Source organism: Streptomyces sp. NPDC037389 (assembly GCF_040636475.1).
In the GTDB taxonomy this organism is placed as follows: Bacteria; Actinomycetota; Actinomycetes; order Streptomycetales; family Streptomycetaceae; genus Streptomyces; species Streptomyces hesseae.
Genome location: NZ_JBEZUS010000005.1, coordinates 425,022 through 481,669 on the forward strand (window position 1 = coordinate 425,022; position 56,648 = coordinate 481,669).

A 56,648-nucleotide genomic window follows, 5' to 3' on the forward strand; every position below is an offset into this window, starting at 1 on the left:
GTCGTGCCCGTGTGGTCGGGGCCCGGGGCGCGGTCGTGGGGTGTGCCCCACCCGTCCCGCCCGGGGGGTCGGGTGGCCACCACTGGCAGAACCGTCCGGCTCGCGCTCATAGGCGCCGCCGTCGTGGGCCTCGTCGCGACCTCGGCCGCCGTGGTGGGCTACGCGGCCTCGCGGGACGGCGGCTCCCACGACGACGCCCGCCCCGGACAGGCGCAGTCCCCCAGCACGCTCTTCACCGTCCCCAAGCCGAGGACCGCTCCGAAGCCGCTCACCTCGTCGCCCCCGTCGGCCTTACCGCTCCCCTCCTCCCCCTCCGGTGGCTCCGCCGCCCCCACCCCCGCCCCCGACGGCCGCTCGCACGGCGGCTCCCAGGCGGCGCCGGACGCACCGGGCGAGGCCCCCGGCCCCGGTGGCGGGCCCGAAAAGCCGGGCGGCAGCGGCGGCGGGGGCGACTCCGCATCCGGCATTCCGCTGACCGTGGCGGTCCGGCCGTACGTTTCGGAGGACCCGTGCAGCCAGCTGTACCTGACGGACCGGCAACCGCTGTTCATGCCCGCACCCCCGGAGGTGAGGGACAACCGCGGCTGGGCGGAGAATCTGCGGGCCGTGGCGGGCGGGCAGGCGAAGGTCGAGCTCTCCGTACAGGGCAAGGGCGCCGAGGCCGTCGTGCTGCACGCCGCCCGGGTCCGGGTCGTGAACCGGTCGGCGCCGCTGTCCTGGGCGGCGTACGTGATGGGGTCCGGCTGCGGCGGCGGCCTCACGCCCTCCTTCCACGACATCGACCTCGACGCCGACCAGCCGGTGGCCCGCCCGGCGTCCGGCAGGCAGGGCGACATCAAGGTCCCCGCCACGGACTTCCCGTACCGGGTGACCTCGACCGATCCCCAGGTGCTGGAGGTGGTGGGCCGTACCGAGAGCCATGACGTCAGCTGGTACCTGGAGCTGGAGTGGAGCAGCGGGGACCGGCACGGCACCGTCCGCGTCGACGACAACGGGCGCCCGTTCCGTACGAGCGCCGTCAAGGACCGTCCGCAGTACTCCTACTGGATGGGGAAGAACGTCTGGACGCCGGTCGAGGACGAGTACCGGTCCAAGTGAGCCCCCCGTAGGGCCCACAGGCCCGCCCGCCGCACGGGGGCGGGTCCGATGCGGCGGGCGGAGTCAGCGAAAGCCTTCGTCTCAGGGGCAGTTCAGGGGCTGATTCCCGCTGTCGACGGCACACACGTCCGTACCGCCGCCACCGTCCACCTCGCCCTGGTCGACGTGGACGTGGAGGACGTCGTCCCCGTCGTCGCCGTGCACCCGGCCCGTGGGGGCCACGGTGCCGTTGATGTCGATGAAGTCGTTCCCGTCGAAGCCTTCCACGAGGCCGCGGATGGTGACGGCGCCGTCGGCGAGGATGACGTCCGCGCCCCGGGCGCCGCGGATGAGGCTGGCGTCGCCGGTCGTGGCGGTCTTGAAGAGGAGGATCAGGTCGTCGTCCTGGCCGCCGCGGACCGTGCCGAGGACCGCGCCCCTGAGGTCGATCTCGTCCCTCCCGGCCTGGCCGTCGATGACGCCCTTCCCGGTCAGCCGGGCGCCCTCCGCGAGGACGATGTGGTCCGCCCCGTCGCCGCCGAGAACGGTGCCGGACACTTCCCCGTCGAGGGTGATCGTGTCGGCGCCGCCCTTGGCGTCGACGGTGGCGCCCGCGTCCAGGCCGGTGCAGACGATGACGTCGTCGCCGTCGGTACCGGTGACCTCCGGGCCGGGCGCGGGCGTGCCGTTGACGGTGCAGGAGGTCGCGGCCCTGGCGGGCGTCGCGAGGAAGGCGGCGGGCAGGAGGAGGGCCGCCGCCGTGACGGCGGCGACCCGGGCGGCTCGGACGACTCGGCGAAGGCGGTTCGTACGCGTCATGGCGAGCACATCCCCCTCACAACGGGATTCCGGCTCTCCCCCATTACCTTCCGTAAAGCCGACGCGCCGAAACAGCGCGAAAGCCCCACGAAAGGGTGAATAGCTGCGGCCGGTTACAGCCTTACGGCCCTACGGCCCTACGACCTCGGCGCGACCTTGCTCAGGCCGTTGATGATGCGGTCCATCGCGTCGCCGCCCGTCGGGTCGGTCAGGTTCGCCAGCATCTTCAGCGTGAACTTCATCAGCAGCGGATGCGTCAGGCCGCGCTCCGTCGCCATCTTCATGACCTTCGGGTTGCCGATGAGCTTCACGAAGGCGCGGCCGAGCGTGTAGTAGCCGCCGTAGGTGTCCTTGAGGACCTTCGGGTAGCGCTGGAGGGCCAGTTCCCGCTGCGCGTACGAGGAACGGGCGTGCGCCTGGACGATGACGTCGGCGACGATCTGGCCCGACTCCATGGCGTAGGCGATGCCCTCGCCGTTGAACGGGTTGACCAGGCCGCCCGCGTCGCCGACGAGCAGCAGGCCGCGGGTGTAGTGGGGCTGACGGTTGAAGGCCATGGGGAGGGCGGCGCCGCGGATGGGGCCGGTCATGTTCTCGGGGGTGTAGCCCCAGTCCTCGGGCATCGAGGCGCACCACGCCTTGAGCACCTCGCGCCAGTCCAGCTCCTTGAAGGAGTCGGAGGTGTTGAGGACGCCGAGGCCGACGTTGCTCGTGCCGTCGCCCATGCCGAAGATCCAGCCGTAGCCGGGCAGCAGCCGGTCCGGGCCGGGACCGCGGCGGTCCCAGAGCTCCAGCCAGGACTCCAGGTAGTCGTCGTCGTGGCGCGGGGAGGTGAAGTACGTGCGGACGGCGACGCCCATCGGGCGGTCCTCGCGACGGTGGAGGCCCATGGCCAGCGAGAGGCGGGAGGAGTTGCCGTCGGCGGCGACGACCAGCGGGGCATGGAAGGTGACCGGGGTCTTCTCCTCCCCCAGCTTCGCCTCGACGCCGGTGATGTGGCCCGTGCGGTCGTCGATGACGGGCGCGCCGACGTTGCAGCGCTCGTAGAGCCGGGCACCGGCCTTGACCGCCTGCCGGGCGAGCTGCTCGTCGAAGTCGTCGCGCTTGCGGACCAGTCCGTAGTCCGGGAAGGACGCCAGCTCCGGCCAGTCGAGTTCGAGGCGGACGCCGCCGCCGATGATGCGGAGGCCCTTGTTGCGCAGCCAGCCCGCTTCCTCGGAGACGTCGATGCCCATCGCCACGAGCTGCTTGGTGGCGCGCGGGGTGAGGCCGTCGCCGCACACCTTCTCGCGCGGGAAGGCCGTCTTCTCCAGGAGGAGGACGTCGAGGCCGGCCTTGGCCAGGTAGTACGCGGTCGTGGAGCCGGCCGGGCCGGCCCCGACGACGATCACATCAGCGCTGTGTTCGGTAGGGGTCACGGTCACGGTGGCTCTCCCGTTCGGCAAAGGGGATTCGGCAAGGGCTGGGGCCATTGCCGGGTCGAGTCTATGAGCCGGGCGGGCGCGGGCGGTCGTGAGGGCCGCCGTTGCCCGCCCGGCTCTACGGTTTCCGTATGACGGATCAGCTCGCGTTGTACGGGCCGACCCACCAGAAGCGCAGCGCCGTGTCGAAGATCTGCCGCGCCTCGGGGTAGAGGCGCTCGCGCTCCGAGAACATGACGGCGTATTCGGTGCCGGACCCGTCCACGTACGCCTGGTTCATCGCCCGCATGACCTCGCCGTTCTTCTCCTTCCAGGTCCACTCCCAGAGGGCGCCGGGGCGGCCGAGGAAGGTATTGCGGGTCATCGTGACCCGCGTGTAGCCGTCCTGCCGGGAGACGGTCTTCTCCAGCTCCTGGAAGTGGTCGTACGAGGACTTCCCCTCGCTCGGCACGACGCCGATCCGCAGCTGGGCCGCGCCGGTGGGGCCGTGGTAGTCGATCTGGTCGCCGCCCGTGGTGTAGCGGCGCCAGTACTCGGGGACCGCGAGGGAGAAGCCCTCGGGGGAGGTCATCCGGATGTAGCCCTTGGGGGGCTCGTCCGTCGGGGGCTTGGGCTTGGCGCCGGGGTCCGGCGTCGCGGGGGCGGAGGCCGGGCCGGAGGGCCCGGTCGCGGGGGCGGCGGGGTCGCCCGATGCGGACGACGACGGGGACGTCACGGCCGGCGGCTGGGCCTTGTCGTCGGCGTTCTCGGCCTTTCCGCTGCCACTGTTGTTGCCCACCAGCATCACGCCCGCCGTCACGGCACCGCCGACCAGGAAGGCCGCCAGGCCGAGGGCCGCCCACACGAACGGGCTGCGCGCTGAGCCCGCGCGAGGGGGGACGGGGGCGGGGGCGGTGTACGCCAGGGGCAAGGGAGCCGTCGGGGGCTCCGGGGACACGATCGGCTGCGCGACGGGCGCTGCGGCCGGAACGGGCGGAACAGGCGGGGCCGTAGGCGGCCGGTCCGGTACGGGAGGCTGCGCGGGCACCGGGGGCCGGTCCGGCACAGGCGGCATGGACGGCACGGGCGGCACCACGGCCGCACCCGACGCCACACCCGGCACCGCAGCCACGCCCACCGCACCCGCACCCGCACCGCTCGTCACGGCACCCGTTCCCTGACGCCCCAGCACGCCCGCCAGCAGCACCGCGCCCGCCGTCCACAGCAGGCCGAACAGCAGCAGCTCCCCGGCGTTCGTGCCGAGCGAGGCCTCCATGCCCGGCAGGCGCCCCGAGAAGGGAGAAGAGGAACCGGAGGTCATCCGCATGTCGCCGCCGGAGACGAACGACAGCAGCCACACCGCCGCCAGGAAGAACACCCCGGACAGCACCTGCTCCACCCGGTCCGCCGAGCGCCGCGCCGCCAGGACGGCGAGGATCGCCGCGCACACCACGCCCAGCGCCACGGCGCCGGCCTGGGCCCAGCCGCCCGCCAGTTCACCGATCTCGGAGAGGCCGAGGGTGCCGCCCACATGGCGGCTGTGCTCGGTGGACGAACCCTCGACGCCCGCGCCCCAGGAGACGCCGAGCGCCATCAGACCGAGGTTGACCAGCACCGGGAGCGAGCCGACGACGGTCCAGCCGCCCACCTCGTCCTGGTGCGTGGCGAGGACGACGAACACGACCAGCGCGCAGAGCGCCACCGACAGCCCGAGGGCGCGCAGGGCGGTGCCCCACGCCCGTATGACCACCTGTACGCCGGCGCCCAGGCGCTCGACGAGCCGGTCGCGGCACAGCATCGCGCCGCTCACCACGCCCGCCAGCGCGCACGAGAACAGCGCGGCGAGACCGGGCGAGGTGGAGACCGACAGCTGTTCGGCGTCCGGCTGCCCGCACAGGGCGAGCACCAGCACCGCGGCCCCGCACAGCAGAGCCACGCGCACGGCGGCCTCGGCGCCACCGGCCGCCCCACCGGCCGCCCCACCGGCCGTGCCAGCGGGACCCGTCACGCGCCGCAGCCGGGCCGTGCCCAGAGCCACCGCTCCGGCCCACAGAATCGTGATCGTCAGCGGCCATACGGAGAGATAACCGCTGCCGCGCAGGAACATCGACAGCAGGGTGTCGCCACCTCGCAGCTCCACGTCCAGAGTGCCGCCGAGGCCCTGGATCAGCAGGGCGAGGACGACCTGGAAGCGGTCGGACCAGTCGCCGAGGCGCATGCGGTCGAAGTCGTCCGAGGACGGCAGTGAGATCACGACCGCGAGGACGAGGAGCAGGGCGGACGGCCACAGCGCCGCCCTCGCCGCCCCCGCCCAGTCCCCGGCGACCGTACGGCGCAGGAACAGCGCACCGCGCGAGGGCGGGGCGCTCAGGGGTGGCGGGGGGTACGACGGCGGGGGTGGCGCGGTCGGCACGGTGCCTCCGGGGCTCGGCGACGATCAAGCGATCGGCGTGATCAGATGATCGGCACGATCGAGCGACCAGGACGATCGAGCGATCAGACGATCATGGGCAAGGGCCCAGATCGTATCGATCTTGAGCGCCCTGCCCATGACAATCGCCGGGAGGCGGCGCGCGGAGGACGCGCGCCGGTTCAGCGCATCAGTCCAGCGGCTTGAACCCGCGGTGCAGCGCGACGACGCCGCCCGTCAGATCGCGCCACGCCACCTTCGACCAGCCGGCCTTCTGGAGCCGCGCGGCGAGCGCGGGCTGGTCGGGCCACTCGCGGATCGACTCGGCGAGGTAGACGTACGCGTCGGGGTTGCTGCACACCGTCCGGGCGATCGGCGGCAGGGCGCGCATCAGGTACTCGCTGTAGACCGTGCGGAACGGCGCCCAGGTGGGCTGGCTGAACTCGCAGATCACCACGCGCCCGCCCGGCTTGGTCACGCGCAGCAGCTCGCGCATCGCGGTGTCGGTCTCCTGGACGTTGCGCAGCCCGAAGGAGATGGTCACGGCGTCGAAGACGTCGTCCGCGAAGGGCAGCTTCGTGGCGTCGCCGGCGGTCAGCGGCAGCCAGGGGTTGCGCTTCTTGCCCTCGCGCAGCATGCCGAGCGAGAAGTCGCACGGGACGACGTAGGCGCCGTCCATGGCGAACGGGAGCGACGACGTACCCGTACCGGCGGCGAGGTCGAGGACCTTCTGCCCCGGGCGGGCGTCGACGGCCTTTGCCACGGCCTTGCGCCAGATCCGGGCCTGACCGAGCGAGATGACGTCGTTGGTCAGGTCGTACTTCGCCGCCACGTCGTCGAACATCGCGGCGACTTCGTGCGGCTGCTTGTCCAGGGATGCTCGGGTCACGGACCCATTCTTCACCACGGCCCCGGAGGACCTTGGACGGGGACGGCCGCCCCGGGAAGGACCGGCCGTCTCGCGGTGCCGATTGCGCTCGCTCCTGTGGGCCCGCCCCGAGAACCACCGGTCCCCCCACCCGCGGCCCCCTCGGCAACGGGTTTCCTACCGGTCATGCGCGTTCTCGCGGCCTGTCCGACGACTGGGCCCGCCACACCTTCGCACCGCGGGACGACCGAAGCGGCCGTCCCCGCGCCGCTCATCCTGCCGGGTGAAAGCGGTACGAACGGCTCCTCTTGATGCCGCCCTGACGTGCGGGGACGCGCTCCTTACGGATCACTGACGGGGTGGCCGGAGCGGCACCAGATTCGCCAGGTCGATGGTGACGGGGTAGGGCTGGTCCGTTTCCAACTTGCCGGTGTGACAGGGGCGGACAGGACGCGGGATGTACTCGCCCCGGTCGGGGTTGAGCCAGTACTCATGCACCTCGGGGAGACCGTCTTCGCCCCGCTCCACGCGCCAGTAGCACGGAATCCCCGCCGAGGCGTAAAGGGCCGGCTTACGGACCCGGTCGTCCTGCCGAGAGCCCTCGGACACCACCTCGACCGCGAGGACGACCTGCGCCACGGGAACGTGCTTCGCCATGTCGTCGAGGCCTCGTGGATCAAAGACGATGACGTCAAGGACCGGAGGGTTGAACTCGTCAATCAGCACACACTGTTCCGACAGAGCGAAATAAGGCTCCCGGACGCATTCCTGTAGACGCCTCTCGATGCCGCTCCGCACCATGCTGTGCCACACAGGCGGCCTCCCCCGAACCACGACCACTCCGTCCACGAGTTCCCAGTCGCACGGCAACACCAGGTCTTCCACCTGGGCTGCCGTCCACACGCCGGCAGGCGGGAACATCCAGTTCTCAGGAGTGGCCTTCTCCAGCCGTTCTGCGATCATCGCTGCTCCCATGGACGCGAGTGTGGACGCGGGTGCGGATCGCGGTCCCATATACGACGGTAGCGTCACCCGAAGTAATGAACGGGCTCCCTCGCCGGAATCGCCACCGCCCTCAGCGGCGCCGGTGCACCAGGCGTCCCGCGAGCACCGTGGCGACGCACGTGCCCGCGCCGCGCTCCAGCAGCGCCGCCTCGTCCGGTACGTCGAAGACGGCGAGGTCGGCGCGACCGCCGACGGTCAGCGGGGACACGACGGCGGCCGCCAGAGACGCGACCCCGCGCAGCGGATCGAGGTCCGGTTCACCCGGCGTGGCGGCGACGGGCAGCACCCGCAGTCCCGAGCGGGCGACCGCCGTCGAGAGCAACGGGGTCTCGAACGCCCCGGCCACCGCCGTCGTGCCGTGGCGCAGCATCTGCTGAAGACCGCGGCGGACACTGCCGGACCACCGGGTGTCGTCCATCTCCAGGGCCGCCAGCCGGTCGCCGGTCAGTGGCCGCTCGCCCAGTTCGGCGTGCTCGCGCGGGTCCGGGTGGTAGGCGCGGGTCAGCAGGGCGGCCGCCCTCCGCTGCGCGAGCCCCGGCGTGAGCACCCCCGGCCACCGCCGTACCCGTGCCCGCGGGTACGCCGCCGTGAGCTCCTCGTACGGGCCGAGCGCCGCGACCGTGCCGCCGTCGACGACCACCGCTCCGCCCGGCACGGGGGCCGTGCCGGGGACGGCGATCAGCAGGTCGGCCGCGTGGAGCGTCTGCAAGGGGTCAGCTCGCCTCGACGATCTTCAGCTCGGGGTGGGCCGTGCCGCCCTCGATCGCGGTCGAGGACAGGTGGGAGACGACGCGGTCGTCGACCGGGTCGTTCGCCGGGTCGTCGTGGACGAGCAGGTGCTCGTACGTCGTGGCGCGCTGCGCCGGGACGCGGCCCGCCTTGCGGATGAGATCGATGATCTCCATCCGGTTGGAGCGGTGCTTGGCGCCGGCCGAGGAGACCACGTTCTCCTCCAGCATGATCGAGCCGAGGTCGTCCGCGCCGTAGTGCAGCGACAGCTGGCCGACCTCCTTGCCCGTGGTCAGCCACGAGCCCTGGATGTGGGCGACGTTGTCGAGGAAGAGCCGCGCGATGGCGATCATGCGCAGGTACTCGAAGAGGGTCGCCTGCGTCCGGCCCTTCAGGTGGTTGTTCTCGGGCTGGTAGGTGTACGGGATGAAGGCGCGGAAGCCGCCCGTGCGGTCCTGGACGTCACGGATCATGCGCAGGTGCTCGATCCGCTCGGCGTTGGTCTCGCCGGTGCCCATCAGCATGGTGGAGGTCGACTCGACGCCCATGCCGTGGGCGATCTCCATGATCTCCAGCCAGCGCTCGCCCGACTCCTTCAGCGGCGCGATGGCCTTGCGCGGCCGCTCCGGCAGCAGCTCGGCGCCGGCGCCCGCGAAGGAGTCCAGGCCGGCGGCGTGGATGCGGCGGATGGCCTCCTCGACGCTCACACCGGAGATCCGCGACATGTGATCCACCTCGGACGCGCCGAGGGAGTGGATGACGAGCTGCGGGAACTCCTTCTTGATCGCCGCGAAGTGCTCCTCGTAGTACTCCACGCCGTAGTCCGGGTGGTGGCCGCCCTGGAACATGATCTGGGTGCCGCCCAGCGCGACCGTCTCCGCGCAGCGGCGCAGGATGTCGTCCATCGGGCGCGTCCAGACCTTCTCGCTCTTGGGCGGGGCGTAGAAGGCGCAGAACTTGCACGCGGTGACGCAGGCGTTGGTGTAGTTGATGTTGCGCTCGATGATGTACGTCGCGATGTGCTCGGTGCCCGCGTAGCGCTTGCGGCGCACGGCGTCGGCGGCCGCGCCGAGGGCGTGCAGCGGAGCGGAGCGGTAGAGCTCGAGCGCCTCCTCCGGGGTGATCCGGCCGCCGGCTGCGGCGCGGTCGAGGACGGACTGAAGGTCGGCGTTCTCGGTCACCGGGCGTCCCTTCGGAGGGGGTATGCGAACTCGGGCCAGATTACGCGAGGGGGGCCGACCGGCCCCCGGCGGCCCGTCGTCAGCCGCCGCTGCGCGTCAGCGTCGCCCTGACGTTGCCGCCCTTCGCGTCCTGGGAGGCGAAGGCGAGGCTGCCGTCCGGGGCGAGGGTGTAGGACACGGCCGCGGTCTGGCCCGTGCAGCCGGGCCCGGGAGAGCCGTCGGTGCTCTCCTCCAGGGTGATCTTCCCGGTCCTGGCCGAGGTCAGTCGCGCCTTGCTGTGGCACTGGATGACGCCGAGCACGTCGTAGGTCGTACGGACCGCGTAGGCGTCCTTGGTGTTGTCGGTGATGACGCTGGTCATGGTGCCGTTGGGGGTGCCGTCGGACTGGACGACCTGGCCGGTCCACGTGCCGGCGAAGTCCGTGAGGACGGTGGACGGTGTGGCGGGGCTCGCGCCGGCGGCCGGGGGCGTGGGCTTGCCCGCCTCGTCGCGGCCGCCCCCGCCCGTGCCGGGCAGCACGCCGAAGGCGAACAGGGCTGTGGTCGTGGCGACGGCCAGGACGCCGGCGACCGTCAGGGCGAGGGTGCAGCCTCTTCCCTTGCGGGTGCCGATGGATACGGCGGCGGATTTGGCGGTCACCGTGGGAGCGTGCGGGGAGGGGGCTCTTTCGGGGGCTCCGCCCCCGGACCCCCGCTCCTCAAGCGCCGGAGGGGCTGGATTGTCCGCCGGAGGGGCTGGGATCGGCGCCCCGTCCAGGTCCAGCAGTTCCACCGCCTGCCTGCTCACCCGCTCCACCAGCGGGCCCGGTAGCCAGCCCGGGCGGATGAGGGCGGAGGCTCCCGGCGGGCCGGCGAGGTGGCGGGCGAGGTCGGCGGGGGTCGGGCGGGCCGACGGGGGCTTGGCCAGGCAGGCCCGCACCAGCTCCCGTAGCTCGCCCGTCAGGGCCGGGCCCAGCACCGGCTCCTCGTGGACGACCTTGTAGAGGAGGGCGGCCGAGCTGTCCCCGGTGAAGGGCGGCTCGCCCGTGGCCGCGTAGGTGAGGACCGCGCCCAGGGAGAAGACGTCGGCGGCGCCCGTGACGTCCTTGCCCACGATCTGCTCGGGGGCCATATAGCCGGGCGAGCCGATGGAGACGCCGGTCGCGGTCAGGGACGCGGTGCCGTCCGTGGCGCGGGCGATGCCGAAGTCGATCAGGCGGGGGCCGTCGAGGGCGAGCAGCACGTTGGAGGGCTTGACGTCCCGGTGGACCAGGCCCAGCCCGTGCACCGCCGTCAGCGCCTCCGCCAGGCCCGCGCCGACCGCCCGTACCGCCGGCTCCGGCAGCGGGCCCACCTCGGCGACGGCCTCGGTCAGCGAGGGCCCGGCGACATAGCCGGTGGCCACCCATGGGACGGCGGCTTCCGGATCGGCGTCGAGCACGGGCGCCGTCCACGCGCCACCGACTTTCCGGGCGGATTCCACTTCTCGCCGGAAACGCGCCCGGAATTGTGTGTCCAGGGCGAAATGCGGGTGCACGGCCTTGACGGCGACGGTACGGCCGCCGGCGCTCCGCCCCAGATACACCCGGCCCATACCGCCCGCCCCGAGTCGCCCCAGCAGCCGATATGCGCCTATGACCTGCGGGTCTTCCTCCGACAGCCGTTGCACGGGACCTTTGCCTCCCCCTTGAGCGGGCCCTGCGGCCCCGATTTTCAGCCTATGACTCAATTCACGGGACGTCCGAGGAACCCCGGACCCTGGTTTGCCCATCAACTAGGACGGAACAAACCGTCATGTCCTTCGGGGCAGCAGCAGCATCCGGAGCGACGCGATGGCTCACTCACCCAACGGGGGCTACCGGCCCAACGGGGGATACCAACAACAGGGCGGCGGCTACCCGCAGGGTGGTGGCTACGGCCAGCAGGGCGGTGGCTACGGCCAGGACCGCGGCTACCAGCAGCAGGGTGGCGGCTACCGTCAGCAGGGCGGCCAGGGCAACTACCCGCCGGCCGACGGCTACGGTCCCTACAACGGCCAGGACGGCCGGGACGACCAGTACGGCGGTCAGTACGACGACCAGTACGACGGTTCGTACCAGTCGCAGGGCCGGCGTCGCGCCTCCCGCGCCAAGCTCTGGACGATCATCGTGGCGTCCATAGCCATAGTCGGCCTGATCACGGGCGGCGTGCTGAAGTACATGGAGATCGGCCCGTTCTCCAAGAAGGGCGACCCGGTCAGCTTCGGCGCCGGCGCCGGCGCCGACAAGAACGGCGGCCAGGCCGGCGGTGCCAGCGGTGATTCCGGTGACTCCAAGACGCTGATGCCGACGGGCCCGGAGGCGAAGTTCAAGAACGCGAACTCGCTGAGCGACGGCACCGAGATCGGCGTCGTGACCATCACGGGCAAGAAGTCCGGTTTCACGGGCAAGGTCTGGGTCTGGGCGCCCAAGCAGTACAAGGACCCCAAGTACGCCAAGAGCGGCTTCCCGGTCCTGATCGCGCTGCCCGGTGGCCCCGGCTACCCGAACAACTACTGGATGGGCACCGACCTCGGTCTGGAGTCCAACATCGCCAAGTGGGCGGACGAGGGCAAGAGCAAGCCGTTCCTGCTGGCCATGCCCGTCCTCAACCCGGACGAGAAGTACTACTACGACGGTAGTGACATCCCCGGCCAGGCCAAGATGGGCACCTGGCTCACCGAGGACGTCCCGGAGCTCATGAAGGAGAACTTCCGCACGCTGAAGTCGCGTGACGGCTGGGCGTTCATGGGCTCCTCCTCCGGTGGCTTCGCCGGCTTCAAGGCCGTCATGAAGCACCCGGACAAGTTCAAGGCCGTCATCGCCTCCGGCCCGGACATCGTCCCCGACTCCCCGCTGTGGAAGGGCCACGACGCCGAGAAGCGGGAGAACAACCCCGAGGTCCTCTCCCAGCGGCTGATCGACACCAAGTCCAAGAACGACGTCTACGTCGCGTTCCAGTACGGAACGCTGGAGGCCGCCATCACACGGCAGGGCGTCGACAAATACATCGCCACCTATGGCAACAAGGGCCCCATCCACACCCATCTCGAGGTCATCCAAGGCGGCAAGCACGACGCCAAGACCTATGTGAAGGGCATGGGGAACAGCAGCATCCAGTGGATCAGTGAACAGATGGAGGGGCCGACGCCCTCCTCCTGAGCCGGCCCTGCCGGGCCCCGGTGGTTCCACGGGGCCCGGTGAGCGGTGACGTGAAGCCCTGATCCCTCTCCGGAGGGGTCAGGGCTTCAGCAGTTCCACCAGGACGTCGGCGGGGAAGCCGGTCGTCGGGCCGGTGCGGCGGGCGAACTCCGACACACCCGCGAGCTGGTCCGGGCCGAAGCGGAAGTCCAGCGTGGTGAAGTAGCGCTCCAGCAGCTCGGCGTCGAAGGACTCCCAGCGGGCGGCCTGCTCGGCGACCTTGCCGACCTCCTCCAGGGAGACGTCGCGGGAGGCCAGGAAGGCCTGGTGCACCTGGGCGACGAGCTCCGGCTCCCGGGCCAGGTAGTCCTTGCGGGCGGCCCAGACGGCGAAGACGAACGGCAGGCCCGTCCACTCCTTCCACATCGTCCCCAGGTCGTGGACCGTGAGGCCCAGCCTCGGGGCGTCGTGCAGCGAGGCCCGCAGGGCGGCGTCGCCGATCAGGACGGCCGCGTCGGCCTCCTGCATCATCGCGCCGAGGTCGGGCGGGCAGGTGTAGTACTCCGGCGCCACGCCGTAGCGCTCGGCGAGCAGCAGCTGGGCGAGGCGGACCGAGGTGCGCGAGGTGGAGCCGAGGGCGACCCGGGCCCCGTCCAGCCGGTCCAGCGGCAGCTGGGAGACGATGACGCAGGACATGACGGGACCGTCGCAGCCGACCGCGATGTCGGACAGCGCGACCAGGTCGTCGGCGTTTCTCAGGAACTCGACGAGCGTGACCGGCGCGATGTCCAGCTCCCCGGCGATCAGCTGCTGGCTGAGCTTGTCGGGGGTGTCCTTGGTCAGGTCCAGGTCCAGCAGCGTGCCGGTGCGGGCGAGCCCCCAGTAGAGGGGCAGACAGTTGAGGAACTGGATGTGGCCGACACGCGGACGGCTGCGCGGCCGCTCCGGCGCGTCGACGGCGGTCGCTACATCTGAGGCTGAATTGTCCACATCCGGAGGCTAGCCCCGGCTCCCCCGGGCCGCCGGGCCGGGGTGTCGCTCACAGGTGCCTGACAGGCGATCTTTTCCACCCGCAAGGGCCGGAAAACCCGCCGTAGGCGTGATCTTCAACTCCTTCCCCGGAAGAACGTCTGCGTGCTAGGCTCGCCGCAAGTTGCAGTTTGGTTTCCCTTGCAGTACAGAGCCTGCGGAGCATGTGACCCCGCAGGCTTTTGTAGTTTTCAGACTTCTCGCAGGTTCTGGAGCAGGGCAACCCTTTGGCCCAAGGAGGGCTTATGGCTACCGGAACCGTGAAGTGGTTCAACGCTGAAAAGGGCTTTGGCTTCATCGCCCAGGACGGCGGGGGCCCCGACGTCTTTGTCCACTACTCCGCGATCAACGCCGCTGGCTTCCGCTCCCTTGAGGAGAACCAGCAGGTCACCTTCGACGTCACGCAGGGCCCCAAGGGTCCGCAGGCGGAGAACGTCACCCCGGCGTGATTTTCCGATCCCCGGTTCTCCGGGGATCACCCAAGGAGCCCTTCCTTCCGCTTCGGCGGAAGGCGGGGCTCCTGCCTTTTCAGGCCAAGGGGTGGATCGATGGCTCGTTCACAAGGTTTTTATACAGGCGCCTTCGGGTACCCCGGAACGGGGCTTCCGCCCACAAAACGTTCACTCACTCGCGCCACTTATTTCACTTTCGAACTTGTCTTCGCACCCACCTTCGTACAGCGCCTCGATATCCCCGGCATAGCGCTCCGCGACCGCCGTCCGGCGGAGTTTCAAGGTCGGCGTCAAGGTGCCGTTCTCCACGCCGAAGTCCCCGGCCAGGATCGTGAACGCCCGTATCCGGGCAGGGCGCGACACCCGCTCGTTGGCCGCCGTCACCGCCTCCTCGCACAGCCGCCGCACCGCCGGGTGCCGGGCAGGCCCTCCGGCATCGAAAACCACCCCTTCACGGGCTGCCCAGGCCGTGATCTCCGCTGTGTCGAGGGTGAGCAGCGCCACCGGGTACGGCCGACGGTCGCCGATCATCACCGCGCGGGAGATCCAGCGGGACTGCTGGGCGGCGAACTCCCACAGCGAGGGCGTCAGGTTCTTGCCACTGGACGTGATGATCAGGTCCTTCTTGCGGCCGGTGATCCGGAGGTAGCCCTCCGCGTCGAGGGTGCCGATGTCACCGGTGCGCAGCCAGCCGTCCGCGCCGACGGCCCCGGCGGTGGCGGCCGGGTTGCCGTGATAGCCGGCGAAGACGCCGGGCCCCCGGGCCAGCACCTCGCCGTCCTCCGCGATCCGCACCTCGCAGCCGGCGATGGCCTGCCCGACCGTGCCGGGGCGCACGGCCCCCGGGCGGTTGACGGTGATCACGCCGGAGGCCTCGGTCATGCCGTAGCCCTCGAAGACGGCGATGCCGCAGGCGCGCAGGAAGTCCAGCGTCTGCGGCGCGATGGGCGCGGCCCCCGTGAGGGCCCAGCGCAGCCTGCCGCCGAAGACCGCCCGCGTGGGGGCGAAAACGCTCTTCTCGGCCGTCTCCCAAGCGGTGCGCAGCGCCTCGGCCGGTTCCTCGCCCCGCTCGCGGAGCCCGGCCGTCTCCAGGCCGACGCGGACGGCCGCCTCCAGGCGGGCCCGGCCCTCGGGGCCGTGTGCCTCGGCGAGGGAGACAGCCCCGGCGTGCACCTTCTCGAACAGCCGGGGCACGGAGGGCAGGTGGGTGGGCCGGACCTCGGCGAGTTCGGCGACGACGTTCTCGACCCGGCCGCCGAAGTAGCAGAGCGCGCCGCCCCGGCGGAGCGCGGTCAGCTGGATGAGCTGGCCGAGGATGTGGGCGAGCGGCAGATAGAGGTAGGTGGTGTCGCCGGGGCCGGCGCCGGTGAGGTCGGCGGTGGCGTCCTGGTTGGTGACGAGATTGGCGTGGGTGAGGCGACAGCCCTTGGGGAGGCCGGTGGTGCCGGAGGTGTAGACGATGGTGCACAGGTCGTCGCCCTTGCGCGCGGCGGCGCGCGCGAGGAGCTCGGCCGGAGGAGCGGTGGTGGGCAGCGCGGCGAGGAGGTGGGTGCCGGCGGGGAGGCCGGTGGGGTCGCCGTCCATCAGCACCAGGTCGCGCAGCTCGGGCAGTCTGTCGCGGACGGCCGTCACACGGGCCGCCTGGGCGGCGTTCTCGCAGATGACGACGGACGCACCGGAGTCGCCCAGCACCCAGGCCAGTTCCTCCTGCCCGGCCGTGGGGTAGACGGGCACGACGACCGCGCCGGCGGCCAGCGCGGCGAACTGGGCGTGGGTCCATTCCGGGCGGGTCTCCGCCAGGATCGCCACCCGGTCGTCCGGGCGCACCCCTAGCCCGATCAGGCCCCGGCCGAGGGTGCGTACGGTCTCGCGCAGCTCCTCGTGGTTCGTCTCCGCCCAGCCGTCGCCGCGGCGGAAGCGCAGCGCGGGCAGGCCCCCGTACCGCTCCGCCGTCCATTCGGTGAACTCGGCGAAAGTGTCGGGACGTTGCTGCGGCATGGGGCCTCCCGGACCGGCGAACGAACAGATGGGCGCATGAGGAACACGCGAACAGAATCCTGCGTACCGATGTACCCAGTCGGCATGGTCCACCCCACCCGCCCCCGCCGGGATGACCGGAATCGTCGGCCCCACTGACCCGGGCGTTCAAGGGAGTTACCGTGCGGTGCATGAACAGCCGGACGGTCACCGTGCACCAGGTGCGGGCCGCGCTCGGCGGGGCGCGGCGGCTGGGTCTCGACAGCGTGCCGCTGCTCCAGCGGGCCGGGATTCCGCCGCTGACGCTGGGCGACGAGCGGGCGCGGGTGACCGCCGAGCAGTTCGCGCTGCTGGTCCGCGCGGTGCAGCGGGCCACGGGGGACGAGTTCATGGGGCTGGGCACGGTGCCCAGCAGACCCGGGACCTTCGCCATGATGTGCTACGCCAGCATCGGCTGCCGGGACCTGGGCACGGCCCTGGAGCGGGCCGTGCGGTTCTACGGGCTCTTCCCCGGCGGCCCGGACCTCGCGCTCGAACGCGGCGGGGAGGAGGCCGAGTTCGCGGTCCGCAACGATCTGCGCGACCACACCGAGGGCCGGTTCCTGGCCGAATCCGTGCTGGTGATCTGGCACCGGCTGGCGAGCTGGCTGATCGGGCGGCGGATCCCCCTGCGCCGGGTCCGCTTCGACTGCCCGCCGCCACCCCACGCGGGCGAGTACGGGACGGTCTTCGACTGCCCGGTGGGGTTCGGCCCGGGCCGGACGTTCCGGGCGAGCGCCCGGTTCGACGCCCGGTGGCTGGCGGCGGCGCCGGTGCGGGACGAGGCGGCGCTGGAGGAGCTGCTGCGCGGGGCGCCCGCCGCGCTCATCGGCCGCCACGAGTACGGCACGACGGTGACCGAGCAGGTGCGGCGGACGTTCACGCGCGCCCTGCGCGAGGGCCGCCCGGCCCGGCTGCCGGAGCTCGACCGGCTGGCGGCCCGGCTGGCGGTGAGCCCGGCGACGTTGCGGCGCCGGCTGCGGGAGGAGGGCACCTCGTACCGGCGGCTGAAGGACCAGGTGCGGCGGGAGGCGGCGCTGGCCGGGCTGGCGGGGAGCCGGGAGCCGATCGTGGAGCTGGCGGCCCGGCTGGGGTTCTCGGAGGACGCCGCCTTCCACCGGGCGTTCCGCCGCTGGACGGGGACGACGCCGGGGGCGTACCGGCGCGGCCAGGAAAGCTGAGCGTTCCGGTCAGCGCCGCCCTACCGGCGGGTCACTACGGTCACCACCCGGCAGCTGTCTCACGGCAGTCGCCTCACGACAGTTGGTCACGACAGTGGGGAGAGCCGCATGCACCTGCGCAGAACGGCCCTCGCGGCGGTCGCCGCGCTGGCCGTCACGTTCGGCCTGTCGGGCGGCGCCTCGGCCGCCGGCGGTACGGACACGGGGTCCCCCGGCGACATCGTCAGCGCCGCCCCGACCTCCTTCCACCCGCTCCCGGGCCAGCCCACGAACACCCGGGCGTGGCACGTCACTTACCGCTCCACCACGGCCAGGGGCACCCCGAACGTCGTCTCCGGCACCGTGATCGTCCCCCAGGACGGCCGCACCGGCCCCCGCCCGCTGATCACCTACGCCGTGGGCACCGTGGGGATCGCCGACCAGTGCGCCCCCTCGGCGGGCTTCCCGCGCGGCACCACGCTGGAGGCCAACCTCATCCAGCTGCTCACCGCCCGCGGCTGGGCCGTCGCCGTCACCGACTACGAGGGCCTGGGCACCCCCGGCGACCACACGTACACCGTCGGGCGTGCCGAGGGGCACGCCGTCCTCGACGCCGCGCGCGCCGCGCTGCGGCTGCCGCAGGCGGGGCTGGGCCCGGACACGCCCGTCGGCATCATGGGCTACTCCCAGGGCGGCCAGGCCGGCAGCTGGGCGGCGGAGCTCCACGACTCGTACGCGCCCGAACTCGACGTCCGCGGCACGGCGACGGGCGGCGTGCCAGCGGATCTGCTGAAGACGGCCGACTTCAACAACGGCGGCGTCGGGGCCGGCCTCGTCCTGATGGCCGCGGTCGGCCAGAACGCGGCCTTCCCGGAGCTGAGGCTCGACTCCTACCTCAACGACAAGGGGCGGGCGTACGTCGACTTCCTGAAGTCGCACTGCGTGGTGATCGACGCCGCGGCGGGGCTCTTCAAACGGATCGGGGACGTGACGGTGCGGAATCCGCTGTACGAGGCGGACTGGCAGCGGGTGCTGCGGGCGTCCACGCTGGGCACGCACGCGCCCGATCATCCCGTGTACCTCTATCACGGGGTGATCGACGAGCTGATCCCCTACGAGGTGGGGCGGAAGCTGCGGGCGGACTGGTGTGCCAAGGGTGCGACGGTGCGGTGGAAGTCGCTGCCGTTGGCCGAGCACGTCACCGGGGTCATCGCGGAGTCGATACCTGCTGCGAACTGGCTGGCGGAGCGGTTCGCCGGACGGCCGGTGGAGGGCAACTGCTGACGCGCGTCGTCCTTGAGCGCCGGACGGGCTGGTCTCAGCCCGTCCGGCGCCGGGGCTCCCTCACCGCTCGTACAGCGCCGCGATCTCCTCCGCGAAGTCCCGCGCGATGACCTCGCGCCGCAGTTTCAGCGACGGCGTCAGATAGCCCGCCTCCACCGAGAACTCCACCGGCAGCGCGGCGAACCGACGGATCGACTCCGCCCGCGACACATACCCGTTCGCCTCCTCCACCGCTTCCCCCAGCTCCGCCCGCAGCGCCTCGTCGTGGACGAGCTCGTGCACCGGCACGTCGTCGAGCCCCCGCATCCGGGCCCAGTGGTCGAGGCCGTCGCGGTCGAGGGTGATCAGCGCCGTGACGTAGGGGCGGTTGTCGCCGACGACGATGCACTGGTCGACCAGGGGGTGGGCGCGGACGCGGTCCTCCAGGGGCGCCGGGGCGACGTTCTTGCCCCCGGACGTGACGATGAGTTCCTTCTTCCGGCCGGTGATCGTGAGGTAGCCCTCGGGGTCCAGCGCGCCGAGGTCGCCGGTGGCGAACCACTCGTCCGCTCCGGACGCCGGGACCGCCTCCGCCTTCTCCGCGTCCCAGTAGCCGGCGAAGACGTGGGCGCCGCGCAGCAGGATCTCGCCGTCGGCGGCGATGCGGACGCCGCCGCCGGGCAGGGGCCAGCCGACGGTGCCGGGGCGGGGGCGCAGCGGTGGGGTGAGGGTGGCGGCGGCGGTGGTCTCGGTGAGGCCGTAGCCCTCGAAGATCCCGATGCCGGCGCCGGAGTAGAAGGCGGTGAGCCGGGTGCCCAGGGGTGAGCCACCGCTGATGACGTAGCGGACGCGGCCGCCGAGCGCGGCCCGGATCCGGCGGTAGACGAGCGGGTCGTAGAGGGCGTGGGCGGCGCGCAGGCGCGGCGCCGGGCCGGGGCCGGTACGGGAGAGCCCGGCGGCGGTGGCCTCGGCGTGGTCCCGGGCCACGGCGGCCGCGCGGTCGAAGGTGTCGGCGCGGCCGAGCCGTTCCGCCGCCGCCCGGCCGGTGTTGTAGATCTTCTCCAGGACGTAGGGGATGGCCAGGAGGAACGTCGGCCGGAATCCGGCCAGGTCGGAGCGGAGTTCGTCGCCCCGGAAGGAGTCGGTGTGGCCCAGCCGCACCCGGGCGCGGAGGCAGCCGACGGCGACCATGCGGCCGAGGACGTGGGAGAGCGGCAGGAAGAGCAGGGTGGAGGGGGGCTCCTTGGTGACGGAGGCGAAGACGGGGTGGAGCAGCGCGATCGCGTTGTCGACCTCGGCGAAGAAGTTGGCGTGGGTGAGGACGCAGCCCTTGGGGCGGCCGGTGGTGCCGGAGGTGTAGATGAGGGTGGCGATGTCCTCGGGGGTGCGGGTGGCCCGGCGTTCGTTGATCACCCGGTCGGGCAGGGCCCGTCCGGCGGCGATGAAGCGGGCCACGGCTCCGGTGTCGAGCTGCCAGACGTGGGCGAGGGCGGGTAAGTCCGGGCGGGCGGCGGCGACCGGCTTCAGCTGTTCGGGGGTCTCGACGACGCACGCGGTGGCGCCGGAATCCTGGAGGATCCAGCGGACCTGGTGGCCGGAGGAGGTGGGGTAGACGGGGACGGTGACCAGGCCGGCGGCCCAGGCGGCGAAGTCCAGGAGCGTCCACTCGTAGCGGGTGCGGGCCATGATGGCGAGCCGGTCGCCGGGCCGCAGCCCATGGGCGACGAGGCCCTTGGCGACGCCGCGCACCTCGGCGGCGAAGCGGGCGGCGGTGATGTCGCGCCAGAGGGCGCGGCCGGGGCCGGGTTCCCTGCGGCTGACGGCGACGGCCTGGGGGGCCTCGGCCGCGTTGTCGAAGGGCAGGTCGCCGAGCGTGCCGTGGTGGACGCGCGGGGCGAGGGCGGGGACGGCCGCCTCGCGGACGGTCCCGGCGACGGCGGTCGTACGGGGCGGGACGAGCGGCGGGGGCGCGGCGGCGCCGGGCGTTACGGACACGTGCGGCTCCTGTTCGGGACGGCAGGCGAACGACAGGCGAAACCGGCAGGCGAGCAGGCGACATTACTCGGCAGTAGATGCCTGGCCGTAAAGGTACGCCTGCGGGCCCCCGCCGACCACCCCCTCTTCGGTCCTCATACCCCCGGCCCCCGCGTCGCGACGCGACGGGACGGCTCAGGGCCGGGTGGCGTGTGTCCAGCGCCGTCCGGCCCTGAGGTTCTCCAGCCCCACCCAGGCGACGTTCATCAACGTCGCCGCGGTCTCCTTCGCCGAGGGGACGGCGCCCGTACGGGTGTTGGCCCACCCCGCGAGCGACTCGGCGGCGCCCACCAGCGCGTGCGCCAGCCCGGAGGCCTCGTGTCCGGCGAGGGCGGCGCGACCGTCCCCGCCCGCGCCCTCGGCTGCGGTGGCGGCGATGAGCCGGGTGACGAGGTCGACCATCTCCTGACGCAGCTCGCCCACCACGGGCGCGAACGGCTCCCCGTTCGTCCGGGCCTGGCAGCTGAGCACCGCCCAGCCGTCGGGGTGCTCGGCGGTGTGGGCGAAGAAGGCGCGCAGCCCGTTCCACAACCGGTCGTCGGCGGAGGCGCCGGGCTCGATCGCGGCCCGTACCGAGGCCATCAGGGCGGCGGCCTCACGGTGGACGCAGGCGCCGAAGAGGGATTCCTTCGAGTTCAGATACAGATAGACCAGCGGCTTGGAGGCACCGGCCAGTTCGGCGATCTCGTCCATGGACGCGGCGCGGTAGCCGCGCCGGGCGAAGACCTCCACGGCGGCGTCGAGCATCTGCCGTTCGCGCACCTCCCGTGGCATCCGCCGGATCTTCCCGCTGCCGCGCTTGCGCCCGGGGGCCGGCTCCTGTGGCGGCGCCCCGCCCCCCGACCCGGCGGCGCCGTCCCGTGTGGTGCTCTCCGCGGTCCTTGCGACCTGTGCGTTACTCACAACCGTCACGACAAAAAATCCCTCCCCCCCGTCACACTACCGGCAGGTAATATCACGGGGAGGAGGGACGTCAAGGGCCGGGAACGAGCCTCCGGGGGGCCGCACGGCCCTTTCCTGCCGGGCTGTCAGGCCGCGACGGGCGCGGTGCGCGCCTCGGCGACGGGCTCGTCCTCCAGGTGGGAGCCGTCGGCCGTGTCGTAGGCGGCGCGGTCCAGGATCTTCTCCCGGGAGGCGACGATGATCGGTATTACTGATTGGCCGGCGACATTTGTCGCGGTTCTCATCATGTCCACGATCGGGTCGATCGCCAGCAGCAGGCCCACGCCCGCCATCGGCAGGCCCAGCGTCGAGAGCGTCAGCGTGAGCATCACGGTGGCGCCGGTGAGGCCGGCGGTCGCGGCCGAGCCGATGACGGAGACGAAGGCGATCAGGATGTAGTCCTTGACCTCCAGCGGCACGTCGAAGACCTGGGCGACGAAGATCGCGGCGATGGCCGGGTAGATCGAGGCGCAGCCGTCCATCTTGGTCGTCGAGCCGAAGGGCACCGCGAAGGACGCGTACTCCTTGGGCACGCCGAGCCGCTCGGTGACCTTCTGGGTCAGCGGCATGGTGCCGACGGAGGAGCGGGAGACGAAGGCCAGCTGGATCGCGGGCCAGGCGCCCTTGAAGAAGCGCAGCGGGTTGACCTTGGCGACGCCCGCGAGGAGCAGCGGGTAGACGCCGAACAGCACGATGGCGCAGCCGACGTAGATGTCGACGGTGAACGTCGCGTACTTGCTGAGCAGGCCCCAGCCGTACGTCGAGATGGCGGTGCCGACCAGGCCGACCGTGCCCAGCGGGGCGAGCTTGATGACCCACCACAGGGCCTTCTGGAGCAGCTCCAGCACGGAATGGCTGAAGGTGAGGACGGGCTGGGCCTTCTCACCGGTCTTCAGGATCGCGATGCCGACGACCACGGCCATGAAGACGATCTGGAGGACCTTGAGCTGGGTGAAGGGCGTGACGATGTCGGTGGGGATGATCCCGGTGAGGAAGTCGAGCCAGGAGCCGTGCTTCTTGGGCTCGGCGCCGTCGGCGGCGGTGAGCCCGGTGCCGGCGCCCGGGTCGGTGAGCAGGCCGATCGCCAGGCCGATGACGACCGCGATCAGCGACGTGATCATGAACCACATCAGGGTGCGGGTGGCCAGCCGGGCGGCGTTGGAGACGTTCCGCAGATTGGTGATCGAGACCAGGATCGCGAAGAACACCAGCGGCGCGATGACCAGCATCAGCAGCTGGACGAAGATGTCGCCGACCTTGCCCAGCGTGGTGCCGAGCCAGCCGATGTCACCGCTCTTGGCGGCCCAGCCGAGCAGGGCGCCCAGCACGAGGCCGAGGAGGATCTGGGCCCAGAAGGGCACGCTGAGGATGCGGGATATCCGCCCGCGCGGGGCGGCCGCCGTGGGGGACGGTGACGTCGACATGCCGATTACCGTAACACTCATGCTTTGAGCAACTCAAAGAACTTCTTTGAGGCGCACGAGAACTTTTTACGGCGCACGCAGCGCAAAACGCGCCTGCGCCCTGCGCTGGAGCGGGAGTTCCAGGGCAGGGCGCAGGCGCGCGTATGTCGTATATGTGAGGAGTGTTACTGGACCGCGTCCTCCTGGCCCGCGTTCTCGGCCATCCTGGCCTTCGCGCGGTCCACCCGGTCGACGATCTGCACGGACATGGCGTCCCGCTGCTTGCGCAGCAGGACCCAGCTCAGCGGCGCGGAGAGGATCAGGGCGAGCAGGATCATCCAGACCAGGTTGGAGTCGCCGACCCCGAGCGGGATGACATGCGCGTAGCACAGCCCCCAGACCACGGCGAAGCAGGCGACCAGCAGGCCGAGCCGCAGGGCGGTGTAGCGGAGCGACGCGAACTTCTGGCTACTCACGGACGGGACCTTCTTCTCGACGACAACCGAAGCGGCAGGTTCCAGTACAGCACGCCCAGAAGTGGATCTCAGAGCCGCATCGGCTGCGGCGACTCCCGCAGCGAGGCGTCCGGGCCCGGGTACTCACGGATGGTCTCGTAACGGGTGTTGCGCTCCACCGGGCGGAAACCGGCGTCGCGGATCAGCTCCAGCAGATCGTCACGGGTGAGCTTGTTCGGCGTGCCGTAGTTGTCGGCGTCGTGAGTGATCTTGTACTCGACGACCGAGCCGTCCATGTCGTCCGCGCCGTGCTGGAGCGCGAGCTGGGCGGTCTGCACACCGTGCATCACCCAGAAGACCTTGACGTGCGGGACGTTGTCGAACAGCAGCCGGGAGACGGCGAAGGTCTTCAGCGCCTCGGCGCCCGTGGCCATCGAGGTCCGCGCCTGGAGCCGGTTGCGGATCTTGCCGTCCTTCATGTCCACGAAGTCGTGCTGGTAGCGCAGCGGGATGAAGACGTGGAAGCCACCGGTCTCGTCCTGGAGCTCACGCAGGCGCAGCACGTGGTCCACGCGGTGGCGCGGCTCCTCGATGTGCCCGTAGAGCATCGTCGCCGGGCCCTTGAGGCCCTTGGAGTGGGCGAGGCGGTGGATGCGCGACCAGTCCTCCCAGTGGGTGTCGTGGTCGACGATGTGCTGCCGCACCTCCCAGTCGAAGATCTCCGCGCCACCGCCGGTCAGCGACTCCAGACCGGCGTCGATCAGCTCGTCGAGGATCTCGTCGGCGGGCAGCCCGGAGATCTTCTCGAAGTGCTGGATCTCGGTGGCGGTGAAGGCCTTCAGGGAGACGTTCGGCAGCGCCTCCTTGAGCGCGCGCAGCGAGCGCGGGTAGTAGCGCCAGGGCAGCGTGGGGTGGAGGCCGTTGACGATGTGCAGCTCGGTGAGGTTCTCGCTCTCCATGGCCTTGGCCAGGCGGACGGCTTCCTCGATGCGCATCGTGTACGCGTCCTTCTCGCCCGGCTTGCGCTGGAACGAGCAGTACGCGCACGACGCCGTGCACACGTTGGTCATGTTGAGGTGACGGTTGACGTTGAAGTGGACGACGTCGCCGTTCTTCTGCGTCCGGACGTGGTGGGCGAGCCCGCCCAGCCAGGCCAGGTCGTCGGACTCGTAGAGGGCGATGCCGTCCTCGCGGGTGAGCCGCTCGCCCGCGTAGACCTTCTCCTCGAGCTCACGCTTGAGTCCGGTGTCCATGCGTACGCCCTCTCCGATACATCCGATTTCGCAACCCCGTCGAGATTACTCCCCCGCCCTCACACGTCCTCGGGCAGCTCACCCACGCGGTTCTCCCACTTGGTGGAGAGCACGATCGTGGTGCGGGTGCGGCTGACGCCCTTGGTGCCGGAGAGCCGGCGGATGGTGCGCTCCAGCCCGTCCACGTCGCCGACCCGGACCTTGAGCATGTAGGAGTCGTCGCCGGCGATGAACCAGCAGTCCTCGATCTCCTCCAGGTCCCGCAGTCGGCGCGCCACGTCCTCGTGGTCGGCGGCGTCGGAGAGCTGGATACCGATCAGGGCGGTGACGCCCAGGCCCAGCGAGGCCGCGTTCACGGTCGCGCGGTAGCCCGTGATGACGCCCGCCGCCTCCAGACGGTTGATCCGGTCCGTGACGCTCGGCCCGGACAGGCCGACGAGCCTGCCCAGCTCCGCGTACGAGGCACGGCCGTTCTCCCGCAACGCCTGGATGAGCTGCCTGTCCACCGCGTCCATAGCCTGGCACCTTTCAATAATCAGCGAACTCGCCGGTTTCAGTGTAGAATCTAAGGTGTACGGGGTTCCAGACCCCGACAATCTTTCACCAGATCAGCGAATCAACGACGATCCTTCGATCTTCAGGAGTGAAGAGCCCGTGTACTCGATCGAGATGGCCTACGCCCGCATGCGCGAGCTCCAGGACCTGGCCAACCGCTCGCGTGCCCACCAGTCCGCCCCGGCTCCGCGCCCCGCGGGGAAGATCCGCTTCCCGCGCGCCAAGAAGCGCTAGCCCTCCTCACGAGCGCTCGCTCCACCGAGCTCTCCTTCCCAGCGGCGGTACAGCCGGTGCGGCACTTCCGCCGCGTCCAGCACCCGCCCGGCGACGAAGTCCACCAGATCCTGGATGTGCGTCGCCCCCGCGTAGAACGCCGGCGAAGCGGGCAGCACCACGGCTCCCGCGTCGTCGAGCGCCACGAGCTGCCGGAGCGTCTGCCCGCTGAGCGGTGTCTCGCGCACCGCGACGATCAACGGCCGACGCTCCTTCAGCGTCACGCTCGCCACGCGCTGAAGCAGATCCTTCGAGAGTCCCAGCGCCACTCCCGCCACACAGGCGGTGCTCGCCGGGACGATCAGCATCCCCTTGACGGGATACGAGCCGGAGGACGGTCCGGCGGCCAGATCCCCGGCCGCCCAGTGACGGACATCGGCCAAGGCCGCCTCGTCGACGGCGAAGTGCTCCTTGCCGTCCGCGCCCAGCGCGAGCCAGCTCGCGAGGTCCCGCTCCCAGTGCCCGTCCCGGAAGCGGATCCCGGTCTCGTCCAGCAGCGTCAGCCTGGCGGCCCGGCTGACCACCAGGTCCACCGCCTCGCCGGCCGCCAGCAGACCGCGCACCACGGCTGCCGCGTAGGGCGTCCCGGACGCGCCGGAGACCCCGACCACCCAGGGCCGGCGTCGCTTCGTGTGTTCGTACGGCTCCACGGGATCGAGCCTATCCGGACACCGCGGGCGCTCCCGCCGGTGTCCCGGACGGGGGTGGCCGACCGCGCGTCTTGACGGCGTCTTGGCGGAATAGTCCTTTGACATGCCTATTCGTCCTGGACTTAAGTGACCTTCGTATAAATGGAACGGTCCAGGGGGAACGTCATTCACACCACGCGCAAGGGTCTGGCCGCCGCCGGCTGCGTCGCTCTCGTCGCCGCCGCGTCCGTCGCCTGCGACCCCACCGAGAAGCTGAGCCCCGAGGCGAAGGTCGAGCGGGCCTTCGACAAGCTGAGCGGCCAGAAGGCCGTCTCCGCCGACTTCGGCTTCGACGCCGGCGCCGACAAGCTCTACGAGGCGCTGAAGGGCGAGGACGACTTCCAGCGCTCCGACGCCGAGACGCTGGCGAGCCTGAAGCTCTCCTTCGCGATCAGCAACGACAAGCCGCTCAAGGACGTCAAGAAGGGCGACAAGAACGGCGCAGTGACGTTCAAGCTCGCCAAGAAGGACGGCGACAAGCCGCTGGTCGAGTTCCGTGGCGTGTCGCAGAAGCTCTATCTGCGCGGCGACCTCAAGGCCCTCGCCGAGTTCGGCGAGAAGAGCGAGAAGCGCAAGGGCTCCAAGGGCAAGCAGACCCTGGACGAGTTCCTGAAGAAGGCCGACCGGCTCCCGCCGTCCCTGGACGCCGTCAAGGGCGCCGTGAAGGGCGACTGGGTGTCCCTGGACCCCAAGTCCTTCGAGGAGTTCGGCAAGTCCTTCGGCAAGGACAAGGGCACCTCGGGGAAGGGCTCGCTGAACGACTCGCTCGACCCGGCGACCCAGAAGCAGGCCCTGGAGGCCATGCGCAAGGCCCTGATGGACAACGCCAAGTTCGCTGACGCGGGCTCGAAGGGCGGCGCCGACCACGTCAAGGTCACCGCCAACGCGAAGACCGTCGGCAAGCAGGTCGTCGAGGGCCTCAAGCCGCTGAAGGACAAGCTCGGCAGCAAGCGCTTCGACAAGTTCTCCAAGTGGGAGGACGCCCCGGACAAGGACGTCACCGTCGACGTGGCCGTCAAGGACGGCATGCTCTCCGCCCTGTCCTTCGACGCCGCCAAGCTCGACAAGGACGCCAAGGGCGAGCTTCCGGTGACCATCGGCTTCAAGGGCGGCTCGGAGAAGATCGAGGCCCCCGCCGGCGCCAAGGAGCTCAAGCCGCAGGATCTGATGGGCGCGGCCATGTTCGCCTTCATGGGCGGCGGCGCGGAGGGCGGCGCGAAGAGCCCGTTCGGCAGCGACGCGAACAGCCCCTTCGGCGGCGGCCCCCTGGGCGGCGGCGCGCACGACCCGTTCAGCAAGTCCGTCTGACGGCCCGTACACACGGCCCGTACCCACGCGAAAGGGCGGCCCGCCTTCCGGTGGGCCGCCCTTTCGGCGTCGGTGGGAACGCGGTCAGACCGTCAGGCCGCGCACCAGCAGGTCCAGCAGGGCGCACACGAAGAGCGCGATGCCGATGAAGCCGTTGACGGTGAAGAACGCCCGGTTCAGCCGGGACAGGTCGTGCGGCTTGACGATCGTGTGCTCGTACAGGAACGCCCCGGCGACCACGACCAGGCCCGCCCAGAAGAACACGCCCGCGTGCGTGGCCAGCGCGTACCAGACCAGCAGCGCCGTGGTGACGGCGTGGCTGACCCGGGCGCCGTACAGGGCGGCCGGGATGCCGAAGCGGGCCGGGGTGGACTTCACGCCGTGGGCACGGTCGGCGGCCACGTCCTGGCAGGCGAAGATCAGGTCGAAGCCGCCGATCCACACGCCGACCGCCAGCCCCAGGACCACCGCGTCCCAGGACCACTCCCCCGTGACCGCCAGCCACGCGCCCACCGGGCCCATGGCCTGGGCGAGCCCCAGGATCGCGTGCGGGAAGTCGGTGAAGCGCTTGCCGTACGGATAGACCACCATCGGGATCACGGCGATCGGCGCGAGCGCCAGGCACAGAGGATTCAGCAGCGCGGCGGCGCCGAGGAAGAAGACCACGGCCACCCCCGCCCCGGTCCACGCCGAGCGCACCGACACCGCGCCCGTGACCAGCTCCCGGTTCGCCGTGCGCGGATTACGGGCGTCGATCTCACGGTCGATGATGCGGTTGCAGGCCATCGCGAACGTGCGCAGCCCCACCATGGCGACGGTGATCAGCAGCAGCCGCACCCAGTGGATGTTCCGGTCGAGCTGGAACATCGCCGTCAGGGCGGCGATGTAGGCGAAGGGCAGTGCGAAGACCGAGTGCTCGATCATGACGAGGCGCAGGAACGCCTTCGTCCGGCCCGGCTGGGCGACTGCGGCCGTGGTCACAGCCCGTACTCCTTCCACCGGCGGTCGACTGTCGCCGCCGTCTCCGGGTCCGACTCGACCATGTTCGGCCAGCCCCCGTCGCGGGTGTAGCCCTCCTCGGGCCACTTCGCGGTCGCGTCGATGCCCGCCTTGCCGCCCCAGAACTGCTGGTAGGAGGCGTGGTCGAGATGGTCCACGGGGCCCTCGACGACGGTCAGGTCACGGCTGTAGTCCGTGTTGCCCAGCGCGCGCCAGGCCACCTCGTGGAGATCGTGGACGTCGCAGTCGGAGTCCACCACGATGATCAGCTTGGTCAGCGACATCATGTGCGCGCCCCAGACGGCGTGCATGACCTTCTGGGCGTGCTTGGGGTACTTCTTGTCGATCGAGACGATCGCGCAGTTGTGGAAACCGCCGGCCTCCGGCAGGTGGTAGTCCACGATGTCCGGGACGATCACCTTCAGCAGCGGCAGGAAGAACCGCTCCGTGGCCCGGCCCAGCGGGCCGTCCTCGGTCGGCGGACGGCCGACGACGATCGACTGGAGCAGCGGGCGTCGCCGCATCGTGACGCAGTCGATGGTGAGCGCCGGGAAGTCCTCCTGCGGCGTGTAGAAGCCCGTGTGGTCGCCGAACGGGCCTTCCGGCAGCATCTTCCCCGGTTCCAGCCAGCCCTCGATGACGACCTCGGCGTTGGCCGGGACCTGGAGCGGGACGGTCTTGCAGTCGACCATCTCGATCCGCTTGCCCTGGATGAAGCCCGCGAAGAGGTACTCGTCGATGTCGCCGGGCAGCGGCGCGGTGGACGCGTACGTCACGGCCGGCGGGCAGCCGAAGGCGATCGCGACCGGCAGCCGCTCGCCGCGCTTGGCGGCCACCTGGTAGTGGTTGCGGCTGTCCTTGTGGATCTGCCAGTGCATGCCGATGGTGCGCTTGTCGTGGCGCTGGAGTCGGTAGAGGCCGAGGTTGCGGACGCCGGTCTCGGGGTGCTTGGTGTGGGTGAGGCCCAGGTTGAAGAAGGAGCCGCCGTCCTCGGGCCAGGTGAAGAGCGCCGGAAGCTGGTCGAGGTCCACGTCGTCGCCGGTGAGGACCACCTCCTGGACGGGCGCCTCCTTGACCTTCCGCGGCGGCACGTGCGCCATCGCGCCGAGCTTGCCGAAGGCCTCGCGCATGCCGACGAAGCCCTGCGGGAGCTCCGGCTTGAGCAGCCCGCCGATCTTCTCGCTGATCTCCTCGTAGGACTTCAGGCCGAGCGCCTTGAGGAGCCGGCGGTCGGTGCCGAAGACGTTCATGGCGAGCGGCATGGCCGCGCCCTTGACGTTCTCGAAGAGCAGCGCGGGCCCACCCGCTTTGTTCACTCTGTCGACGATCTCCCCGATCTCCAGGTACGGGTCGACTTCGGCCTTGATGCGCTTGAGATCGCCATCGCGCTCCAGTGCCCGGAGGAACGAGCGAAGATCGTCGTAAGCCATACGTTCCAGTATCGAGCACGCACTACCCTGGAGCCGTCACGGGGGCCGCGAAGCGGCCCGAAGCACCACACTCCGGGGGCCGCCGCCATGCTCAGGTATCTGCCGATCCTGCTGGTCCTGGCGTTGTGGATCTACGCCTTCATCGACTGCCTCAACACTCCCGAGAACGAGGTGCGGGGCCTGCCGAAGCTGGCGTGGGTGTTCGTCATCCTGCTCTTCGGCGAGGTCCTGGTGGGCCCGGTGGCCTGGCTGGTCGCGGGGCGCCCCAAGGCGCGCACGCGCCCGGAGCGGCAGCGCTGGGTGGCCCCGGACGACAATCCGGAGTTCCTGCGCTCGCTGCGGCCCGACGAGGACGGACCCAAGGGCTAACCCGGGCCTTCCCGGTACCGGTCGCGCAGTTCGCGCCAGCGGTCCAGGGTCCACCCCGACCAGTCCGCGGGGGTGCCGCCGAGCGCCTGGAGCAGGTACTCGAAGTGGTGGTGCCATCCGGCCAGGCAGTCCAGGCGTACGTCGTCGGGCCCGGTCATCTCATTGGTGAAGTGCAGCAGCGTCCCGCCGACGCCCAGCGGGCCGGGCTCCAGCTCGAAGCGGACGCGCCCGTGGATAGCGACGGTGTACTCGACGAGCCGCTTGGGCTCCCAGGCCGTCACCCGCCCCGGAGCCACCGTGGCATGGCCCTGCGCGTCGGTGTTCTGCCAGCGCAGCGTGATCTCCCCGCCCTCGCGCCGCTCGAACGGATCGGCGACGGCCAGCCAGGTGGGCAGCCCGTCGGGCGTGGCGATCGCGTCCCACACCTCGTCGACGGGGTACGGGATCGACAGCTCGTAGCGCAGGGTGTGGACGTCGCCCTGGGTCTCGGACGCGCCGTAGGGGGAGGGGATCTCCATACGTCCACGTCTAACACGACCGGGCGCGGGGCGCGCGTCAGTCGCGGGGCCAGAGGGATGTGTCGATGGCGACCTTCGGGTAAGGCAGAGTGAATGCGGTCCCAAAGGCGTAACCCGACTCATCGACGTACTTGCCTTCGCGCGGCTCGCGGTAGACGTGCACCAGGCCGGTCATGGGGTCAGCGATCAGGTAGGTGGGCACACCTGCGGCGGCATAGACATTCAGCTTGGCTGTGTAGTCATCGCGCCGGCTGCCTTTCGATACGACTTCCGCGATGAACTCGACGTCTCGGTAGTCGTGGTTCCCCTTTTCGTCCTCCTCCGCGCCCTCCCTGACCAGGGCCACATCCGGGACGTAACCGTTGAGCACACCAGGAAAGTCGATGCGCACGTCCCAGAGGATGTTGGCGGTCAGGCCGAACACGTCTTCCAAGGCCCTGCTCAGCAACCTGATGATCGTGGAATGCACCTTGCGCTGCGGATTGATGACGATCTCCCCCTCGATGATCTCCACCCGGTAGTCCGCAGGCAGATTGAGGTTCTCGATCTCATCGAACATCGCGTCGAGCTCAGCCGAGTCCCGTACAGCCGCCATCCGGCACCTCCCCTTGTCGCATTCGAGTCTATGGACGCACGCCCGTCCCCTGCTCGCACAAAGGCCCGCTTCCCCCGATCGGGGGAAGCGGGCCTTGACAGAACCGCACCGTACGGGATCAGACGCCCGCGTACGAGTGCTTGCCGCTCAGCAGGATGTTCACGCCGTAGTAGTTGAAGAGGTAGCAGGCGAAGGCGAGCAGGGCCAGGTAGGCGGCCTTGCGGCCCTTCCAGCCGGCGGTGGCGCGGGCGTGGAGGTAGCAGGCGTAGGCGACCCAGGTGATGAAGGACCAGACCTCCTTGGGGTCCCAGCCCCAGTAGCGGCCCCAGGCGGCCTCGGCCCAGATCGCGCCCGCGATGATCGTGAACGTCCACAGCGGGAAGATCGTCGCGTTGATGCGGTAGGCGAACTTGTCGAGCGTGGCGGCCGAGGGCAGCCGGGAGAGGACGTTGCCCCAGGCGCCGCCCGCGTCCTGGCCCGCCGCGAGCTTGGCCTCGTAGCTGTCGCGGAAGAGGTAGAAGAGCGTGGAGACCGCGGCGACGTACATCGCGGCGCCGCAGAAGATCGCGCAGGAGACGTGGATCCACAGCCAGTACGAGTGCAGCGCGGGCACCAGCTGGTCGCTGGCGGTGTAGAGCACCGAGACGGCGAGGCCCAGGTCGAGCAGGACCGTGGTGACCAGCGGCAGGCCCAGCCAGCCGATGTTCTTCTTCGCGACGAGCAGGCCCAGGTAGACACCGACGGCCACCATGGCGAAGGTCGTGGAGAACTCGTACATGTTGCCCCACGGCGCCCGCTGCACGGACAGCGCGCGGGTGAGCACGCAGCCCACGTGGAGGACCCACGCGAGGACGGTCAGCGAGACGGCGATCCGGCCGTACAGGTCGCCCTTCTCGCTGCCGCCGGCCGCGCCGGGGCCGTCGGGCACGTCACGGCTGCCGGGGGCGGCACGCGTGACGACCTCGGGGCGCTCCAGGACGGCCGTGCCGCCGCCCTGCGCCTTCTTGACGGTGACGGTCACCGGGGAGCCGGCCGCCTCCGTGGTGATCGCGGCGGCGGTGCGGCCGACGGCGCTGCGGCTGCCGAAGACCCACTCGGTGATGTGCGCGAGGAAGGCCAGGGTGTAGACGGCCATGGCCGAATACACCAGCACATTGCTGATGTTGGCCAGGTTCTCGTTGGTTGCGGCGGCGAGATTCACGCGCGCGCTCCTTCGGACGGTTCGGCGGGGTCGTGGGCGGCTTCGTCCGCTTCGACGGCTTCGGTCGCGGCGGGCGGGGCGGCGGGCTGGAGGGCGGCGGCGAGGGAGGCGAGCTCCTCGGGCAGCCGGGCGGACTCGCTGCGGCCGAGTCCGGCCAGCTCCACGACCGTACGGCCGTCGGCGCCGGCCGTGGCCCGCACCCAGACCCGGCGGCGCTGGATGAACAGCGAGCCGGCCAGGCCCAGCAGCGCGGCGACGGCACCGGTCAGGGCGAGCTCGGTGCCGGGCTTCTGGGAGACCTGGAAGGTCGCCCACTCCTTGATGGTGTCGAAGTGCAGCGAGCCGCCGTCGGGGAGCGTCATCGTGTCGCCGACCTTGAGCAGCTTGGCGAAGGGCGAGCCGTCCTTCTCCTTGAACTGCTTCATCTTGGTCACGTCGAGCTGGTAGACGTTCTGCGGCATGCCGGAGTCGGTGCCGAGGCTGCCGGAGTAGGCGGTGAGCACCAGGGCGGGGTTGTCCAGCGCCGGGAACTGGGAGGCCATCATCCCGGTCTTCAGGTCCAGCGTCGGCACGAAGTTGCCCTTGAAGCCGATCTGGGTCTTGTTGCCGTCCTTGTCCCGGTAGTCGCCGACCTTGGCGACACTGGTCTCGGTGACATTGCTGTCCAGCGGCAGCGAGGGCATGGGGCCCCGGAAGGCGATGTTCCCCCGGCCGTCCTTGACGGTCACCATCGGAGCGTAGCCGTGGCCGATGAGGTAGACCTTCGAGCCGCCCGTCTCCAGCGGCTCGTTCACCTTGATGGTGGCCTTGCGGGCCGGGCCGTCGGCGCCCTCGTAGTAGGTGATGTGGGCGGCGTAGTCGCGCGGGGTGCCCTTCTGGGGGCCGGTGCGCTCGTAGCTCCCGGAGAAGCTGTCCAGGTAGAAGCTGAACTTGTCGAGGTCGTCCGGGCGGAAGAGGGTGCCGGACTTGAAGTCGTCGTACTGGGTGAGGGTGTTCGAGAAGCCGTCGCCCTCGACGACGAGCTTGCCGCCCTCGGACTTCCACAGCTGGCCGGAGGCGAAGGCCACCAGCATCACGATCAGGGAGATGTGGAAGAGGAGGTTGCCGGCCTCGCGCAGATAGCCCTTCTCGGCGCCGACGGAGCCCGCGCTCCGCTCGACGCGGAAGCGGCGGCGCTTGAGGAGCTTCTCGGCCGCCGCGACCACCTGCTCGGGCTTCGCGTCCGTGTGCCAGGTGGCGTGGGCGGGCATCCGGGTGAGGTTGCGGGGGGCGGCCGGCGGACGGCCGCGCAGCTGGCCGACGAACTGCCAGGTGCGCGGGACGATGCAGCCGATCAGCGAGATGAACAGCAGGATGTAGATCGCGGAGAACCACACCGAGCTGTAGACGTGGAAGAGCCCGAGCTTGTCGTAGAGCGACGCCAGGGTCTCGTGGTCGTCCTTCCACTGCTGGGCCTTGAGCGCGTCGACGCTGGTCTGCGGGACGAGCGAGCCGGGGATCGTGGCCAGGGACAGCAGGAAGAGCAGGATCAGCGCGACCCGCATCGAGGTCAGCTGCCGCCAGACCCAGCGCACCCAGCCGGTGGTCTCACGGACGCCCCAGCCGAGCGCGCCCAGGAGGCCGGGCTTGCGGACGCCGCCGAACGAGCCGGGGACGGCCTTGCCGTCGTCACCGGCGCCGTCCTCGGCGGGGGCCGTGGACAGGGCCGATACCGCCGCCTCGTCCAGCGGGGAGGTATCGGTGGAGTCGTTGGTCTTGGCCATTGATCAGATCCCGGGGGTGTAGCGCGACGACCACGTCTGAAGGTCCTGGACCATGCTGTCCCACAATCCTGTGACCAGGAGCAGGCCGACCACGACGAGCATGCCGCCGCCGAGGCGCATGACCCACGCGTAGTGCTTCTTGACCCAGCCGAAGGCGCCGAGCGCGCGCCGGAAGGCGATCGCGGCGAGGACGAAGGGCAGGCCCAGGCCCACGCAGTAGGCGACGGTGAGCAGCGCGCCGCGGCCGGCGCTGGCCTGGCTGAACGACAGCGAGTTCACGGCCGCCAGCGTCGGCCCGATGCACGGGGTCCAGCCCAGGCCGAAGAGCACCCCGAGCAGGGGCGCTCCGGCCAGGCCCATCGCGGGCCGGGTGTGGAAGCGGAACTCGCGCTGCCCGAAGAGGTTGAAGGCGCCCATGAAGCCCAGGCCGAGCACGATCGTCAGCCCGCCGAGGACGAGGTTGATCGGGTCTTTGTACTCCTGCAGCGTCGTGCCGAAGTAGCCGAACAGCGCGCCGGTGGAGACGAAGACGGCCGAGAAGCCCAGCACGAACAGCGAGGACCCGGCGACCATCCGGCCCCGCCGGGTCTCGGCGAGGTCCGCGCCGCCGACCCCCGTGACGTAGGAGAGGTAGCCGGGCACGAGCGGCAGCACGCACGGCGAGAAGAAGGAGACGAGACCGCCGAGCAGCGCCACCGGCAGGGCCATCAGCAAGGCTCCGGAGAGCACCGTCTGGTTCACATCGCCGGCGGCGGCGAGCGTGGTGAGCACAGGGGTCGCGGTGGTCACGACGTCACTTCTCCGCGACCAGCGGGTCGAGCGTCCGGCGCAGGTCTTCCTCGCTCAGCGCCTTGAGCGCGCGGGCCGCGATCTTCCCGTCGCGGTCGATGAAGACCGTGGAGGGGATGGCCTGCGGGTTGAGGCTGCCCTTGGGGAAGCGCAGCAGGAGCTTTCCGGCGGAGTCGTAGAGGCTCGGGTAGGGAACCTCGAACTCCTTCTCGAAGGCCATCGCCGGGGCCGGGTCGGGGTCGCGGGTGTCGAGGCCGACGAACTCCACGCCCTTGTCCTTGTAGGCGTTGGCGACGGTCACCAGGTTCTTGGCCTCGGCCCGGCAGGGCGAGCACCACGATCCCCAGACGTTAAGGACGACGATCTTTCCCTTGTACGCCTTGGCGACGTCGAGTTCCTTGCCGTCGACGGTCTTGCCGGACAGCTCCGGCGCCGACTGCCTGCCGGCGCGGTCCTTGACGACGTCCACGCCGCCCTGGCCCTGGACGAACTGGGTCTGTCCCCCGCCGCCCGAGCTGCCCCCCGAGCCACAGGCGCTGAGCGTCAGCGCCGCCGTGATGGCGACGACAGCGGCCGGCACGGTGGAACGACGGCGGGAAAGTGGGCGTCGAAAGGCGCGGCGGGCACTCATGTGAAAAGTTTCGCATGGGCAGTTTAGGGATCTTCCGCACCCCCCTCGGAGTCGTCGCGCCCTTTGTTGGCCGCGGGAGCCGTCGGCACGTCACCGCCCTTGGGCCCCACGGGCACCTCTCCGGCCTTCGGCCCGACGGGCGCCTCACCGCGCGGCGCGGGGGTGTCGCCCCGGTTCCACGGCCGGCTGCCGCTCCCGCCACCACCCGCCCGGGGATGCCACTTCTCGCCCACGTCGAGCTGGCGCAGCTGCGCGAGGACCGCCGGGCTCTGCACGTCGAGCCAGTCCACGAACTGCCGGAAGGACACGACCCGGACGTCCTTGCGCCTGTCGTCCGCCATGTACTTGAACGCCTCCTCCACGGCGTCCATATAGATCCCCCCGTTCCATTCCTCGAAGTGGTTGCCGACGAAGAAGGGTGCCCGATTCGTCTCGTACGCCCGGTCGAACCCCGCGATGTACGACTCGACGGCCTGCCGGCGCCAGCCCGCGTAGTGGGCGGGCACGCCCCGCGTCGTGTTCTTCGACTGGTTGGCGAGGATGTTGTAGTCCATGGACAGGACCTCGAAGGAGTGCCCGGGAAAGGGCATCTGCTGGAGCGGAAGGTCCCACAGGCCCTGCTTCCTGCGGGGCCACACCTGCTCGCCGCCCGAGGAGCTCGCGTCGTAGCGCCAGCCCAGCCGCCGGGCGGTCGGCAGCAGGCCGTCCTGGTTCAGCAGACAGGGCGTACGGCCGCCGATGAGCTCCTTGCGGTAGTCGAAGGGCAGCGGTTCCAGGTCGGTGAAGCCGGTGAGGGTGCGCCAGCGGGTGACGAAGGAGACGGCCTGGTCGATCTCCGACTCCCAGTCCTCGGGCGTCCAGTGCGCCACCGAGCCGTGGCCCGAGCAGAAGTGCCCGTTGAAGTGCGTGCCGACCTCATGGCCCTCCAGCCACGCCGCGCGCAGGTTCTTCAGCGTCGCCCGGATGTGCTCGTCGGAGAGGTAGCCGATGTCGGAGGCGCCGGGAGAGTTGTTCGGCGGCTCGTACATCCGCTGCTTGGACTCCGGCAGGAGGTAGATGCCGGAGAGGAAGAACGTCATACGGGCGCCGTGGTCCCGGGCGAGCTTGCGGAAGCGGGGGAAGAGACCGTTGCCGACCTCCCCCGCCCCGTCCCACGAGAAGATCACGAACTGGGGCGGCCGCTCCCCCGGCTCCAGCGGCACCGGCTTCGACGGCTGATTGGGCTGCGGCCCGGTGTCGGCCGTGGAACCGTCGCCGATCAGCTTCGTCCGGGCCTTCGCCTCCGCGCTCGCCCGCGCCTTGGGGCGGACGCCCGTACCGGAGGTGCCGGACGGCCCGTCCGAGCAGCCGGCCATCGCGCCCAGCGCGGTGGCCGTGCCCAGGCCCACGCCCATTCCGAGCAGGCTGCGTCGGCTCAACTCGCGCATGTCGGCTCCGTCCGTGCTCGCGGCCCCATACCATACGTCGTCCATATAAATGGACATTAGGGGTGACGGCACGGTGGATTACGACGCTTGCGCGGTTTTCCCCGTCTTAACGGGTGCATTCGGACAGACGACGGCGCGGATGCGCCGGGGCTCACGCCACCGGCGCACCCGCGCCGCCATCCACACTCCGGGTCGACCCCGGGTCAGACCCCGGATCAGACCCGGATCAGACCCGGGTCAGGCCCCGAACGCCTTGGAACCACCCTTGACCGGCTTCGCACCCGCCAGCAGATGCCTCGGCACCAGATCCCGCGCCGGCTCGCTGTACCCCACCGAAACGATCTTGTCGCCCCGGTAGGTGAACGTCGTCAGGCTCGCCAGCGTGCACTGCCGCTTCCGCGGGTCGTGCCACAGCCGCCGCTTCTCCACGAAGCTCCGCACGATCCAGATCGGCAGCTGATGGCTGACCAGCACGGCCTCATGACCGCGCGCCGCGTCCTTCGCCGCGTCCAGCGCGCCCATCATCCGCACCACCTGCTCGACGTACGGCTCACCCCACGACGGACGGAAGGGGTTCGTCAGGTGCTTCCAGTTCGCCGGCTTGCGCAGCGCCCCGTCACCCACGCCGAAGGTCTTGCCCTCGAAGACGTTCGCCGCCTCGATCAGCCGCTCGTCCGTCGCCAGATCCAGACCGTGCGCCTTCGCGATCGGCGTCGCCGTCTCCTGCGCCCGCTCCAGCGGCGACGCGACCACATACGTCACGTCCCGGTCCGCCAGGTGCTCCGCCACCCGGTCCGCCATCCGGTGCCCCAGCTCCGACAGGTGGTACCCCGCACGGCGCCCGTAGAGCACGCCCTCCGGGTTGTGCACCTCGCCGTGGCGCATCAGATGGACGACCGTGATGTCACCCGTGCCGCTCACTTGCCCTCCTCCGTCGCCTCGGCCGCCGCGCGCGCCGCGGCCGGCAGCGCCGCCGCGACCCGCTCGATCGCCGCCGCGTCATGCGTCGTCGAGACGAACCACGACTCGAACGCCGACGGCGGAAGATACACGCCCTGCGACAGCATCGAATGGAAGAAGGCGTTGAACCGGAACGCCTCCTGCGCCTTCGCCTCGGCGTAGTTCGTCACCTCGGACTCGGTGAAGAACACCGAGAACATGTTGCTCGCCGTCTGGAGCCGGTGCGCCACACCCGCCTTCGTCAGCGCCTCCGTCACCAGAGAGCCGATCTCCGCCGCGACCGCGTCCACCCGCTCGTACGCCGCGTCGTCCAGCAGCCGCAGCTGCGCCAGGCCCGCGGCCGTCGCCACCGGGTTACCGGAGAGGGTGCCCGCCTGGTACACCGGGCCCGCCGGTGCCAGGTACGCCATCACATCGGCGCGACCGCCGAAGGCCGCCGCCGGGAAGCCGCCGCCCATGACCTTGCCGAAGGTCATCAGGTCCGGCTCGACGCCGTCGACCCCGAACCAGCCCGCACGGCTCGTCCGGAAGCCCGTCATGACCTCGTCGGAGATGTACAGCGCGCCGTTCTCGGCACAGGCCGCCTTCAGGCCCGCGTTGAAGCCCGGCAGCGGCGGGACCACGCCCATGTTGCCCGGCGACGCCTCCGTGATCACACAGGCGATCTCGCCCGGGTGCGCCCGGAAGGCCTCGCGCACGGCCTCCAGGTCGTTGTACGGCAGCACGATCGTCTCGCCGGCCTGCGCGCCGGTCACGCCCGGGGTGTCCGGCAGCCCGAAGGTCGCCACACCCGAGCCCGCCGCCGCCAGCAGCGCGTCCACGTGACCGTGGTAGCAGCCGGCGAACTTGATCACCTTGGCGCGGCCCGTGAAACCGCGCGCCAGCCGGATGGCCGACATCGTGGCCTCGGTGCCCGAGGACACCAGGCGCACCTGCTCGACCGGCGCGATCCGCGCGACGATCTCCTCCGCCAGCGCGACCTCGCCCTCACCGGGCGTGCCGAAGGACGTTCCCCGCGCCACGGCCTCCTGGACCTTGGCGATCACCTCGGGGTGGGAGTGGCCGAGAATCATCGGCCCCCACGAACACACGAGGTCCACATATTCCCGGCCATCCGCGTCGGTCAGATACGGACCGGTGCCGGACACCATGAAACGGGGCGTACCGCCCACGGCGCGGAACGCGCGCACCGGAGAGTTCACGCCACCGGGCGTCACGACCGACGCACGGTCGAAAAGCGTCTGCGAGACTGGGGCCGTGTATGGGTAGCTCATGCTAGCCATGGTCTCAGAGCCCCCGGCGAGTCGTGCCCGGGCGTTTCGCACGCCTTCTACGGGGGAGGTCTCTGAGACGATGATCGGGTTGCGCGGCGGGGGCTGTGCTGCCTCAATGTGCGGTCGGGCAATGTGCGGTCGGGTGGAGATATGCATCGCGGTGGCGGACTGGGCGAAGGCACGGACGACCTGGGCCCCGAGCGAGCCGAGCGCGCCAACAAAGGGCGGCACCGGCGCCGGGAAGAACGACGCGACGAACGGCGCGAAGAGCGACACGAAGAGAACGGTGCGAGCAGGAGTGGCCGGGTGGGGGTGACCTACAAGTACTTCGGGGCACCGAACGGTGCGACCGCTGCCCGCGTCCCCATCTCCATGCGCCCCGAGGAGCTCGGCGGTGACGAGCTGGGCATGGGCGGGATGTTCTCCAGGATCAAACCGGAGACCGTGGCCGCCATGGTCCTCACCGGCATCGAGGGCATACCCCTGCACAAGGTTCCCCCGCTCGAACTGGTCGTTCTCCACCCCGACTACGCGGTCGTCAAACTCCCCATGACCGTCGTCGACCCGCTGCGCGGAATTGGCGAGGAATCGGTGGGCGCGGCGGCCTTCATCTGGTCCACGGTCCCCGACCGGGGCGGCCCGCGCGACGCCTTCGAGGTCTACCAACTGCTCCACGAATGGCAGGACTTCTCCCACCGGCTGCACGAGGCCGGCCACCAGCCCTACTGCCTGGTCTGGCCGTAGCGACCCACAACCTCCACAGCCACACATACCCTGACATCCATGCTCAACCTCCGCTCCATCGCCCTGTTCGTCCTCGCCGCCCTCCTGGAGATCGGCGGCGCCTGGCTGGTCTGGCAGGGGGTACGGGAGCACAGGGGCTGGGCCTGGATCGGCGCCGGGATCGTCGCCCTGGGCGCGTACGGCTTCGTCGCCACGCTGCAGCCGGACGCCCACTTCGGCCGGATCCTCGCCGCGTACGGCGGCGTCTTCGTCGCGGGCTCGCTGGCCTGGGGCATGGTCGCCGACGGCTACCGCCCGGACCGCTACGACGTCATCGGCGCGCTGATCTGCCTCGCCGGCGTCGCCGTGATCATGTACGCGCCCCGCGGCCGCTGACCGGCCGGGCCCGGGCCCCTATGCTGCGGATAGACCCCAGCCGCCCCAGGAGGCCCACCATGAGCACCCGCACCGCAGTCATCACCGGCGCGAGCAGCGGCATCGGCGCCGCCACCGCCCGGCGGCTGGCCGCCGACGGATTCCGCGTCGTGCTCACCGCCCGCCGCGAGGACCGTCTGACCGCCCTCGCCGAGGAGCTGACCGCCGCGGGCCACGACGCGCTCGTCCGCGTCCTCGACGTCACCGACCGCGCCGCGGTGGACGCCTTCGCCGCCGGCCTCGACCGGGTCGACGTCCTCGTCAACAACGCCGGCGGCGCCATCGGCACCGAGACCGTCGCCACCGCCGACCCCGCCGACTGGCGCACGATGTACGAGACCAACGTCCTGGGCACCCTCAACGCCACCCAGGCCCTCCTCCCCCGCCTCGTCGAGGCCGAGGGCACGATCATCGTCCTGTCCTCCACGGCGGGCCTCGCCACCTACGAGGGCGGCGGCGGCTACGTCGCCGCCAAGCACGGCGCCCACGTCATCGCCGAGACCCTCCGCCTGGAGCTGTGCGGCCAGCCGGTACGCGTCATCGAGATCGCCCCAGGCATGGTCAGGACCGACGAGTTCGCCCTCACCCGCTTCCGCGGCGACCAGGACCGCGCCGACGCCGTCTACACGGGCGTCGCCGAGCCCCTGACCGCCGACGACGTCGCCGACACCATCGGCTGGACCGTCTCCCGCCCCGCCCACGTCAACATCGACCTCCTCGTCGTCCGCCCCCGCGCCCAGGCGTCCAACTACAAGGTCCACCGCGAGGTCTGACCCCGGCCGGGACCACGGTCCCGGTCCCCACGACCGATGCGGAACCCCTCACGGCGCACTAGCTTCGTACGCACAGCCGCCCGCCCCCGGGCGGCCCGTACGGAACAGGGGGCACCCCATGCGCGTCACCGCCTTCGACCACCTCGTCCTCAACGTCTCCGACGTCGAGCGCGCCCTGGCCTTCTACACCGGCCCCCTGGGCCTGGAGCCGGTCCGCGTCGAGGAATGGCGAGCGGGCGAAGCCCCCTTCCCCTCCGTCCGCGTCTCCCCCACCACGATCATCGACCTGGTCGCCCACGAACGCGGCGAGTCCAACGTCGACCACATCTGCCTGGTCGTCGACCCCGTCGACTGGCACGAGGTCATCGCCTCCGGCACCTTCACCGTCACCGACGGCCCCGGCCCCCGCTACGGCGCCCGCGGCGTCGCCGAGTCGATCTACGTCCTGGACCCGGACGGCAACACGATCGAACTGCGGTGGTACCCGCAGGACCGGGGACGGGGGCAGGGACAGAGCGTCTGACGCGCTCCCTGTCAGCCCTTCACGCAGACGATCTGCTTGAGCTTCGCCACGACCTCGACGAGGTCCCGCTGCTGCTCCATGACCTGCTCGATGGGCTTGTAGGCGGCCGGGATCTCGTCGACGACGCCACGGTCCTTGCGGCACTCGACGCCCCGCGTCTGCTCCACCAGATCCTGCTCGGAGAAGCGCTTCTTCGCCTGGTTACGGCTCATCCGGCGGCCCGCGCCGTGGGAGGCGGAGTTGAACGACGCCTCGTTGCCCAGGCCCCGCACGATGTACGAGCCGGTGCCCATGGAGCCCGGGATGATGCCGTACTCGCCGCCGCCCGCGCGGATCGCGCCCTTGCGGGTGACCAGCAGATCGACGCCTTCGTAGGTCTCTTCCGCCACGTAGTTGTGGTGACAGGAGATGACCGGCTCGAATATCGGCTTGGCCTTCTTGAACTCCTTGCGGACCACGTCCTGGAAGAGGGCCATCATGATCTCGCGGTTGTGCCGCGCGTACTCCTGCGCCCAGAACAGATCGTGCCGGTAGGCGGCCATCTGCGGGGTGTCGGCTATGAACACGGCCAGGTCACGGTCGACCAGGTTCTGGTTGTGCGACAGCTTCCGCGCCTCGCCGATGTGGTACTCCGCCAGCTCCTTGCCGATGTTGCGGGAGCCGGAGTGGAGCATCAGCCAGACCGAACCTGCCTCATCGAGACAGAATTCGACGAAATGATTTCCCCCGCCGAGCGAACCCATCTGCTTCAGCGCCCGACCCTGACGGAATTTGACCGCTTCCGCGACCCCGTCGAACCGCCCCCAGAAGTCGTCCCACCCCGCCGTCGGCAGTCCGTGGAGCCGGCGCGGGTCCACCGGGTCGTCGTGCATCGCGAAGCCCACCGGGATGGCTTCCTCGATCTTCGACCGCAGCCGGGAGAGATCGCCCGGGAGGTCGTTGGCGGTCAGCGACGTCCTCACCGCCGACATGCCGCAGCCGATGTCGACGCCCACCGCCGCCGGGCACACCGCGCCCCGCATGGCGATCACCGAGCCGACCGTGGCGCCCTTGCCGAAGTGGACGTCGGGCATCACGGCGAGGCCCTCGATCCACGGCAGCGTGGAGACGTTCCGCAGCTGCTGCATGGCGACGGGCTCGACCGTGGCCGGGTCGGCCCACATGCGGATCGGTACCCGGGCGCCGGGCACCTCGGTGTACGACATACCTACCTCATTCCCCCGAAAAGCGTGGATAAAGCAAAAGCCGGACCTCTCACCTCATCCACGACAGCGGGACGGCGGGCGCGGCAGCGCTTGCGGTACACATTGTGTCCAGTCGCCACCCAGCGGCGACAACCGGTTTTCCGGTGGGTTTCAGGTGAGAGGAGCCACGGACAGTGCAGCGAAGGGCGTACGCACCGGCAGCCGCACTGGCCTCGGCGGCGGTGCTGTCGGCGGTGCTCACCGGGTGCGGCGGAGGGTCCGGGTCCGGTGGCGGGGGCGAGGACCCCAAGCCGGGACAGGCCGGGACGTCGACGGCCACGGCCGAGCCCGGGAAGTACCACAGCCTTCCCGAGCCGTGCGGATATGTCAGCCGGGACACGCTGCGGCGGATGCTGCCCGGCGTGGGCGACGGCGACGAGGAGGAGGCCAAGCGGCTCCTCCAGGGCCAGGCGGCGATCACCTATGACACCGACCGCCGCGTGGGCTGCCGCTGGAAGCTGGAGACCCCCAACGGCACCCGCCACCTCTCGGTCGACTTCGAGCGCGTGGTCTCGTACCAGCCGGGCATGAGCGACGAGAACCGGGCCAAACAGCTGTACCAGCGCCAGGCCACCGCCGCGCACATCCCCAACGCCACCCCCGCCCCCACGACGTCCGCGAGCCCCGGCGGCAGCCCCGGCGGCGGCAGCCCGTCCGCGAGCGCCCACACCGCCGACCCCGGGCCGGGGCCCCAGCTGGGGGACGCCACCGTCGCGCCGATGACCCCGTCGGCGCCCCCCTCCGCCGACCCCAAGCTGGCCCCGCGCGTCCTCGACGACCTGGGGGACGACGCCTTCGTCGACGACAAGCTGGCGACGACGGGCTCGGGGGTGCACCGCGATGTGAAGGTGGTCTTCCGGTCCTCGAACGTGCTGGTCACCATCGCCTACGACCAGTGGACGACGGACGCCCTCCACGTCCCCGGCAGCCTGGACCTCCAGGGCAAGGCCCACGGCCTCGCCCGTGAACTCGACGCGGGCCACTTCGGGAACTAGAGGGAACCGAGGGAACCACCTGGCGGAACCAAGGGGGCGCGTTTCGGCGTGGCAGCCGCGTGCGGGCCGCGTACCGTGCCCGTAGGCAAGCCCCCGAGCCCCCGCCCGTAGGCAAGCCCCGAGCCCCCGGACCGCTCCCGCACCGCCCCCGCGTCACCGACACGAATGAGCGAAGGACCCATGCACCGACCCACAGCCCCGCGACTCGCCCGAATCCTCGCCTGCGCCGCAGTACCGGTGATGCTCGTCGCCACCGGCTGCTCGGACTCCGACTCGGGGTCCCAGAAGAAGGAGTCGGGCAAGACCTCCGCCCCGGCCACCCCGAGCGCCGCCCCCTCCGTGAAGGCGGCCACGTTCGGCAAGCTGCCGGAGGTGTGCAAGACGCTCTCCGAGAAGACCATCGACAAGCTGGTGCCCAAGGCGGAGAAGAAGGAGGGCAAGGCCCTCCCCTCCAGCGACACCAACGACTCGGCGAGCTGCTTCTGGAGCGGCCTGAACGACGAGGACGTCAAGGACCTCCAGTTCCGTACGCTGACCGTCTCCCTCAAGCGGTTCGCCTCCGACCCGACGCTGGGCACGGGCGAGAAGCGGGCACAGGACTTCGTGGCGAAGCAGGTCTCGGTGGCCACCACCGCGGACGGCGCCAAGGACGCGAAGACGGACAAGGCGTCGGGCATCGGCGACGAGGCCGGCGTGGTGAGCACGACCACGAAGAAGGACGACAACGACCACAAGAACGAGACCGTCGTGGCCCGCACGGCGAATGTCGTGATCACGGTCAAGTACAGCGGCGCGGGGCTCCAAGGAGCGAAGACGCCGGACGCCGACGCGCTGAGCAAGGACGGCCAGGAGGCGACGAAGGAAGTCGTGACGGCGGTCGCCACGGCGAACAAGTAAGTCCCCGTAAGGGAGACGGAAAAGGGCCCCGGCCCGGTGACGATCAGGTCACCGGGCCGGGGCCCTTCCGTGCGTACGGGCTACGCCGCCAGCAGCTTGCGCACCCGGTCCGCCCCGACCGCGAGCAGCAGCGTGGGCAGGCGCGGGCCGGTGTCGCGGCCGACGAGGAGCTGGTAGAGCAGGGCGAAGAACTCGCGCTGCGCGACCTTGAGCTCCGGCGTGGGCTTGGCGTCGGGCTCAAGGCCCGCGAGGACCTTGGGCACGCCGTAGACCAGCGTGGTCAGGCCGTCCAGGGACCAGTGCTCGTCCAGGCCGTCGAGGAGCAGCCGCAGCGAGGCACGGGACTGCTCGTCGAGGGTGGCGAGGGTCTCGTGGTCGGGCTCGGTGCGCACGACGGTGCGGGACTCGGCGGGGACCTGGGTGTTGATCCAGTGCTCGGCCTTGTCGAGGCGCGGGCGGGTCTCGTCCAGCGAGGTGACCGGGTTCTCGGGGTCGAGGTCGCCGAGGATGCGCAGGGTCTGCTCGTCGTGGCCGGCGGTGATGTCGACGACCGAGGCCAGCGTCCGGTAGGGCAGCGGGCGCGGGGTGGCGGGCAGGTCACCGGCGGCCGTGCGGACGGCGCGGCTGTGGGCGGCGGCGTCGGCGGGCAGGACGGTGCCGTCGGCGACCTTGCCGCAGAGCTTGTCCCACTCGTCGTAGAGCCGCTGGATCTCCTGGTCGAAGGCGATCTTGAACGACTGGTTGGGCCTGCGGCGGGCGTAGAGCCAGCGCAGCAGCGGGGCCTCCATGATCTGGAGGGCGTCGCCGGGGGTGGGGACGCCGCCCTTGGAGGAGGACATCTTGGCCATGCCGCTGATGCCGACGAAGGCGTACATGGGGCCGATGGGCTGTTCGCCGCCGAAGATCGGGCCGACGATCTGGCCGCCGACCTGGAAGGACGAGCCGGGCGAGGAGTGGTCGACGCCGGAGGGCTCGAAGATCACGCCCTCGTAGGCCCAGCGCATGGGCCAGTCGACCTTCCAGACCAGCTTGCCGTGGTCGAACTCCTTGAGGAGGACGGTCTCGGCGTGGTCGCAGGCGGTGCAGGTGTAGGCGAGCTCGGTGGTCTCGTCGTCGTACGCCGTGACCGTGGTGAGGTCCTTGTTGCAGGCGGTGCAGTACGGCTTGTACGGGAAGTAGCCCGCGTCGCCGGCGCTGCCGTCGTCCTCGGCCGCGGCGCCGGAGCCCTCGGCGGCCTCCAGCTCGGCCTCGTCGACGGGCTTCTGCTGCTTCTTCGCACCGGGCTTGGCCTTGGTGCGGTACTGGGCGAGGATCGCGTCGATGTCGCCGCGGTGCTTCATCGCGTGCAGGATCTGCTCGCGGTAGACACCGGAGGTGTACTGCTCGGTCTGGCTGATGCCGCGGTACTCGATGCCCAGCTCGTCCAGGGCCTCGATCATGGCGGCCTTGAAGTGCTCGGCCCAGCTGCCGTAGGGGCTGCCGGGGGGCGCGGGCACGGCGGTCAGCGGCTTGCCGATGTGCTCGGCCCAGGACGGGTCGACGCCGGCGGGGACCTTGCGGTAGCGGTCGTAGTCGTCCCAGGAGAGGACGTGGTGGCACTCGTGGCCCCGGCGGCGGATCTCGTCGGCGACCAGGTGCGGGGTCATGACCTCGCGGAGGTTTCCGAGGTGGATCGGGCCGGAGGGCGACAGGCCGGAGGCTACGACAATGGGTTTGCCGGGGGCGCGGCGCTCGCCTTCGGCGATGACCTCGTCGGCGAAACGGGAGACCCAGTCGGCCTCGGTGCTCTGAGCCTGAGCCACGGCACTTCCTTCCTTACGGTCCTGGCAGGGCCATTGTCCCAGACGACCGGGATGGCGGACGGGTTGCCCGGGGGCGGGCGAATTCCGTGGGGGGCTGTGATAGCGCGTGGGATACTCGGGGGGTCGAAAAATGCCGCCTACCGGAATGGCTCCCATCCCATGGCTTCGGTTCCCTCGCTCGCTTCCACGCTCGACCAGCGCATCACGGACGCCCTCTCGGCCGCTGTGCCGGAGGCCGGTGTCGTCGATCCGCTGCTGCGACGAAGCGACCGGGCGGACTTCCAGGCCAACGGCATGCTGGCGCTGGCGAAGAAGCTCAAGGGCAATCCGCGCGAGCTGGCCGCGAAGGTCGTCGAGGGCCTTCCGGCCGGTGATGTGATCAAGGACGTCGAGGTCTCGGGCCCGGGCTTCCTCAACATCACGGTGGCCGACGGGGCGATCACGCGGACGCTGGCGGCCCGTGCGGCGGACGACCGGCTGGGTGTGCCGTTCAAGGAGAACCCGGGCACCACGGTGGTCGACTGGGCGCAGCCGAACGTGGCCAAGGAGATGCACGTCGGTCATCTGCGGAACACGGTGATCGGTAATTCGGTCGTCCGGCTTCTGGAGTTCACCGGCGAGAAGGTGGTCAGCCGTCACCACATCGGTGACTGGGGCACGCAGTTCGGCATGCTCATCCAGTTCCTGATCGAGCACCCGCACGAGCTGGACCACAAGGCCGAGGGTGACGAAGCGGCCTCCGGCGAGGAGGCCATGTCCAACCTCAACCGGCTGTACAAGGCCTCGCGCGCGCTCTTCGACTCGGACGAGGAGTTCAAGGCGCGGGCCCGTCGCCGGGTGGTGGATCTTCAGGCCGGGGACGAGGAGACGCTCGCCCTGTGGCAGAAGTTCGTCGACGAGTCGAAGATCTACTTCTACTCGGTCTTCGACAAGCTGGACGTGGAGATCCGCGACGAGGACATCGTCGGCGAGTCCGGTTACAACGACATGCTCGCCGAGACGTGCCGGATGCTGGAGGAGTCGGGCGTCGCCGTCCGCTCCGAGGGCGCGCTGTGCGTGTTCTTCGACGATGTGAAGGGCCCGGAGGGCAATCCGGTGCCGCTGATCGTGCAGAAGTCCGACGGTGGCTTCGGCTACGCGGCGACGGACCTGTCCGCGATCCGTGACCGGGTCTTCAACCTCAAGGCCGACACGCTGCTGTACGTGGTGGACTCCCGGCAGTCGCTGCACTTCAAGATGGTCTTCGAGACCGCTCGTCGGGCCGGCTGGCTGACGGAGGGGACCACGGCGGTCCAGCTGGGCTTCGGCACGGTGCTGGGTAAGGACGGCAAGCCGTTCAAGACCCGTGAGGGCGAGACGGTCCGTCTGGTGGACCTGCTGGACGAGGCGGTCTCCCGCGCTTCGGCGATCGTCCGTGAGAAGGCCCAGGACCTGAGCGAGGCGGAGATCGCCGAGCGTGGTGCCCAGGTGGGCATCGGCGCGGTGAAGTACGCGGATCTGTCGACCTCGGCGGCGCGCGACTACAAGTTCGACCTGGACCAGATGGTGTCCCTCAACGGTGACACCTCGGTCTACCTCCAGTACGCGTTCGCCCGTATCCAGTCGATCCTGCGCCGGGCGGGCGAGGCGAAGCCCGTGGCGCACCCGGAGCTCGTGCTGGCTCCGGCGGAGCGTGCCCTGGGGCTGCACCTGGACCAGTTCGCGGCGACGGTGGCGGAGGCGGCCGAGGAGTACGCGCCGCACAAGCTGGCCGGGTACCTGTACCAGCTGGCCTCGCTGTACACGACCTTCTACGACCAGTGCCAGGTGCTGAGCGACCAGAACGCGCCGGAGCTGGTGGAGAACCGTCTGTTCCTGTGCGACCTGACGGCCCGCACGCTGCGCCAGGGCATGGCGCTGCTGGGCATCCGGACGCCCGAGCGCCTCTGAGGGCTCAGCCTCCGGCGGCCCCGAGCTCGAACCAGATGAGCTTGCCGACCAGCCCTTGTGGCTGGTCGCGCAGGGCGAAGCCGCCCCAGCTGTCGGCGCACCACTGCACCAGGCCCAGTCCGCGGCCCTGTTCGGCGCTGTTCTCGGCGTCGGGCAGGGTGACGCCGTCGAGGGCGGGAAGGCGGGGGTTGGTGTCCCAGACGGCGACCCTGACGCGGTCGCCCTCGCGTTTGACGCGTACGGACGCGGGTCCGTCGGAGTAGCGGTAGGCGTTGGTGACCAGCTCCGAGGTGAGGAGCTCGGCGGTATCGGCGAGTTCCAGGAATCCGTGTTCCTCGAAGATGGTGCGCAGCGTGCGGCGCGCGATGCACGGCGCCATGGGGTCCGAGGGGACCTGAAGCGTGTACTCCCAGTCGTCCGTGAGTTCGGGGTCATGGCTCATGCACGCCTCCGGGGGATGAGCGCCGCGATAAGCGCCGGGGTAAGCGACCTGACACACACGGTAGTCATGGTCCGAGCGCGTACGCCGCGCCTCCGTCATTTCGCCAAGACTCGACCTGTGTGGGTGACGATCGTGAACTATGCGCCTCCTCTCGCGTGAGCTGCGCAAATGTGACGCAGGGGCGAGGGCTTCGCAGGCCGGGTACGACGATGGCGGCGTTCCGGGGCCTCATCGGCCGGGGAACGCCGCCATCGCGCTGTGTGACGGGCGGGGTGGGGACGGCTAGAGCTGCCGCGCGACCTCCGTGGCCCAGTACGTGAGAATCATGTTCGCGCCGGCGCGCTTGATGCCGGTGAGGGTCTCCATGATGGCGCGGTCGCGGTCGATCCAGCCGTTGGCGGCGGCGGCCTCGACCATCGCGTACTCGCCGGAGATCTGGTAGGCGGCGACGGGCACGTCGACGCTCTCGGCGACCTTGGCGAGGACGTCGAGGTAGGGCAGGGCGGGCTTGACCATGACCATGTCGGCGCCCTCGGCGAGGTCGAGTTCGAGCTCGCGCATCGACTCGCGGAGGTTGGCCGGGTCCTGCTGGTAGGTCTTGCGGTCGCCCTGGAGGGAGGAGCCGACGGCCTCGCGGAACGGGCCGTAGAACGCGGACGCGTACTTGGCGGTGTAGGCGAGGATCGACACGTCCTCGTGGCCGGTCTGGTCGAGGGCGTCGCGGACGACGCCGACCTGGCCGTCCATCATCCCGCTGGGGCCCACGACATGGACGCCGGCGTCGGCCTGGACCTGGGCCATCTCGGCGTAGCGCTCGAGGGTGGCGTCGTTGTCGACACGGCCGTCGGCGTCGAGGACGCCGCAGTGGCCGTGGTCGGTGTACTCGTCCAGGCAGAGGTCGGACATGATGACGAGCTCGTCGCCGACCTCGGCCTTCACATCGCGGATGGCGACCTGGAGGATGCCGTCGGGGTCGGTGCCGGCGGTGCCGAGGCCGTCCTTCTTGGCCTCCTCGGGCACGCCGAAGAGCATGATCCCGGCGACGCCCGCCTCCAGCGCCTCGACGGCGGCCTTACGGAGGGTGTCGCGGGTGTGCTGGACGACCCCGGGCATGGCCGAGATCGGCACCGGTTCGGCCGCGCCTTCCCGCACGAAGGCGGGAAGGATCAGGTCGGACGGGTGCAGCCGGTGCTCGGCGACCATCCGGCGCATGGCCGGGGTGGTGCGGAGACGCCGGGGCCGGGACCCCGGGAAAGTGCCGTACGTGGTGCTCAACTCCGTGCCCTTCTGCGCGATCCGGGCCGCCGCTCGCTCGGGCGGGTGACCGGGTCGCCGGCCTCCAGGGCCGCGTCGCGCCGGGCCGCGCCGAACTCCGCGAGCGCCTCGGCCAGCTTGTGCACCGAGGGCTCGGGCGACAGCACGTCCACCCGCAGGCCGTGTTCCTCCGCGGTCTTCGCGGTGGCCGGGCCGATGCAGGCGATGACGGTGACATTGTGCGGCTTGCCGGCGATGCCGACGAGGTTCCGCACGGTGGAGGACGAGGTGAACAGCACGGCGTCGAAACCGCCGCCCTTGATCGCCTCGCGGGTCTCGGCCGGCGGCGGCGAGGCCCGTACGGTCCGGTAGGCCGTGACGTCGTCGACCTCCCAGCCCAGCTCGATCAGGCCGGCCACCAGGGTCTCGGTGGCGATGTCGGCGCGGGGCAGGAAGACACGGTCGATCGGGTCGAAGACCGGGTCGTAGGGCGGCCAGTCCTCCAGGAGACCGGCCGCCGACTGCTCGCCGCTGGGCACCAGGTCCGGCTTGACGCCGAACTCGATCAGCGACTTGGCGGTCTGCTCGCCGACGGCCGCGACCTTGATGCCGGCGAAGGCACGCGCGTCGAGGCCGTACTCCTCGAACTTCTCGCGAACGGCCTTGACGGCGTTGACGGAAGTGAACGCGATCCACTCGTAGCGGCCGGTGACCAGGCCCTTGACCGCGCGTTCCATCTGCTGCGGGGTGCGCGGGGGCTCGACCGCGATGGTCGGGACCTCGCTGGGCACGGCGCCGTAGGAGCGCAGCTGGTCGGAGAGCGAGGCGGCCTGCTCCTTGGTGCGCGGGACGAGCACGTTCCAGCCGAAGAGCGGCTTGGACTCGAACCACGACAGCCGCTCGCGCTGCTCGGCAGCGCTGCGCTCGCCGACCACGGCTATGACGGGCTGGGCGCCGTCGGCGGTGGGCAGCACCTTGGCGGCCTTCAGCGTCTGCTGGAGGGTGCCGAGGGTGGCGGTCCAGGTGCGCTGGCGGGTGGTGGTGCCGGCGACGGTGACGCTCAGCGGGGTGTCGGGCTTGCGGCCGGCGGCCACGAGCTCGCCGGCGGTGGCGACGACGCGGTCGAGGGTGGTGGAGACCACCGCCGTCACCTGGCTCGCGCCGACCTCGGCCCAGCAGGTGGCGCTGGCGGTACGGGCGTCCACGAAGCGGACGTCACCGCCCCGGCCGTCGCGCAGCGGCACGCCGGCGTAGGCGGGCACGCCGACGGCGGTGGCGACGCCGGGCACGACCTCGAAGGTGATGCCCTCGGCGGCGCAGGCCAGCATCTCCTCGGCGGCGTAGCCGTCGAGGCCGGGGTCGCCGAGCACCGCACGGACGACCCGCTTGCCGCCGCGCGCGGCCGACATGACAAGATTGGCGGTGTCCCTGAGAACGGAGACGTCAGCGGTTTTTGACGCCTCGTCGGTCACCGTCTGGACAGGCGTGTCCACGGTGCTGCGGGCGTGGGTACGCACCACGTCGAGCACCTGCGGATCGGCGATCAGGACGTCCGCGGCCGCCAGCGCCTCCACGGCACGCAACGTCAGCAGACCCGGGTCACCGGGGCCGGCACCGAGGAAGGTGACGTGCCCGTGCGCGGAATGGTTCGGGGCGGTGGGGTTCAAAGTGCTCGCTCCCCCATAAGACCGGCCGCACCCTTGTCGAGCATCTCGGCTGCGAGAGCGCGGCCGAGTGCAAGGGCGTCCTCGTCGGACGCGGGTACGGGACCGGTGGTGGACAGCTGCACCAGCGTGGAACCGTCGGTCGTGCCGACGACGCCGCGCAGGCGCATTTCGGTGACAGCCCGGTCGTCGCCCTGGAAATCGGCCAGCGCACCCACAGGTGCGCTGCATCCGGCCTCCAGCGCGGCGAGCAGGGACCGCTCGGCGGTGACGGCGAGCCGCGTGCGCGGATCGTCGAGCTCGGCGAGCGTGGCGGCGAGCGGTGCGTTGGTCATGGCGCACTCGATCGCCAGGGCCCCCTGGCCGGGGGCGGGCAAAACAGTGTCGGACGAGAGGAACTGGGTCGCCTCGTCGATCCGGCCGATCCGGTTGAGCCCGGCGGCGGCCAGCACGACGGCGTCCAGCTCGCCACTGGTGACGAAGCCGATGCGGGTGTCGATGTTGCCGCGGATCGGCACGGTCTCGATGCGGCGGCCCAGCGCGCGGGCCCAGGCGTTGAGCTGTGCCATGCGGCGGGGCGAACCCGTGCCGATCCTCGCGCCCTCGGGGAGGGTCTCGAAGGTCAGCCCGTCGCGGGCGACGAGCACGTCGCGCGGGTCCTCGCGGAGCGGGATCGCGGCGAGGGCGAGGTCGTCCGGCTGGCCGGTCGGCAGGTCCTTCAGCGAGTGGACGGCGAAGTCGATCTCGCCCGCGAGCAGCGCGTCGCGCAGCGCGGAGACGAAGACGCCGGTGCCGCCGATCTGCGCGAGGGCCTCGCGCGAGACGTCACCGTAAGTGGTGATCTCGACGAGCTCGACCGGGCGGCCGGTGAGCTGTCGTACGGACTCGGCCACCATCCCGGACTGGGCCATGGCCAGCTTGCTGCGCCGGGTGCCCAGTCGCAGGGGCGCCGTGGCGGTGGTGTCGTTCATGCCGACTCCCGTGCTGTGTTGGGGCGACCGTGTTGGGGGTCCGCCTTGCTGACGGCCGCGACCGCCTGCGGGTCGAGGTCGAAGAGCTCCCGCAGGGCGTCGGCGTAGCCGGCGCCACCGGGGGTCGAGGCGAGTTCCTTGACCCGGACGGTGGGCGCGTGCAGGAGCTTGTCGACGACGCGGCGCACGGCCTGGGTGATCTCCGCACGCTGTCTGTCGTCGAGACCGGGCAGCCGGCCGTTGAGCCGGGCCATCTCCCCGGCCACGACGTCGGCTGCCATGGCGCGCAGGGCCACCACGGTGGGGGTGATGTGCGCGGCGCGCTGGGCGGCGCCGAAGGCGGCGACCTCGTCGGAGACGATGGTGCGCACCTGGTCGACGTCGGCGGCCATGGGGGCGTCGGCCGAGGCCTCGGCCAGGGTCTCGATGTCGACGAGCCGGGCGCCTTCCAGGCGGTGGACGGCGGCGTCGATGTCGCGGGGCATGGCGAGGTCGAGCAGGGCCAGGGCCGCGCCGTCGCGAGCGGCGAGGGCGGCCCGGACGACGTCGGCCGTCAGCACCAGGCCGGTGGCGCCCGTGCAGGACACCACGATGTCGGCGAGCGACAGCTCGGCGGGCACGGCGGTCATCTCCACCGCCGTGGCCGTCACCGCGCCGGGGGCGCCGGGCTCGGTGAGGATCCGCGCGAGCCGTTCGGCCCGCTCCAGGGTGCGGTTGGCGACGGCGATGTGGCCGACGCCCGCGCGCGCGAGGGTCGCCGCCGCGAGCGAGGACATGGAGCCCGCGCCGATGATCAGGGCGCGCTTGTCGGCCGCCCACTCGGTGACGGGGGTGCCGTCCGCGAGCTGCTCAAGGCCGAAGGTCACCAGGGACTGGCCGGCCTTGTCGATGCCGGTCTCGCTGTGGGCGCGCTTGCCGACCCGCAGGGCCTGCTGGAACAGGTCGTTCAGCAGCCGGCCGGCGGTGTGGAGCTCCTGGCCGAGGGCGAGGGCGTCCTTGATCTGGCCGAGGATCTGGCCCTCGCCGACGACCATCGAGTCCAGCCCGCAGGCCACCGAGAAGAGGTGGTGGACGGCCCGGTCCTCGTAGTGCACATAGAGATACGGAGTGAGCTCCTCCAGGCCGACGCCCGAGTGCCGGGCGAGCAGCGTGGACAGCTCGGCCACACCGGCGTGGAACTTGTCCACGTCGGCGTAGAGCTCGATGCGGTTGCAGGTGGCCAGGACCGCCGCCTCGGTGGCGGGCTCGGCGGCCAGCGCGTCGTGCGCGAGACGCGCCTGCGTCTCGCGCGCGAGGGCGGCCCGCTCGAGCACGCTCACGGGTGCGCTGCGGTGGCTGAGGCCTACGACCAGGAGACTCATGCCGGCATCACGGCGGGGACGTCCCCCTCCGGTCCCTTTCCGCTGCCCGCGACCGGGGCCGTACGCGCGGGCGCGCCGGTACGGGACGCCGCGGCGGCCGCCGGGCCGCTCTCCTCGCCGGCCTTGCGCTGCTCGTGGAAGGCGAGGATCTGGAGCTCGATGGAGAGGTCGACCTTGCGCACGTCCACGCCGTCGGGCACGGACAGCACGGTCGGCGCGAAGTTGAGGATCGAGGTGACCCCTGCGGCGACGAGCCGGTCGCAGACCTGCTGGGCGGCGCCGGCGGGGGTCGCGATGACGCCGATGGAGACGCCGTTGTCGCGGATGATCGACTCGAGTTCGTCGGTGTGCCGCACGGGCAGCCCGGCGACCGGCTTGCCGGCCATCGCGGGGTCGGCGTCGATCAGGGCCGCGACACGGAAGCCGCGGGAGGCGAAGCCGCCGTAGTTGGCGAGGGCCGCGCCGAGATTTCCGATGCCGACGATGACGACCGGCCAGTCCTGGGTGAGGCCGAGCTCGCGGGAGATCTGGTAGACGAGGTATTCCACGTCGTAGCCCACGCCGCGGGTGCCGTACGAGCCGAGGTAGCTGAAGTCCTTGCGCAGCTTGGCGGAGTTCACGCCGGCCGCGGCGGCCAGCTCCTCGGAGGAGACCGTGGGGACCGAGCGCTCGGAGAGCGCGGTCAGCGCGCGCAGATACAGCGGTAGCCGGGCGACGGTGGCCTCGGGGATCCCTCGGCTTCGGGTCGCCGGTCGGTGAGTTCGGCCAGTTGCCACGGTGCTCCTGCGGGTAGAGCGGGGCTGCGGGCAGCGCCTTGTCCCAGAACCGCCCTGTTGAAGGCAGGCTATGCCTTTGTGAACGCGTGCACAAAGATGGTGTCCGATTTGCCCGGTCAAAGTGACGGGGGTCACGCGGTGATTCCCGTCAAGGCGGGAACCATGGCCGGTGGCACCACGACTGCCACTCAGGCCACTCGCGCACCAGGAGCAGGCCGACGGGGTCATGGCCGTCCACTCCTCACCGCGTCGCCGCCTCCCGGGGGGCTGTTTCCTCCCGGACACCAATAAATCGCCCTCGATGTTAGTCGACTCAGGCATCCATTCCCGTCGCGCCGGAGCTTGCTCCGGCGCCCGCCCGTGGCTGCCAGAATGGCCGGCATGAGTCCGCTCCTGCGCCGCGGCGCCCGCAAGAACCCGGCCGACAGCGTCGTCACGCTGATCGGCAAGCCCGGCTGCCACCTGTGCGACGACGCCGAGGCCGTGATCGCCGAGATCTGCGGCGAGCTGGGTGCCCGCTGGGAGAAGAAGGACATCACCGAGGACGAGGAGCTCCACCGCAAGTACTGGGAGCAGATCCCGGTGATCCTCGTCGACGGCGCCCAGCACGACTTCTGGCGGGTGAACCCGGACCGGCTGCGCAAGGCCCTCGGCGCCTGATCGCGCTCCCCCGCGGCCCCGGCGACCAGGGCTGCCACCCGGTGGGTCACCGGCCCGACGCGCAGAGTTCACGCCATCACGGCGGAGGGGACTCCGGTTACCCCGAACAAACTGGCTATGCTCGCGGCATGGCCGCACTCGGATGGCTCACTTACCGCAGGCGTTCCGCCACCGCACGCAGCGTGCTGGCCGGCGAGGCGGCGGCGGAGGCAGCCCGCAAGTCCGCCCAGGAGAACGAAGAGGCCCTGGCCGGGGGCCCGGCCGCGCCTCCGGAGCCCGAGCCCGACTTCCCCGTCGTGGGCGACGAGAAGGCCGCCGCGTTCTTCGACCTGGACAATACGGTCATGCAAGGCGCCGCCATGTTCCATTTCGGCCGGGGCCTCTACAAGCGGCACTTCTTCGGCAAGCGCGAGCTCGCGCGCTTCGCCTGGCAGCAGACCTGGTTCCGGCTCGCCGGCATCGAGGACCCCGAGCATGTGCAGGAGGCCCGCGACAGCGTCCTGTCGATCGTGAAGGGCCACCGCGTCTCCGAGCTGATGACCATCGGCGAGGAGATCTACGACGAGTACATGGCCGAGCGCATCTGGCCCGGCACCCGCGCTCTGGCCCAGGCGCACCTGGACGCGGGCCAGAAGGTGTGGCTGGTCACCGCCGCCCCCGTCGAGACCGCGACGATCGTCGCGCGCCGGCTGGGCCTGACCGGCGCGCTGGGCACGGTCGCCGAGTCGGTCGGCGGCGTCTACACGGGCAAGCTGGTCGGCGAGCTGCTGCACGGCCCGGCCAAG

The 56,648-nt window shown here is 70.9% G+C and carries 53 protein-coding genes (1 of these 53 only partly in view); 17 read left to right on the plus strand and 36 right to left on the minus strand.

The annotated features are described in order from the left end of the window. Positions 1-72: 72 nt before the first annotated feature. Positions 73-1,098, plus strand: a complete 1,026-nt coding sequence (locus tag AB0E98_RS14195; RefSeq protein ID WP_361702036.1) for a hypothetical protein — start codon at positions 73-75, stop codon at positions 1,096-1,098. Positions 1,099-1,179: 81 nt separating this feature from the next. Here the strand turns inward: AB0E98_RS14195 and AB0E98_RS14200 are convergent, their stop codons facing one another. The 8 genes from AB0E98_RS14200 to AB0E98_RS14235 form a co-directional block, all read right to left on the minus strand. Continuing rightward, positions 1,180-1,896, minus strand: coding sequence for a hypothetical protein (locus tag AB0E98_RS14200; RefSeq protein ID WP_361702038.1), 717 nt, complete (start codon positions 1,894-1,896; stop codon positions 1,180-1,182). 137 nt (positions 1,897-2,033) lie between these two features. Beyond that, complete coding sequence (locus AB0E98_RS14205) at positions 2,034-3,320, minus strand: geranylgeranyl reductase family protein (RefSeq protein ID WP_311609049.1); 1,287 nt, start codon at positions 3,318-3,320, stop codon at positions 2,034-2,036. 136 nt (positions 3,321-3,456) lie between these two features. Then, on the minus strand, positions 3,457-5,709 hold the full coding sequence (locus AB0E98_RS14210) for a hypothetical protein (RefSeq protein WP_361702039.1): 2,253 nt from the start codon (positions 5,707-5,709) through the stop codon (positions 3,457-3,459). 187 nt (positions 5,710-5,896) lie between these two features. After that, positions 5,897-6,595 carry a demethylmenaquinone methyltransferase gene (locus AB0E98_RS14215; protein WP_361702041.1) on the minus strand — a complete coding sequence of 233 codons (699 nt, stop codon included), beginning with the start codon at positions 6,593-6,595 and terminating at the stop codon, positions 5,897-5,899. A 327-nt stretch (positions 6,596-6,922) separates the two neighbouring features. After that, complete coding sequence (locus AB0E98_RS14220; protein WP_361702043.1) at positions 6,923-7,549, minus strand: Uma2 family endonuclease; 627 nt, start codon at positions 7,547-7,549, stop codon at positions 6,923-6,925. A 100-nt stretch (positions 7,550-7,649) separates the two neighbouring features. Beyond that, on the minus strand, positions 7,650-8,288 hold the full coding sequence (locus AB0E98_RS14225; protein ID WP_361702044.1) for a hypothetical protein: 639 nt from the start codon (positions 8,286-8,288) through the stop codon (positions 7,650-7,652). A 4-nt stretch (positions 8,289-8,292) separates the two neighbouring features. After that, positions 8,293-9,489, minus strand: coding sequence for a cyclic dehypoxanthinyl futalosine synthase (mqnC, locus tag AB0E98_RS14230; RefSeq protein ID WP_361702045.1), 1,197 nt, complete (start codon positions 9,487-9,489; stop codon positions 8,293-8,295). A 79-nt stretch (positions 9,490-9,568) separates the two neighbouring features. Further along, positions 9,569-11,137 (minus strand): serine/threonine-protein kinase, encoded by a 1,569-nt coding sequence (locus tag AB0E98_RS14235; protein WP_361702046.1) that lies wholly within the window; start codon positions 11,135-11,137, stop codon positions 9,569-9,571. 163 nt (positions 11,138-11,300) lie between these two features. On the opposite strand from AB0E98_RS14235, the gene AB0E98_RS14240 reads away from it, so the two are divergent. Beyond that, positions 11,301-12,647, plus strand: coding sequence for an alpha/beta hydrolase-fold protein (locus AB0E98_RS14240; protein ID WP_361702048.1), 1,347 nt, complete (start codon positions 11,301-11,303; stop codon positions 12,645-12,647). 78 nt (positions 12,648-12,725) lie between these two features. Here AB0E98_RS14240 and AB0E98_RS14245 read toward each other — a convergent pair whose 3' ends face one another. Then, positions 12,726-13,616 (minus strand): menaquinone biosynthesis protein, encoded by an 891-nt coding sequence (locus tag AB0E98_RS14245; RefSeq protein ID WP_361702050.1) that lies wholly within the window; start codon positions 13,614-13,616, stop codon positions 12,726-12,728. Between the two features lie 284 nt (positions 13,617-13,900). On the opposite strand from AB0E98_RS14245, the gene AB0E98_RS14250 reads away from it, so the two are divergent. Beyond that, positions 13,901-14,104, plus strand: coding sequence for a cold-shock protein (locus AB0E98_RS14250; RefSeq protein WP_030067036.1), 204 nt, complete (start codon positions 13,901-13,903; stop codon positions 14,102-14,104). 171 nt (positions 14,105-14,275) lie between these two features. Here the strand turns inward: AB0E98_RS14250 and AB0E98_RS14255 are convergent, their stop codons facing one another. Further along, the gene (locus AB0E98_RS14255; protein ID WP_361702051.1) at positions 14,276-16,105 is read right to left on the minus strand and encodes a long-chain fatty acid--CoA ligase; all 1,830 of its coding nucleotides are present in this window, start codon (positions 16,103-16,105) and stop codon (positions 14,276-14,278) included. Between the two features lie 170 nt (positions 16,106-16,275). Between AB0E98_RS14255 and AB0E98_RS14260 the strand changes: the two genes are divergently transcribed. Both AB0E98_RS14260 and AB0E98_RS14265 read left to right on the plus strand, forming a co-directional pair. After that, positions 16,276-17,304: an AraC family transcriptional regulator gene (locus tag AB0E98_RS14260; RefSeq protein ID WP_361702052.1), complete on the plus strand. Its 1,029-nt coding sequence runs from the start codon at positions 16,276-16,278 to the stop codon at positions 17,302-17,304. Between the two features lie 108 nt (positions 17,305-17,412). Next, positions 17,413-18,567, plus strand: coding sequence for a lipase family protein (locus AB0E98_RS14265; protein WP_361702054.1), 1,155 nt, complete (start codon positions 17,413-17,415; stop codon positions 18,565-18,567). A gap of 60 nt (positions 18,568-18,627) precedes the next feature. Here AB0E98_RS14265 and AB0E98_RS14270 read toward each other — a convergent pair whose 3' ends face one another. From AB0E98_RS14270 to AB0E98_RS14295, 6 genes are all read right to left on the minus strand, one after another. Beyond that, on the minus strand, positions 18,628-20,541 hold the full coding sequence (locus tag AB0E98_RS14270; RefSeq protein ID WP_361702055.1) for a long-chain fatty acid--CoA ligase: 1,914 nt from the start codon (positions 20,539-20,541) through the stop codon (positions 18,628-18,630). Positions 20,542-20,715: 174 nt separating this feature from the next. Then, on the minus strand, positions 20,716-21,354 hold the full coding sequence (locus AB0E98_RS14275; protein ID WP_361702057.1) for a helix-turn-helix domain-containing protein: 639 nt from the start codon (positions 21,352-21,354) through the stop codon (positions 20,716-20,718). A gap of 254 nt (positions 21,355-21,608) precedes the next feature. Then, positions 21,609-22,946 (minus strand): dicarboxylate/amino acid:cation symporter, encoded by a 1,338-nt coding sequence (locus tag AB0E98_RS14280; RefSeq protein ID WP_361702058.1) that lies wholly within the window; start codon positions 22,944-22,946, stop codon positions 21,609-21,611. A gap of 164 nt (positions 22,947-23,110) precedes the next feature. Continuing rightward, entirely contained in the window at positions 23,111-23,401 is a 291-nt protein-coding gene (locus AB0E98_RS14285; protein ID WP_361702059.1) for a DUF4229 domain-containing protein, read from the minus strand. A 68-nt stretch (positions 23,402-23,469) separates the two neighbouring features. Next, on the minus strand, positions 23,470-24,633 hold the full coding sequence (gene mqnE, locus AB0E98_RS14290; protein ID WP_311609073.1) for an aminofutalosine synthase MqnE: 1,164 nt from the start codon (positions 24,631-24,633) through the stop codon (positions 23,470-23,472). A gap of 59 nt (positions 24,634-24,692) precedes the next feature. Further along, entirely contained in the window at positions 24,693-25,148 is a 456-nt protein-coding gene (locus AB0E98_RS14295) for an Lrp/AsnC family transcriptional regulator (protein ID WP_126914801.1), read from the minus strand. Between the two features lie 139 nt (positions 25,149-25,287). Here AB0E98_RS14295 and AB0E98_RS14300 point away from each other — a divergent pair, with 139 nt between their 5' ends. Next, the gene (locus AB0E98_RS14300) at positions 25,288-25,422 is read left to right on the plus strand and encodes a hypothetical protein (RefSeq protein WP_311609166.1); all 135 of its coding nucleotides are present in this window, start codon (positions 25,288-25,290) and stop codon (positions 25,420-25,422) included. Here AB0E98_RS14300 and AB0E98_RS14305 read toward each other — a convergent pair. Further along, the gene (locus tag AB0E98_RS14305) at positions 25,419-26,111 is read right to left on the minus strand and encodes a UbiX family flavin prenyltransferase (protein WP_361702060.1); all 693 of its coding nucleotides are present in this window, start codon (positions 26,109-26,111) and stop codon (positions 25,419-25,421) included. The two genes, AB0E98_RS14300 and AB0E98_RS14305, sit on opposite strands and share 4 nt — an antisense overlap. Before the next feature lie 141 nt (positions 26,112-26,252). On the opposite strand from AB0E98_RS14305, the gene AB0E98_RS14310 reads away from it, so the two are divergent. Beyond that, positions 26,253-27,458: a hypothetical protein gene (locus tag AB0E98_RS14310; RefSeq protein ID WP_361702062.1), complete on the plus strand. Its 1,206-nt coding sequence runs from the start codon at positions 26,253-26,255 to the stop codon at positions 27,456-27,458. 84 nt (positions 27,459-27,542) lie between these two features. Here the strand turns inward: AB0E98_RS14310 and mqnP are convergent, their stop codons facing one another. Then, positions 27,543-28,439, minus strand: coding sequence for a menaquinone biosynthesis prenyltransferase MqnP (gene mqnP, locus AB0E98_RS14315; protein WP_361702064.1), 897 nt, complete (start codon positions 28,437-28,439; stop codon positions 27,543-27,545). Next, a complete protein-coding gene (locus tag AB0E98_RS14320) occupies positions 28,436-29,887 on the minus strand; it encodes a menaquinone biosynthesis decarboxylase (RefSeq protein ID WP_361702066.1) in 1,452 nt (483 codons plus the stop codon). The genes mqnP and AB0E98_RS14320 overlap by 4 nt, the downstream gene beginning before the upstream one ends. 87 nt (positions 29,888-29,974) lie before the next feature. Here AB0E98_RS14320 and AB0E98_RS14325 point away from each other — a divergent pair, with 87 nt between their 5' ends. Then, entirely contained in the window at positions 29,975-30,256 is a 282-nt protein-coding gene (locus AB0E98_RS14325; RefSeq protein WP_311609080.1) for a PLD nuclease N-terminal domain-containing protein, read from the plus strand. On the opposite strand, the gene AB0E98_RS14330 is transcribed toward AB0E98_RS14325, so the two are convergent. The 9 genes from AB0E98_RS14330 to hemL all read right to left on the minus strand — a co-directional run bounded on the left by AB0E98_RS14330 (position 30,253) and on the right by hemL (position 39,414). Next, entirely contained in the window at positions 30,253-30,774 is a 522-nt protein-coding gene (locus tag AB0E98_RS14330) for an SRPBCC domain-containing protein (protein ID WP_361702069.1), read from the minus strand. The genes AB0E98_RS14325 and AB0E98_RS14330 overlap by 4 nt on opposite strands. A 37-nt stretch (positions 30,775-30,811) precedes the next feature. Further along, complete coding sequence (locus AB0E98_RS14335; protein WP_361702070.1) at positions 30,812-31,369, minus strand: Uma2 family endonuclease; 558 nt, start codon at positions 31,367-31,369, stop codon at positions 30,812-30,814. Between the two features lie 118 nt (positions 31,370-31,487). Further along, on the minus strand, positions 31,488-32,570 hold the full coding sequence (ccsB, locus tag AB0E98_RS14340) for a c-type cytochrome biogenesis protein CcsB (RefSeq protein ID WP_361702072.1): 1,083 nt from the start codon (positions 32,568-32,570) through the stop codon (positions 31,488-31,490). Next, the gene (locus AB0E98_RS14345) at positions 32,567-34,333 is read right to left on the minus strand and encodes a cytochrome c biogenesis protein ResB (protein ID WP_361702073.1); all 1,767 of its coding nucleotides are present in this window, start codon (positions 34,331-34,333) and stop codon (positions 32,567-32,569) included. Before AB0E98_RS14345 ends, ccsB begins: the two co-directional genes overlap by 4 nt. A gap of 3 nt (positions 34,334-34,336) precedes the next feature. Further along, positions 34,337-35,041 carry a cytochrome c biogenesis protein CcdA gene (locus AB0E98_RS14350; RefSeq protein WP_361702132.1) on the minus strand — a complete coding sequence of 235 codons (705 nt, stop codon included), beginning with the start codon at positions 35,039-35,041 and terminating at the stop codon, positions 34,337-34,339. An 85-nt stretch (positions 35,042-35,126) separates the two neighbouring features. Beyond that, positions 35,127-35,753, minus strand: coding sequence for a TlpA disulfide reductase family protein (locus tag AB0E98_RS14355; RefSeq protein WP_361702074.1), 627 nt, complete (start codon positions 35,751-35,753; stop codon positions 35,127-35,129). Between the two features lie 23 nt (positions 35,754-35,776). After that, entirely contained in the window at positions 35,777-37,180 is a 1,404-nt protein-coding gene (locus AB0E98_RS14360) for a hypothetical protein (protein ID WP_361702076.1), read from the minus strand. A gap of 237 nt (positions 37,181-37,417) precedes the next feature. After that, positions 37,418-38,065: a histidine phosphatase family protein gene (locus AB0E98_RS14365; RefSeq protein WP_361702134.1), complete on the minus strand. Its 648-nt coding sequence runs from the start codon at positions 38,063-38,065 to the stop codon at positions 37,418-37,420. A gap of 32 nt (positions 38,066-38,097) precedes the next feature. Continuing rightward, positions 38,098-39,414: a glutamate-1-semialdehyde 2,1-aminomutase gene (gene hemL / locus AB0E98_RS14370; protein WP_361702077.1), complete on the minus strand. Its 1,317-nt coding sequence runs from the start codon at positions 39,412-39,414 to the stop codon at positions 38,098-38,100. A gap of 150 nt (positions 39,415-39,564) precedes the next feature. Between hemL and AB0E98_RS14375 the strand changes: the two genes are divergently transcribed. From AB0E98_RS14375 to AB0E98_RS14390, 4 genes are all read left to right on the plus strand, one after another. Then, complete coding sequence (locus AB0E98_RS14375) at positions 39,565-40,158, plus strand: hypothetical protein (RefSeq protein ID WP_361702079.1); 594 nt, start codon at positions 39,565-39,567, stop codon at positions 40,156-40,158. Positions 40,159-40,197: 39 nt separating this feature from the next. Beyond that, positions 40,198-40,533: a YnfA family protein gene (locus AB0E98_RS14380; protein WP_361702080.1), complete on the plus strand. Its 336-nt coding sequence runs from the start codon at positions 40,198-40,200 to the stop codon at positions 40,531-40,533. A 59-nt stretch (positions 40,534-40,592) separates the two neighbouring features. Further along, positions 40,593-41,345, plus strand: a complete 753-nt coding sequence (locus tag AB0E98_RS14385) for an SDR family oxidoreductase (protein ID WP_361702081.1) — start codon at positions 40,593-40,595, stop codon at positions 41,343-41,345. Between the two features lie 118 nt (positions 41,346-41,463). Continuing rightward, on the plus strand, positions 41,464-41,868 hold the full coding sequence (locus tag AB0E98_RS14390) for a VOC family protein (RefSeq protein WP_361702082.1): 405 nt from the start codon (positions 41,464-41,466) through the stop codon (positions 41,866-41,868). 11 nt (positions 41,869-41,879) lie between these two features. On the opposite strand, the gene AB0E98_RS14395 is transcribed toward AB0E98_RS14390, so the two are convergent. Continuing rightward, positions 41,880-43,073, minus strand: a complete 1,194-nt coding sequence (locus AB0E98_RS14395) for an RtcB family protein (RefSeq protein ID WP_361702084.1) — start codon at positions 43,071-43,073, stop codon at positions 41,880-41,882. 173 nt (positions 43,074-43,246) lie between these two features. Here AB0E98_RS14395 and AB0E98_RS14400 point away from each other — a divergent pair, with 173 nt between their 5' ends. Together AB0E98_RS14400 and AB0E98_RS14405 are read left to right on the plus strand one after the other, a co-directional pair. Beyond that, on the plus strand, positions 43,247-44,107 hold the full coding sequence (locus AB0E98_RS14400; protein WP_361702085.1) for a hypothetical protein: 861 nt from the start codon (positions 43,247-43,249) through the stop codon (positions 44,105-44,107). A gap of 180 nt (positions 44,108-44,287) precedes the next feature. Further along, a complete protein-coding gene (locus tag AB0E98_RS14405) occupies positions 44,288-45,004 on the plus strand; it encodes a hypothetical protein (protein WP_361702086.1) in 717 nt (238 codons plus the stop codon). Between the two features lie 80 nt (positions 45,005-45,084). On the opposite strand, the gene lysS is transcribed toward AB0E98_RS14405, so the two are convergent. Further along, a complete protein-coding gene (lysS, locus tag AB0E98_RS14410; RefSeq protein ID WP_361702087.1) occupies positions 45,085-46,806 on the minus strand; it encodes a lysine--tRNA ligase in 1,722 nt (573 codons plus the stop codon). A 159-nt stretch (positions 46,807-46,965) separates the two neighbouring features. Here lysS and argS point away from each other — a divergent pair, with 159 nt between their 5' ends. Beyond that, positions 46,966-48,735, plus strand: coding sequence for an arginine--tRNA ligase (gene argS / locus AB0E98_RS14415; protein WP_361702089.1), 1,770 nt, complete (start codon positions 46,966-46,968; stop codon positions 48,733-48,735). 4 nt (positions 48,736-48,739) lie between these two features. Here argS and AB0E98_RS14420 read toward each other — a convergent pair whose 3' ends face one another. The 6 genes from AB0E98_RS14420 to AB0E98_RS14445 all read right to left on the minus strand — a co-directional run bounded on the left by AB0E98_RS14420 (position 48,740) and on the right by AB0E98_RS14445 (position 55,203). Further along, positions 48,740-49,177 carry an ATP-binding protein gene (locus AB0E98_RS14420; protein WP_361702091.1) on the minus strand — a complete coding sequence of 146 codons (438 nt, stop codon included), beginning with the start codon at positions 49,175-49,177 and terminating at the stop codon, positions 48,740-48,742. A 282-nt stretch (positions 49,178-49,459) separates the two neighbouring features. Beyond that, on the minus strand, positions 49,460-50,452 hold the full coding sequence (gene hemB, locus AB0E98_RS14425) for a porphobilinogen synthase (RefSeq protein WP_311609102.1): 993 nt from the start codon (positions 50,450-50,452) through the stop codon (positions 49,460-49,462). Further along, entirely contained in the window at positions 50,449-52,098 is a 1,650-nt protein-coding gene (locus AB0E98_RS14430; protein ID WP_361702093.1) for a bifunctional uroporphyrinogen-III C-methyltransferase/uroporphyrinogen-III synthase, read from the minus strand. Before AB0E98_RS14430 ends, hemB begins: the two co-directional genes overlap by 4 nt. Next, entirely contained in the window at positions 52,095-53,066 is a 972-nt protein-coding gene (hemC, locus tag AB0E98_RS14435; RefSeq protein WP_361702094.1) for a hydroxymethylbilane synthase, read from the minus strand. The genes AB0E98_RS14430 and hemC overlap by 4 nt, the downstream gene beginning before the upstream one ends. Next, positions 53,063-54,427, minus strand: coding sequence for a glutamyl-tRNA reductase (locus tag AB0E98_RS14440; protein ID WP_361702095.1), 1,365 nt, complete (start codon positions 54,425-54,427; stop codon positions 53,063-53,065). Before AB0E98_RS14440 ends, hemC begins: the two co-directional genes overlap by 4 nt. Beyond that, positions 54,424-55,203, minus strand: coding sequence for a redox-sensing transcriptional repressor Rex (locus tag AB0E98_RS14445; RefSeq protein WP_311609110.1), 780 nt, complete (start codon positions 55,201-55,203; stop codon positions 54,424-54,426). The genes AB0E98_RS14440 and AB0E98_RS14445 overlap by 4 nt, the downstream gene beginning before the upstream one ends. A 381-nt stretch (positions 55,204-55,584) precedes the next feature. Here AB0E98_RS14445 and AB0E98_RS14450 point away from each other — a divergent pair, with 381 nt between their 5' ends. Then, positions 55,585-55,863 carry a glutaredoxin family protein gene (locus tag AB0E98_RS14450; RefSeq protein WP_361702096.1) on the plus strand — a complete coding sequence of 93 codons (279 nt, stop codon included), beginning with the start codon at positions 55,585-55,587 and terminating at the stop codon, positions 55,861-55,863. Positions 55,864-55,991: 128 nt separating this feature from the next. Next, positions 55,992-56,648: the 5' portion of an HAD-IB family hydrolase gene (locus AB0E98_RS14455; RefSeq protein WP_361702097.1), read on the plus strand. Its footprint extends 288 nt past the window's final position; 657 of the gene's 945 nt are visible here — the first part of the coding sequence; it begins with the start codon at positions 55,992-55,994; its stop codon lies beyond the right edge, outside the window.

Excerpts from the sequence above, each read along its gene's own strand:
- AB0E98_RS14310 (WP_361702062.1), top strand. The coding sequence starts at position 26,253 with ATGGAACGGTCCAGGGGGAACGTCATTCACACCACGCGCAAGGGTCTG.
- AB0E98_RS14350 (WP_361702132.1), bottom strand. The coding sequence starts at position 35,041 with ATGGCCCTGCCGGTGGCGCTGCTCGGCGGTCTCGTCTCCTTCTTCTCG.
- AB0E98_RS14390 (WP_361702082.1), top strand. The coding sequence starts at position 41,464 with ATGCGCGTCACCGCCTTCGACCACCTCGTCCTCAACGTCTCCGACGTC.
- AB0E98_RS14360 (WP_361702076.1), bottom strand. The coding sequence starts at position 37,180 with ATGCGCGAGTTGAGCCGACGCAGCCTGCTCGGAATGGGCGTGGGCCTG.
- AB0E98_RS14345 (WP_361702073.1), bottom strand. The coding sequence starts at position 34,333 with ATGGCCAAGACCAACGACTCCACCGATACCTCCCCGCTGGACGAGGCG.
- AB0E98_RS14325 (WP_311609080.1), top strand. The coding sequence starts at position 29,975 with ATGCTCAGGTATCTGCCGATCCTGCTGGTCCTGGCGTTGTGGATCTAC.
- AB0E98_RS14385 (WP_361702081.1), top strand. The coding sequence starts at position 40,593 with ATGAGCACCCGCACCGCAGTCATCACCGGCGCGAGCAGCGGCATCGGC.
- AB0E98_RS14280 (WP_361702058.1), bottom strand. The coding sequence starts at position 22,946 with ATGTCGACGTCACCGTCCCCCACGGCGGCCGCCCCGCGCGGGCGGATA.
- AB0E98_RS14335 (WP_361702070.1), bottom strand. The coding sequence starts at position 31,369 with ATGGCGGCTGTACGGGACTCGGCTGAGCTCGACGCGATGTTCGATGAG.
- AB0E98_RS14330 (WP_361702069.1), bottom strand. The coding sequence starts at position 30,774 with ATGGAGATCCCCTCCCCCTACGGCGCGTCCGAGACCCAGGGCGACGTC.
- AB0E98_RS14380 (WP_361702080.1), top strand. The coding sequence starts at position 40,198 with ATGCTCAACCTCCGCTCCATCGCCCTGTTCGTCCTCGCCGCCCTCCTG.
- AB0E98_RS14375 (WP_361702079.1), top strand. The coding sequence starts at position 39,565 with ATGCATCGCGGTGGCGGACTGGGCGAAGGCACGGACGACCTGGGCCCC.
- AB0E98_RS14450 (WP_361702096.1), top strand. The coding sequence starts at position 55,585 with ATGAGTCCGCTCCTGCGCCGCGGCGCCCGCAAGAACCCGGCCGACAGC.
- AB0E98_RS14260 (WP_361702052.1), top strand. The coding sequence starts at position 16,276 with ATGAACAGCCGGACGGTCACCGTGCACCAGGTGCGGGCCGCGCTCGGC.
- AB0E98_RS14440 (WP_361702095.1), bottom strand. The coding sequence starts at position 54,427 with ATGAGTCTCCTGGTCGTAGGCCTCAGCCACCGCAGCGCACCCGTGAGC.
- AB0E98_RS14250 (WP_030067036.1), top strand. The coding sequence starts at position 13,901 with ATGGCTACCGGAACCGTGAAGTGGTTCAACGCTGAAAAGGGCTTTGGC.
- AB0E98_RS14405 (WP_361702086.1), top strand. The coding sequence starts at position 44,288 with ATGCACCGACCCACAGCCCCGCGACTCGCCCGAATCCTCGCCTGCGCC.
- AB0E98_RS14240 (WP_361702048.1), top strand. The coding sequence starts at position 11,301 with ATGGCTCACTCACCCAACGGGGGCTACCGGCCCAACGGGGGATACCAA.
- AB0E98_RS14395 (WP_361702084.1), bottom strand. The coding sequence starts at position 43,073 with ATGTCGTACACCGAGGTGCCCGGCGCCCGGGTACCGATCCGCATGTGG.
- AB0E98_RS14255 (WP_361702051.1), bottom strand. The coding sequence starts at position 16,105 with ATGCCGCAGCAACGTCCCGACACTTTCGCCGAGTTCACCGAATGGACG.
- AB0E98_RS14365 (WP_361702134.1), bottom strand. The coding sequence starts at position 38,065 with ATGCGCCACGGCGAGGTGCACAACCCGGAGGGCGTGCTCTACGGGCGC.
- mqnE (WP_311609073.1), bottom strand. The coding sequence starts at position 24,633 with ATGGACACCGGACTCAAGCGTGAGCTCGAGGAGAAGGTCTACGCGGGC.
- AB0E98_RS14200 (WP_361702038.1), bottom strand. The coding sequence starts at position 1,896 with ATGACGCGTACGAACCGCCTTCGCCGAGTCGTCCGAGCCGCCCGGGTC.
- hemL (WP_361702077.1), bottom strand. The coding sequence starts at position 39,414 with ATGAGCTACCCATACACGGCCCCAGTCTCGCAGACGCTTTTCGACCGT.
- AB0E98_RS14420 (WP_361702091.1), bottom strand. The coding sequence starts at position 49,177 with ATGAGCCATGACCCCGAACTCACGGACGACTGGGAGTACACGCTTCAG.
- AB0E98_RS14295 (WP_126914801.1), bottom strand. The coding sequence starts at position 25,148 with ATGGACGCGGTGGACAGGCAGCTCATCCAGGCGTTGCGGGAGAACGGC.
- AB0E98_RS14275 (WP_361702057.1), bottom strand. The coding sequence starts at position 21,354 with ATGCCACGGGAGGTGCGCGAACGGCAGATGCTCGACGCCGCCGTGGAG.
- AB0E98_RS14220 (WP_361702043.1), bottom strand. The coding sequence starts at position 7,549 with ATGGGAGCAGCGATGATCGCAGAACGGCTGGAGAAGGCCACTCCTGAG.
- hemC (WP_361702094.1), bottom strand. The coding sequence starts at position 53,066 with ATGAACGACACCACCGCCACGGCGCCCCTGCGACTGGGCACCCGGCGC.
- argS (WP_361702089.1), top strand. The coding sequence starts at position 46,966 with ATGGCTTCGGTTCCCTCGCTCGCTTCCACGCTCGACCAGCGCATCACG.
- AB0E98_RS14355 (WP_361702074.1), bottom strand. The coding sequence starts at position 35,753 with ATGAGTGCCCGCCGCGCCTTTCGACGCCCACTTTCCCGCCGTCGTTCC.
- AB0E98_RS14320 (WP_361702066.1), bottom strand. The coding sequence starts at position 29,887 with ATGGCTTACGACGATCTTCGCTCGTTCCTCCGGGCACTGGAGCGCGAT.
- AB0E98_RS14265 (WP_361702054.1), top strand. The coding sequence starts at position 17,413 with ATGCACCTGCGCAGAACGGCCCTCGCGGCGGTCGCCGCGCTGGCCGTC.